The following is a 57,039-nucleotide window of genomic DNA, read 5'->3' on the forward strand; positions in this document are numbered from 1 at the left end:
GACGTGGGTGCGGCTGCCAAAGGCCGGGGTGTCGAGGTACAGGTGGTCACCCGTGCGCTTGGGCAGACTGTAGGTGTCGTTCAGGTAGGGCCGTTCGACCGGCTTGAACCACTCCTCCGACTGTGTGCTGGCCGCCCGGTAGGAGGTCTTGGCCCCGGCTTCGAACACCATGCCGTCCGCGTAGGCGCTCTGGCTCCAGGTGTTGTAGCCGCCGGTGGAGACCCAGTCGGTGCGCTTGCCCCGGACCGGTTCCGGCATCATCGAGCCGATCGCCCAGTTGTTGTAGGAGGGCCAGTCGAACCGGAACTCGCCGCCGGTGCTGCCCGGGGCGGGGCTGTCGAAGGTCTCGTCGATCCTGGCGAGGTTCTTGGCGCTGCCCCGCACCACCAGGTGGGCGGGGATCTCGTTGTGCCAGGTCCGGTCGAGGTCGTAGACGTACGGGCTCACGGGCGCGGATCCGACCGTGACCGTGGCGCCCCGGTTCCGGGCCTGCTGTACGAGCTTCTCGCCCTCGTCGGTGCTGAGCAGGCCCACGTCGAGCCGGACGGGCGTCGAGCTGAACGGTGCGTTGTAGGAGCGGAAGCCGCGGCCGTCCACGTTGTTGACGACCAGCATGAGCTTGGCGCCCGCGGCTATCGCGGCGGCCGCCTGGTTCCTGTCGGATACGTCGTCGTTACGGCGTACCACCACGGCCTTGCCGCGCACGTCGAGGTGGGCGTAGTCGGTGGTCGCGCCCTCCCCGGCGAAGACCAGCGGGAGCTTGACGGTGCCCTTGGGCAGGGGGGTGACGCCGTTCTGGCGCAGCACGTCGGTGAAGTCGGTCGTCCTGGTGGAGACGGACAGCGCGGGCTGCTCCTTGCGCCAGCGGGCCGCCAGGTAGAAGTCGCCGTGGGTGACCTTGTGGGTGGTCGGCTGGGCCCAGAGGCTGTCGTAGTTGGTCTGGGTCTCCATGTAGTCGCGCCAGGCCTGGCCACCCATCAGGCGGGTGTAGTCCAGCCGCTGGTAGGTCGTCTCGGTCCGCTGCGGGGTCGTCATGTCGACGCGGTCGATCTTGGACGCGTCGAGCGTGACGGTGGTGTCGCGGTCCATGCGGACGTCGGGGTCGCCGAGCAGCGCCATGCCCCAGGAGTGGGGTCCGTGGACGCCCTGCACGGTCTTGAAGGACAGCACCGAGTACACGTCGTTCGGCAGGTACATCTGGCCCGTGCCGGAGCCGTCGATCTCGACGAACATCGGGGAGTCGTCACCGGACCTGAGGAGTTCGACCACGCCTGACATCGGCCGCCCCTGGGCGTCCTTGAACCGCATGGTCAGCTTGTGCTCGACGTCCCCGAGGGAGACGGCGGTGTGCGCCGCGACCTCGCCGGCCACGGTCTTCGCGACGACCTGGCCGGTGTGCCGGCCGCCCGTGGTGACGCCCGATCCGTCGATGGTCACGGTGACACCGGCGGTGCCGTGTGCCGGCACGGTCACCTGGGAGGCGGAGAGCCGGAACACCCCGCCGGGGGCGTGTGCCGCCTCGACGCTCAGCGCGAGGGTGACGGGCTTGTCCGTGGTGTTGGTGTACGTCACCGGGCGCTGCACGCCGCCGGCGGGACTCTGCGGAACCTGCGCGGCGTACGCCGTCGCGGTGGCGAAGACTCCGGCGTGCGAGGCCGCGGCGACGTCGAGACGGCCGCTGCCCGCCTGGAAGGCGTCGTACTGCGGGGTCTGCCGGGAGCTGCTGGCCAGCAGGTCCTTCAGCTGGCTTCCGGTGAGGTCCGGGTGGGCGGCGGCCATCAGCGCGGCGGCGCCCGCCACGTGGGGCGTGGCCATGGAGGTGCCGCTCATGGTCTGGTAGGCGCCCTCGCCGTTGCCGTCGAACTGGGAGTTGGCCGCGAGGATGTCGACGCCGGGGGCGGTGATCTCCGGCTTCAGCGCGCCGTCCACGCGGGGGCCCTGGCTGGAGAACTCGGCCACGGAGTCGCCGGAGTCGACGGCCCCCACCGTCAGCGCGTCGCTCGCCGCGCCCGGTGCGCCGATGGTGTCGGGCGCCCCGGAGTTGCCTGCGGCGACGACGAACAGCGCGCCGGTCTCGGCGCTGAGCGTGTCGACGGCCTGGCTGAGCGGGTCGGTCCCGTCGGACGGCTGATCGTCGCCGAGGCTCATGTTGATGATCTTGGCGTGCTGGTCGACGGCGGCCCATTCCATGCCGGCCAGGACCCAGGAGGTCTGACCGGACCCGGTGTCGTCCAGCACCTTGCCGATATCGAGGCGGGCGCCGGGGGCGACACCCTTCTCCTTGCCGTCGGAGGCCGCGCCGGTACCGGCGATGATGGACGCGACGTGCGTGCCGTGACCGAAGTGGTCGTCCGTGTTCTCGTCCGGTACGAAGCTCTGACGGTCCGCCACGCGGTCCGCGAGGTCGGGGTGTCCCGCGTCGACTCCGGTGTCCAGGACGGCCACGTCGACGCCCTGTCCGGTGTTGCCGTTCGCCCAGACCTGGGGGGCGCCGATCTGCGCCGTGCTGTCGGCGAGGTCGGCGTGGACGAGGCCGTCCAGCCAGATGTGTGCGATCCCGTCGGCGAAAGCCGGTGCGGCGGACTGGTTGCGGAGTCCGTCGGCCGACGGCGTCGCGGTCACGGACTTCCAGAAGTCCGCGGCGTGCGCGCGGTCCGCGGTGACGGCGGCGCCGTCGATGCCGGCGAGGGTACGGACCCGGGTCGCCCCGTCGGGGAGGGCGGCGGCCTTGCCGCGGGCGTCGGCGGCGTGCGTGTAGGAGACGATGAGCGGCAGCCGATCGCGGTGCGCGTCGTCGTACCTGTCGGCGATCATGGCCGTGATGTTGAACAGCTGCCGGTCCAGGATGCCCTTGGCGACGAACGGCAGCGCCGACTCGGGGAACACGTAGAGGTCGTCGCCCGACGTCAGGATGTGGGTCTGCACCGGGCGCCCGTCGGCGCCGCGGACGCTGACGACACCTCCGGTCCCGTTGCCTGTGCTCGGGCTCTGCCGGGTGGTGACCACGTCTCCGGTGATCAACGTCACGGAGTGGTCGCCCGCGGGCACCCGGTCGGACATGGACGCGGTGGACGGGGAGGCGGTGGGCAGGTGGTCGGCGGCGGGACGGGCCGCCGAGGACGCGAAGGCCGTCGCGTCGCAGGGGCCGGACAGCGCCAACGCCAGGGCGCCGGCGGCAACCGGCACACTCCAGCGTCTGCGGTGGTGCGCTTTCACAGGGTCTCTCCCGGCTCGCGGTCGGGCAGAGCACGTTCGTCCTCTGCCCTCCAAGTGGCGCCGCCTGACCGGTCGTAGGCACCGAGGGTGCTCGAAACCCGTCCACAGGTGGCGTGAACGTTCAGAGTGAAAGCTTGTGAACGGCGAATGTCTAGATCAAACTCGTGTCGTACATCGCCAGATGGCGATTCGCGCCACGGCCGTCCCGACAGCTCGACGGACGGCGATCGCTGGGAGGGCAACCGGTGCTGAGCACCCTGGGGATCAGCGAGTTCGACGAACAGGTCTACCGCACCTACCTCACCACCTCGGACCGGACGGCGGCCGAGATCGCCGAGACCCTGGGCACCACGCCCAGCCGGATCAGACGCGCCGTCTCCCGGTTGGTGGAACTGGGCATGCTGAGAAAGGAAGGACCCGGCCAGTACCGGCCGGTCAGCCCGCACACCGCGCTCAGGGCACTGCTCGCCAGACGCCGGGCCGAGACCGAGGCGGCGTTCACCGCCGTGTGGGGCACCGTCGACGATCTGGCGGACGACTACCGCGCCCATCGGCTGCAGGAGGACCCGACCGGACTGGTGGAGGTGATCACCGGCGAGGCGGAGATCACGCTGCGCGTCGCCGAACTGATGCAGTCGGTCCGCACCCATTTCTGGGTGCTCGACCGACCTCCCTATCTCGGCCCCTACAGCACCGAGTTGGAAGAGGCCCTGACGATGGACCTGCTGGGCCGCGGCGTCGACATACGGTCGGTCTACACCCAGGAGGCGCTGGCACTGCCGGGCCGGTTCGAACTGATCACCCACCTCGCCCAGATCGGCGAGCAGGCCCGCATCCTGCCGACCCTGCCCTTCCGGCTACGCATCATGGACCGGCGCGTCGCGCTGGTCGCCCTGGTCCCGGGCCGCTACGACAGGATCGCCGTCGTCCACCAGTCGGGCCTGCTCGATGCGCTCCTCGAATTGTTCGACTCCTACTGGCAACGTGCGCAATCCCTCGTCGCGACCGCTCCGGCGACGCCCGACGGGCCGAGCCCACAGGACCTCCTGCTGCTGAAGATGATGCAGGCGGGTTACAAGGACCACGCGATCGCACGGCAGTTGGGGACGAGCGCGCGCACGGTGACCCGCCGGATCGGGGCGATCGCGTCCGGCCTCGGCCTCGAAACCCGCTTCCAGGTGGGAGTCGAGGCGGCCAAGAGAGGCTGGATCTAGGACCCCGGCATCGGTGACCTCCCGGGCCCCGCGCAGGGGGCACGGACGGGGCGCCGCCTGCCGGGCGGTTCGATGCCGGTGCTCTCAGGACGGAGGTGGGTTGATCTCCTGCTCGGCCCAGACCGTCTTGCCCGCGGACGAGTTGCGGGTGCCCCGCCGGCTGGCGAGCTGTGCGACGAGGAAGAGACCGCGCCCGCCCTCGTCCGTCGGACGGGCATGACGGAGACGAGGGACGGAGTCGCTGGTGTCCGTCACCTCGATCACCAGCACCTGGTGCCGGATGAGGCGAAGGGTGAGGGGACCGGCGCCGTGGCGTACGGCGTTGGTGACCAGCTCGCTGACGATGAGTTCGGTGGTGGCGACCAGCCCCTCCAGTCCCCATCCGGTCAACTGGGCGGTGGCCAGGGCCCGGGCGTGCGCGACCACGACGGGGTCGCTCGGCAGGTCCCAGGTGGCGAACTGGGACGGCGGGAGCGAACGGGGCCGTGCCAGGAGCAGCGTGGCGTCGTCGTCCAGGGCCCGGCACGGCAGGGTGTCGAACGCTGCGGTGCAGAGTTCGTCCAGAGGGCGGTCCGGCCGGGCGAGGACGGTTCCGAGCCGTCGTATCCCCGCGTCGATGTCCTGATCCCGGGTCTCCACCAGACCGTCGGTGTAGAAGGCGATCACGCAGCCCTCGGGCAGGTCCATCTCAACGGACTCGAAGGAGGCCGGTCCGACACCGAGCGGCAGACCGGCGGGCAGGTCGGGGACGGACACGCCGCCCTGCGGCGAGATGATCACGGGCGGCGGGTGACCCGCACGGGCCATCGTGCAGCGGCGGGTGGCCGGGTCGTACACGGCGTACAGGCAGGTGGCCCCGGACTCCGCGGCGGCGCGTTCGGGGATGTCGCTGTCCTCCACGCCGAGGCGGGAGATGGTGTCGTCGAGGTGGGACAGAAGCTCGTCCGGGCACAGGTCCAGGTTGGCGAGGGTATGGACCGCGGCCCGGAGCCGGCCCATGGTCGCCGCCGCGTTGATGCCGTGGCCGACCACGTCGCCCACGACCAGGGCCACCCGGGCGCCGGACAGCGGGATGACGTCGAACCAGTCGCCGCCAACGCCGTGTTCCGTGTCGGCGGGAACGTAGCGGGACGCCACCTCGACGGCTGCCCCGCCGACCAGCCTGCCCGACAGCAGGTTGCGCTGCAGGGCGAGGGCGGCGGTGCGTTCGCGTACGTACCGGCGGGCGTTGTCGAGGGACAGGGCGGCACGCGCGACGAGTTCCTCTGCCAGCCGCAGGTCGTCCGTCTCGAAGGGCACGGAGTCGCCCATGCGCACGAACACCGCGACGCCCAGCACCGCGCCGCGCGCGTGGATCGGCACGATCATCAGCGAGTGCATGCCGTACCTGCGTACCTTCTCCAAACGTTCCTGGTCCTCGTCCAGCCAGGCGTCCCGTGCGGTGCTCAGCACCGGTTCGAGATGTGATGCGCCCGAGACCAGGACCTCCGCGAAGGGGGAAGGAGCCGGCACGGACACGGTTTCCCCGCGCGACCAGAGCGACTCCGGTGCGCCGTCGTGGACCGAGGCGACCCCCGCCCGGCGGAACGCGGGCACGCGGCCGTTCGCCGCGCCGAGCCGGGCCAGGGAGTCCCCGCCCTCCGCGACGGCCTCCGCCAGGTCCACGGTGACGTAGTCGGCGATGCGGGCCACGGCGAGGTCGGCGAGTTCCTGACCGGTCCTCATCACCTCCAACGTGGACAGCGCCTCGCGCAGGGCCGCGGCCCGGCACGCCACGTCCGCGCACGAGCCCTGCTCCCCCACGGTGTCCGTAGTGCTGATCATGCGCAGCGGACTACGCCTGGTGGACTCCTCTGGGCTTGAGCTCGGCAGGACCCTGACCGTGATCCGTGAAGTGTGCGCACTCGGACGCGTCGCATCGGACCGCCCGCACACCGCCGAAGGCGACCCTCCCGCCGGGCGTGCGCTCGTCCGAGGACCACAGGCCATCGACCCGTTCCGGTAACTGATGGCCGGTGCTGCCACCAGTTGGTCGAGTGCGATGCGGGGTGCCTGGGCCAGCGGGGTCAGCAGGTCCAGGGACGGGCGTCGCTTGCCCGCTTCCGGCCGGGACAGGGTGCTGACGGAGATCGCGGTCCTGACCGAGAGCGCCTCCAGGGTGAGTCCCCGGTCCCTGCGCAGGCCGCGCAGGCGGGGCCCGATGCCCTCAATCCCGCCAGCGCCGTGGACGACGTCCAGCCGAGGTTCGGCCCTTCGATCAGGACGCCGACACTCACCCCGTGATGGAGGCCCGGAAGTGGTACCGGTCGCCGCGGTAGGCGGCAGCGGTGAGTTCGAGGGGCTGTCCGTTCTGGTTGAAGGCGAGCTGGGTGGCGACGAGCACCGGAGTCGCGTCGGTGATTTCCAGCAGTCGCCGTTCCTCCGCCGTCGGGTGGCGGGCCTCCACGGAGTAGTCGGCGACCTTGGGCAGTTGGGGCGGGTCGGCGCGGCGGAGTGTGGCGAAGAGCGTGTGCGTGGTGAAGTCCGTCTCTGCGAGCTCCGGGCACAGCGCGAGCGGCAGCCGGTTGTGCTCCAGCACCACGACGATGTCGTCCAGGTAGCGCAGTCGGCGCATCTCGAAGAGCGCGGCTCCCGGGCCGACCCTCAGCTGTTCGGACTCCTGAACCGTGGCAGGGCGGACCCTGGTCTCCAGGACCGAGTCACGGAGCCGCAGTCCCTGCTGTTCGGCGTAGTCGGCGAAGCCCTGTACCGACTGGGCTGCCGCCCGACCCGGTGACGGCGGAGGCGATGCGGGGGCGAGGCGTTCGTAGCCCTCGGCGAGGAACCAGCCACGGGCCGGCGCGGACTCGATGACTTGGCGCTCCGCGAGTTCGTTCAGGGCGGAGCGAAGGGTGACGCGCGAGACGCCGTACCGGGTGGCCAGTGCCCGCTCCGAAGGCAGTCGGTCTCCCGGGCGCGCACCTTTCTCGGCGATGTCGTCCAGGAGGCGTCCGGCGACCTGGGAGTACAGCGGCAGGGCGTCTCCGCTCAACAGCCCTTGAGGAAGACCACGGTCCGATGAAGACATACCAGATGTATACCAGTTTCGGGCAGACCAGTTCAATACCAATAACAGACCATTGACGGCCATGGATGAGACCAGTACCGTTCCAGTCACGTTTCCGAAGGCGCGCCGGCAGATGCGGCTGACGCCCTCGGTGAACCCTGGAGCGATCATGTGGAACCCCTTGGATGAAGTGGTCCGCCGCCAGAAGGCAGGCGAACCGCACGGGATCACCTCCGTCTGCTCGGCCCGTCCGCTGGTCATCGAGGCAGCGGTCCGCCAGGCCCTCGAATCGGGAGGCACCGTCCTCGCCCAGGCGACCTCCAACCAGGTGGACCAGTACGGCGGCTACACCGGCATGCGGCCCGAAGACTGCCGCGAACTCGTGCACGGCATCGCCACCGAGCACGAGCTGCCGGCGCCCACCTGCCCCACCAGTACCAGCGCGTCAGGACCGGGGCCCTGTCCGCGACACCGCGGGACCTCGTCGTCGACCACGTCCGTGACGTCCTGCACGACTACGGCCGTGCATGCCGAACCCATGACAAGGAGTACGCGTGAAGACCACCACCCAGGACCTGGTACCTCAGGACTGCGGGGCCGCCCACACCACCGCCGAGATCATCCAGCAGCCCGACGTGTGGCGTGAGGTCGGGGCGATCCTCGCCGGCGAACGCGCGTCCCTGGACGCCTTCCTGTCACCCCTGCTCGCCGACGAGGACCTGCGGATCGTCCTCACGGGAGCCGGTACCTCGGCCTTCGCCGGAGAAGTCGTCCGGGCCGCGGTCGCTCGCGCCACCGGCCGCCGCAGCGACGCCGTTTCCACCACCGACATCGTCGCCGACCCCTACGCGTCCTTCCCCGACGACGTCCCCACGCTGCTCGTCTCGTTCGCCCGGTCCGGGGACAGCCCCGAGAGTGTCGCGGCGACCCGGCTGGCGGACCAGGTCCTGGCACACGTGCACCACCTTGTCATCACCTGCAACAGCGCCGGGCAGCTGGCACGCCTGCACGGCGAGAGCGCCTCCTCACACGTCCTGCTCATGCCCGCCGCGTCGAACGACCAGGGCTTCGCCATGACGTCGAGCTTCACCAGCATGCTCCTGGCGTCCCTGCTCGCCCTGGGCGCGCTCACCACGGACGCCATCGAGGCCCCCGCAGCGGCGGCCGAGCACATCACGACGGGCGGACTCGGCAGGCAGATCGAGGAGTTGCTGGCCCGCGAACCCGAACGGCTGGTGTACCTCGGCAGCAGCAGCGCACTCAAGGGGCTGGCCCAGGAGTCCGCCCTGAAGCTGCTGGAGCTGACCGGAGGCGCGCTCGTGGCGTCCGCGGAGTCCTCACTCGGCTTCCGCCACGGCCCCAAGTCCGTCCTGAACGACCGCACAGCCGTCGTCGTCTACGTGTCGAACGACCCCTACACGCGCCGCTACGACCTCGACATCCTCGCCGAACTGCGCGCGGGGCTGCCGCAGGGCAGCGTCGTCGCCGTCTCCGCGTCACGGGACGGACTGACCGGCGACGACACCTGGCTGCTCCCCGGGCTCGCCGGCGTCGACGACACCGTCCTCGCCCTTCCCGCGGTGCTGTGTGCCCAGCTGGTCGCGCTGCGCGCGTCCCTGCACCGGGGCATCCGGCCCGACAACCCGTTCCCCTCCGGAGAGGTGAACCGCGTGGTGCAGGGCGTGACCGTGCATCCGCTCCCCCAGCGACGCGACGACGTCGTCTAACAGCGTTCAGCCGGAGCCGAGCGGAGGAACAACGATGTTTCTGGGTGTGGACGGCGGAGGCACCAAGACAGCCTTCTGCCTCATCGACCGTGCGGGCGCGATCAGGGCCCGGGCCGTCGCGGAGGGTGCCTACTACTTCGCGGACAACGGGACGGGGGGCGTGAAGCACGTCGCGCAGGTTCTGCGCGAGGGAATCCGGGCCGTGACGGAGGGCGCGGGCATCACGCCCGCGGACATCGCCTACGTGTTCCTGGGCCTGCCCGGGTACGGGGAGGTCCCCGGCGACGTCGCCGCGCTGGACGCCGTCCCCGGCGAGGTGCTGGGACACCGGCGCTACGCGTGCGACAACGACATGATCTGCGGCTGGGCCGGTTCGCTCGGCGCGGTGGACGGCATCAACGTCATCAGCGGCACCGGATCGATGACCTACGGCGAGCGGCAGGGCCTCGGTGTGCGCACCGGAGGCTGGAGCGAACTGTTCAGCGACGAGGGATCGGCGTACTGGATCGCCGCCCGCGCGCTGAACGTGTTCTCCCGGATGAGTGACGGCCGGCTGCCCGAGGGCCCGCTCGCGGAACTCCTGCGCCGCCGTCTCGATCTGACCACCGACCTCGAGGTCATCGACGTCGTACTCAACCGGTGGCAGGGACGCCGCAGCGAGATCGCCTCGCTGAGCCCCCTCGTGGTCGAGGCGGCCGGGCTGGGCGACACGCAGGCCGCTGCCGTCCTCACCGAGGCCGGACGGGAACTGGCCCTGCTGGTGGACAGTGCGCGACGCCGGCTGGGCTTCGCCGAGGCCGATCCCGTCCCGGTGTCCTACTCGGGCGGCGTCTTCCGCTCGGCCGCCGTGCTCGACGCGTTCACCACCGAACTCCGCGGCAGCACCGCCGGCTACGAACTGCGCCGGCCCCTGTTCGAGCCCGTGGTCGGCGCGGCCCTCTACGCCGCGAAACTCGCCGGAACCCCTCTCGACACCGCGGCACTCGCCGCCCTGCGCTCCTCCTCGGAGTTCACCACCACGGAGAACCACCATGCGTGACCAACAAAACCGGATCCTGTACGCGGGTCTACCCGTGTTGTTCTCGCCGACGTCAACGACGCGACCACGTTCGGGTGGATGACGACCACCGGTCCGCTGCCCGTCCCCGTTGCCGTCGTCATGATGGGGGGCTGCCCGACGCACCGTGGCAGGCGCCGGCACTGACCGCCGGCACCCAGGTCCTCAACGCCGTGGGCGCGTTGTTCCTCGTCATGGCGCTCAGCCGCGGCAAGGCGGGCGCCGTCGCGCCGGCACCAACGCCCTGGTACCCGTCCTCACCATCGTGCTGTCCCTGGTCGTCTACCAGACGCTGCCGACGATCCGGGGGACCATCGGCGTCGTCCTCACCCTCGGCGGATCCACTCTGATGGTGTACGCCGACGAGAAGCGCGAAGAGACCCCCGAGCCCCGGGTTCCCTCGGCGCCGCTTACAGGCCCGTGGGCCCCGCTCTCCGGTGGTCCGGATCACACCAGGCCCGCACGGGTGCCGGCCTGATCCGAACCACCGCACCCGGACATCGCAGGTTCAGACAGCCCCCGCGCGAGGAGCACACACATGTCTCTGGTCCCCACCGGCGAGTTGGTCGCCCACGCCGCGACCGAACGCCGCAGCGTCACCGCTTTCAACGTCATCACCCTGGAGCATGCCGAGGGCATCATCACAGGCGCCGAGGCAGCCGAACGGCCCGTGATCCTGCAGATCAGCGAGAACGCCGTGCGGTACCACAGGGGCCAGCTCCTCCCGCTCGCTCTGGCCGCGGCCTCGATGGCCCGGTCCAGCACGGTCGAGGTCGCGCTGCACCTCGACCACGTGACCGACGTGGAGCTGCTGCACCAGGCGGCCGACTGCGGTTTCTCCTCCGTGATGTTCGACGCCGGGGCACTGCCCTACGCCGAGAACGTCTCCGCCACCGCCGCGGCGGCACGATGGGCTCACGACGCGGGGCTCTGGCTGGAAGCCGAACTGGGATATGTGGGAGGCAAACCGGACTCCCCCGCGAGCGCGCACACCGCCGGCGTGCGCACCGACCCGGCGGAAGCCGTCGACTATGTGGCGCGTACCGGCGTGGACGCCCTCGCGGTCGCGGTGGGCAGCAGCCACGCCATGACCGAACGGTCGGCGACGCTGGACCACGCACTCATCGAACGGCTCCGGGAAGCGGTTCCGGTGCCCCTGGTGCTGCACGGCTCCTCCGGAGTTCCCGACGGCGAACTCCGTTCCGCCGTGCGAGCCGGCATCGTGAAGATCAACATCGGGACGGCGCTCAACATATCCCTGACCCGGGTCGTGCGCGACACGCTGGACTCGCTGCCTGCGCTGACCGACCCGCGCAAGTACCTGGGCCCCGCACGCGACGCCGTTGCGAGCACCGTACACAGCATGCTCACCGTGCTGGCTGACTGACCGTCACCGGTCATTGGCCCACACCTTCCAGGGGGTCCCCCAGGCTGTCGCCGGAGGCAACGGTGCGGGAAGTTCTCGGTCTGGACCGACCCGCAGAGGTGCTGTATCTCGTCCTGGTCGACAATCCGCCGATGTCGTGATCGTGGCCGAGGACGGATACAAGCCGGCCGTCGCGACGGTCAAGATCAAGAAGGGAGCGACGGTCACCGGCAACTTCACACTGAAGCGCAGACGGCCTCAATGACGCCGACGGCGTGCCGAACCGCACCACGGTGCCGCTGTCGGCATGACCTGGGCGTGGAAGAGTGGGCCGGCCCTGCGGGCCGGCCCACCGGTGCCCGAGGTGAACTCGGCTGTCCCGGACGGCGTTTCGCGGCACGGTACCGGAGGCCGCGCGAAAGGGCTCAGTCGATCCGGGAGGCCGGGCCGCGCGAACCGGGCTGGTGGCGCGCGAAGTAGTCGGCGAGGTGCGGGGCGAGGGCGGGGACCTCGACCGGCGTGCCCCCCGAGCGCAGCGACGTGGTGGCCGCGATGCCGGTCGCGACGGCTTCGCGGGCGGCGACGGGCGACGTCTCGGTCACACCGCCGTGGGCGACGAAACGCAGGAACTCGTCGACGAGTGACTGGTCCGCGCCTCCGTGCGCGCCGCCCGCCGCCTCGGTGGGGGGCAGGGTCCGATCGGCCTCCGGCCGGTAGCCCGAACGGCGCCGGTTCCACACCTTGATCAACGGAGCGTCGCCCTCGACGCCGTCCCCGAGGTTCTCGATACGGCCCTCGTCGCCGATGACGGTGTAGTTGCGCCAGTAGTCGGGCGTGAAGTGGCATTGCTGGTAGCTGGTGAGCACTCCGTTGTCGAGGCGGGTCAGCACCATGCTGATGTCCTCCACGTCGATGACGGGGTTGAGATCGCGCAGCGCCGACGGCGGCCAGACTCCCTCGTCGAACCAGTCCTGCACCCGCTCCGAGCCTTGGGGCCGGGTGCGGCGGTGCGGGCCGGCTCCGTAGACGGACAGATCGCCCAGCGCGGTCACCGTGCGGGCGTAGCCGCCCGCGAGCCAGTGGATCACGTCCAGGTCGTGCGCGCCCTTCTGCAACAACAGGCCCGTGGTCCGGGCCCGTTCGGCATGCCAGTCCTTGAAGTAGTAGTCGCCGCCGTGGCCGACGAAATGCCGGCACCACACCGCCCGCACGGTTCCGATCGCCCCTTCGTCGACGAGCCCGCGCATGGTGCGCAGGACCGGCAGATGGCGGAGGTTGTGCCCGACGTACAGCCGGGTGCCGGTGCGGGCCGCGGCAGCCAGGACCCGGTCGCAGTCGTCGAGGTCGACGGCCAGCGGCTTCTCGACGAACACGGCGACACCGGCTTCGAGGAAGTACAGGGCCGGAGCGGTGTGGAGGTCGTCCGGGGTGAGGACGAAGACGGCGTCCAGGTCGTCCGTGAGCATGTCCTCGTAACGGTCGTGGACCTGGACGTCTGCCCCGAAGAGCGTCCGGGCGTCGGTTCGGCCGCGCTCGGACGGATCCGCGCAGGAGACCACGCGGGCCGAGCGGGGGCGCTGGGCCAGGACGGCCAGCCGGGCTCGCTGGCCCACGCCTACGACACCGACACGCAGTTCCGGCACGGCCGGCTGGTTGGTCATCGGGGCTCTCCCTCGTGGATACCCCGTCCCTCAGGACGGGGAGTAAACAAGGCTCCTGCGGGCCAGGACAGGGCAGGTCGGTTCGCCCCCAGGGCGGACTGGCGTCCAACCCCAGCTACACGCGCTACGTCACAAACTGATCGGGTGGTTTGTGAACCGTGAAGACCACCCATCTGAAGCGAGCGTTCAAGTACCGCTTCCGTCCAACCGATGCGCAGGCAGCAGAGCTGTCCCGCACGTTTGGATGCGTGCGGAAGGTCTACAACCTCGCCCTTGCGGCACGCACGGAAGCGTGGGCGCGGCAGAAACGGGTGAACTACAACCAGACGTCGGCGATGCTGACGAACTGGAAGAAGACCGAGGAACTCGCGTACCTCAACGACGTCTCCTCCGTCCCGCTCCAACAGGCACTGCGGCACCTCCAGGCGGCGTTCACGAACTTCTTCGGCAAGCGCGCCGAATACCCGCGCTTCAAGTCGCTGAAGAAGTCGCGGAAGTCGGCGGAGTACACCGCCGGCGCGTTCCGGTTCCGCGACGGGAACCTCACCCTGGCAAAGACGGCGGAGCCGCTCGACATCGTGTGGTCCCGTCCGCTGCCCGAGGGAGCGTCGCCGTCCACGGTGACCGTGTCCCAGGACGCGGCCGGACGCTGGTACGTGTCCCTGCTGTGCGAGGACCCGTCCGTCCAGCCTCTCCCCGCCACTGACGCGGCCGTCGGCATCGACGTTGGGCTCGCCCACCTCCTGACCCTCTCGACCGGCGAGAAGGTCTCCAACCCCCGGCACGAACGGCGTGACCGCATCCGTCTCGCCAAGGCCCAGCGGCAACTTGCCCGCAAGGCCAGGGGTGACGGAGCGAACCGGGCCAAGGCCCGCCTGAAGGTCGCCAAGGTCTACGCCCGCATCACCGACCGCAGGCATGACCACCTGCACAAGCTCACCACTCGTCTCGTTCGTGAAAATCAAACGATCGTGATCGAGGACCTGTCCGTCCGCAACATGGTGAAGATCGGCAGCATGGCCCGCGCCATCAGTGATGCGGCCTGGTCGGAATTTCGGAGCATGCTGGAATACAAGGCCCAGTGGTATGCCCGCGAAGTGATCGCGATCGACCGCTGGTTCCCCTCCTCCAAGCTGTGCTCCGCCTGCGGCACCTTGCAGGACGAGATGCCGCTGAACGTCCGAGAGTGGACGTGCGACTGCGGAACGACCCACGACCGGGACGTGAACGCGGCGAAGAACGTCCTGGCCGTCGGGCTGACGGCGTCTGTCTGTGGAGCTGGTGCAAGACCTCAACGGAGCACTCCGGGCGGGCAGTCGGCGATGAAGCAGAAACCCCTACAGCGCGAGCCGTAGGACTCCCCCTCCTCAAGGAGAGGGAGGAAGTCAAGGAGCATCCCTTCGTGGTGGTGGACGGGGAGACGCGCCCGACGCCTGAACGTCACGGGTCTGTCGGAGGGTCGGCCGCGGTGCGCGGGGGTGGACGGACTCGCGGTGTCCCGGGGCGCCGTCCTGGGCACGGCCGACGCGGGAGCGTGGCAGAGACGCGTCACGCATCGCCCCTGGCCGGCAGCGCGGCCCCGGTTCGACCGTCACGCCGACGACCTTAGATGCTCGAAGGTGCTCAATCAACGCTTGCATAAAGCAGTTTCAAGCATTCACTTCGACACTCGGACGCCGCCGCCAACTGTCACACCGCGTCACGCGAGCATCCAACTCGCCCCGCGAACACGGGACTTCGCCGCCGTTGACATCCTCGAACGCGATCGCTTTACTCTCGGACTACACCGGAGCCACGCTCCGCGTTCAGAGGCACGCCCAGCCGGTATGCAGGCCCCGCGCCGAAAGCCCGGCCCAAGTCGCCAGGACACCCCAGTCGTCCGAGGCGGGGACGTGCCCGCTTCCTCTGGAGCTCACGCATGAGCCACCTGAACACCACCCCTCGCAAACTCACCGGCGCCGTCATCGGCGCGGCCGCGCTGACCGGCGCCCTGTTCGTCGCGGCGCCCTCCACACAGGCGGCGACCGTGTCCCTGCCGCCCACGCACGCGGGCTTCGACTACCAGATCGGAGGCGCCTACACGCCGCCCGCCGGCGTCAAGGTCGTCACCCGTGACCACACCGCCTCCCCGGCCGCCGGCCTGTACAACATCTGCTACGTCAACGCCTTCCAGGCGCAGCCGGGCGCGGAGGGCGAGTGGGCGTCGGACCTGCTGCTGCGCGACTCGGCCGGCAAGGTCGTCTACGACGAGGACTGGGGCGAGGCCCTCCTCGACGTCAGCACGGACGCCAAGCGCCGGCGGATCGCCGACCAGATCGGATCCCAGATCGACGGCTGCCGGGACAAGGGCTTCCAAGCCGTCGAGCCCGACAACTACGACAGCTACAGCCGCTCCGGAAACCGTCTGACGGCGAACAACGCGCAGGCGTTCATCAAGCTGCTCTCCGCCCGCGCCCACGCCGACGGTCTGGCCATCGCCCAGAAGAACACCCCCGAGCTGGCCGGCAACCGCACCGCCAACGGCCTCGACTTCGCGGTGGCCGAGGAGTGCGGCCACTACGACGAGTGCGGCGACTACACCAGCGCCTTCGGCAACAACGTGATCGTGATCGAGTACACCAACTCCGGCAGGTCGAAGGCGTGCCAGGGGTGGGGCGGCACGCTGAGCATCGTCCAGCGCGACGTGGCGGTCTCGCCGGCCGGCAGCAGCGGGTACGTCCGCAAGACCTGCTAGGCGCATCCCGCACTGATCACGGCCTCAGGCGCGCCCTGGAACGCGTGTCGGCCTGTGACGGCTCGCCGAACCGCCGCAGGCCGACCTCGCCTGATGCGCAATCATGCAGGTTTCCCCGGTGTTTCACGCACATCCAATCATTGCTTCTCTCTTGACAGCTGCCCGGCACCATCGTTTAACTCCTGGTCAACGCCGTAGTCGAAGCACTCGGCGGCAGAGGTACGCCCAGCCGGTAGCTGACCACGCGCCAGGAGTCCGGACTGAGTCGCCAGGACCACGTCGGTGTCCGAGGCGGGGACGTACCCACCATGTTCTGGGGCTTGGACATGATCCGTATCCATGCGACTCCTCGCGGACGGCGAGGCAGCGCCCGCACCCGGCCGCCCGTCCCGCTCCGCGCCCGGCCCTGAGCACCGCCCGACGGCGTTCCGGCCGCCCGGGACCGGCCCCGCACCCGGACCCGCCGGGACCACCCGCCGTCGCCGCGGCCGGAACTCCGTACACCGAACGCGTCCCTGACGCACTGCGCATGTCCCACAGCTCCGCACGGGAGGTACCCATGTTCGCGCTCCCCCGCAGCGCACAGCCCGAACGCCGCACAATGCTGCGCGCCGGTGCGGCTCTGGCCACCACGGCGGCCGTGGGCCTCGGGGCCTCCGGCTGCGCGGCGGGCGACGACGGCGTGAGCGCCGACGGCACCGTGACGATCGAGATGTGGCACGGGCAGACCGACACGGGCAAGAAGGCGATGGAATCCCTGGTCGCCTCGTTCATGCGGAGCCACCCCCGTATCCGGGTGGAGCTGGGCGGCGGAGTGCTCGCCGACGCGATGCTCCAGAAGGTGACGGCCGCCCTCGCCGCGGGCTCCTACCCGGACATCGCCTACATCTTCGGTTCCGACCTGGCGAGCGTCGCCCGCAGCCCGCAGGTCGTCGACCTCACCGACCTGGTCGGACATGCCGGCACGCCCTGGACGAACTACTGGGCGCCCGCCCGCCAGGCCGTGACCGTCAACGGCCAGGTACGCGCCGCGCCCGCGCTGCTGGACTCGCTCGCGGTGGTCTGCAACCGGAAGCTCTTCCGGCAGGCCGGCCTGCCGCTGCCCGAAGCGGACTGGCGCTGGGACGACTTCGTCGCCACCGCCAAGGCGCTCACGGACGTCGGCCGCGGCCGTTTCGGCACCGGCTGGCCCGGCGTCGGTGACGAGGACACCGTCTGGCGTCTTTGGCCCATGATCTGGGATCTCGGCGGGGACGTCGTCGCCGACGACGGCAAGCACATCGGGTTCGCCGACGCCGGGACCCGCGCCCTGGAGGTGGTGGCCGCCCTCGCCCGGGACAAGAGCGTCTACGTCGACCCGAAGCCGGGCAGCGAGCAGATGTACCAGGTCTTCCTGTCCAACCGGATGGGCATGGCCGTCACCGGTCCCTGGCAGCTCCCCGACATCCGGCAGGCGAGGATCGACTACCACGTCGTCCCGCTGCCCACCTTCTCCGGACGGCCGGTGACCATCAGCGGACCCGACACGTGGACGGTGTTCGACAACGGCGCTGCCCGCGAGAAGGCCGCCAAGACCTTCGTGAGCTGGCTGATGCAGCCCGCGCAGGACGTGCGCTGGGACATCGACGCGGGCAGCCTCCCGCTCAGCCGCCGCACCCGCGACCTGCCCGCCTGGCAGCACCAGGAGAACACCACCGAGGGCCTGGAGGTGTTCACCAAGGCACTGGACTCGGCCCGCGTACGCCCCGTGCACGCCGCCTACCCGCAGATCTCGCAGGCCCTCGGACAGGCCGTCGTCGCGGTGCTGCTGGGCCGGAGCAGTCCCGCCCAGGCAGTGCGCTCCTGCGCCGCCGACGCCAACGCCGCACTGCTCATACCCCGCTGAGGAGATCCGCCGTGTCCCGAGTGCCCACCCCGATCACTCTGTCCCCGCCCCCGGACAACCGGCGCGCCCTGCGCCGCAGACGGGCCGCCGAGTCCACGATGGCCTGGACGTTCGTATCGCCCGCGGTCCTGATCATCCTCGGTCTCAGCGTGGTGCCCATCATCTGGTCGCTGCTGCTGTCCTTCCGGGCCGACGACCTCGTCACACCGAGCCGCTGGGTGGGCCTGGACAACTACCGCGCCCTGGCCCAGGATCCCCACTTCAGCCAGGCGGTGCACAACACTCTGCTCTACACCGCGCTGTACGTGCCGGCGAGCATGGTGGTGGGGCTGCTGCTCGCCCTCGCCCTGAACCGGCGCATACGCTTCGTCGGGCTCTACCGCACCCTGTTCTTCGTGCCGTTCGTGGTCTCCTCCGCCGCGCAGGGCGTGCTGTTCTCGTTCATCCTGGATCCGCAGTTCGGCGCGGCCAACGCGGTACTGCACTACCTCGGCATCCCGGCGCAGGGCTTCCTCAACGATCCGTCCCAGGCGCTGCTCGTGCTGGTCGCGGTCAGTCTGTGGAGCGGTACCGGCTTCTGCATGGTCATCTACCTCGCGGCGCTGCAGGACGTGCCGGCCTCGCTGACCGAGGCGGCCCGGCTCGACGGCGCCGGCCGCTTCCAGATCCTGCGGCACGTCACCCTGCCCACGCTCAGGCCCGTCTCGGTGTTCCTGCTGCTGTGGCAGACCATCGAGGCCCTCCAGACGTTCGACCTCGTGTACGTCACCACCAAGGGCGGACCCCTCGGATCCACCACGGTGATCGTCTACTTCATCTGGGAGCAGGCGTTCAAGAATGCCACCGCAGGGTACGGCGCCGCCTCGGCCTACGTACTGGCGGCGGCCCTGGGTCTGATCGGCCTGATCTTCCAGATCGCCCGCCGCCGACTCCAGGGAGCCGCCGCATGACCGCCGTCTCCGCCCCGCCCGAGGCCGCGCAGGCCGCCCCGACCGCCCGGCATGAGACCGGCCGGCGACGCCGGCGGCTGCCGTTCAGCCCCTGGCACCTGCTGCTCGCGCCGATGGCGCTGCTGTTCGCGGTTCCGCTGATCTGGCTGGCGGTCAGCTCGGTGATGAGCAACGCCGAGATCAACCGCTTCCCGCCGGCGCTGTGGCCCTCCCGTCTGGACCTGGGCGGCTACCGCTATGTGCTCGGCAACGCGATGTTCCCGCGCTGGTTCGCCAACTCGTTCCTCGTCAGCCTCGTCACGGTCACCGCGAACCTCGTACTCGGCACCCTGGGCGGCTACGCGTTCGCCCGGATGCGGTTCGCCGGCTCCCGGCTGCTGCTGGGACTGATGCTGGCCACGATGGCGATCCCGTTCCAGCTGACGATGATTCCCACGTTCCTGGTCATGAAGCAGCTCGGCCTCATCGACACGCTCGGCGCGCTGATCGTGCCGTCCCTCGTCACGCCGTTCTCGGTGTTCCTGCTGCGGCAGTTCTTCCTGTCGCTGCCCCGCGAGCTGGAGGAGGCCGCCTGGATCGACGGCTGCTCACGGCTTCACGTGCTGTGGCGCATCGTGCTCCCGCTGTCCCGGCCGGCCCTCAGCACGGTGGCCGTCCTGACGTTTCTCAGCACCTGGAACGACCTGACCTGGCCGCTGATCGCCATCAACCACGACACCCGGTACACACTCCAGCTCGGCCTCACGACCTTCCAGGGACAGCACCACACGCAGTGGTCCGCCGTGATGGCCGGGAACGTCATCACCGTGCTGCCGGTCCTGCTCGCCTTCCTCGGTGCGCAGAAGGCGTTCATCCAGTCGATCACCTCCACCGGTCTCAAAGGCTGATCCCGCTCCTCACCCGACACACCACCCAGGCAGGAAATACCTCAGTGCCGCACACCTTCGACGTGCTCGTCATCGGCGACGCCGCCGCTGACGTCATCGTCGGTACGACCGCACAGCCCACGTGGGACGACGTCCTCTCCCGCCCTTCCGAGACCGAGGAAACCCCGGTATGACCACCCCCAAGATCGCCTTCATCGGCGCTGGCAGCGTCGTCTTCACCCAGGGACTGCTCGCCGACCTCCTCGCGTTCCCCGAACTGAAGTCCGCGCACGTCGCGCTGCACGACATCGACACCGAACGCCTGGCCACCGCGCACGCGGCCGCCGTCCGCATCGCCGACACGCTCGGCGCCCGCCCGAACGTCACCGCGCACACCGACCGTCGCGAAGCCCTGGCCGACGCCGACTTCGTCATCAACATCGTGCAGATCGGTATGGCCGAGGCCACCCGGACCGACTTCGAGGTACCGGCCCGCTACGGCGTACGGCAGACCATCGGCGACACCCTCGGCATCGGAGGCATCTTCCGCGCCCTGCGCACGTTCCCGTTCCTGAAGGAGCTGGGGCGTGACATCGCCGAGGTCTGCCCGCAGGCCTGGCTGCTGAACTACACCAACCCCATGGCCATGAACGTGCAGTACCTGACGCAGGCCACCGGCCTGACCCGCGTGGTGGGTCTGTGCCACTCGGTGTACTGGACGATGCGCGACCTCGCGGACCTGGTCAAGGTGCCCTACGAGGAAATCAGTTACCAGGCCGCGGGCGTCAACCATCAGGCGTGGGTGCTGCGGTTCGAGCACCAGGGCCGGAGCCTCTACCCGAAGCTGGACGAACTGATCGCCTCCGACGACCAGTTGCGCCGCAGGGTCCGGGTCGACATGTACCGCCGGCTCGGCTACTACCCCACGGAGACCAGCGAGCACTCCTCCGAGTACGTGCCCTGGTATCTGCACCACGACAGCGAGGTCGAGCGGCTGCGGCTGCCGATCGGCGAGTACCTCAAGATCGTCGACGAGAACGTCGCCACGTACGAGAGGACCCGCGACGCACTGACCGCCGGGACGCCGGTCGCCGTCGAGGGGACGATGGAGTACGCGCCGCAGATCATCCACAGCATGGTGACCGGCACCGCGCGCACGGTCTACGGCAACGCCCCCAACCGGTCCCTGATCGACAACCTGCCCGCGCACGGAACCGTCGAGGTCCCGTGCCTGGTGGACTCGCTGGGCGTCCAGCCCACCCGCGTCGGCTCCCTCCCGCCCCAGCTCGCGGCGCTCAACCGGACCTATCTGAGCGCGAACGACCTGGTGGTGCGGGCAGCGATCGAGGACGACCCGCGGCACATCAGGCACGCGGCGATGACCGACCCCGCCACGGCCGCGGCCCTGCCGGTCGAGGACATCTGGCGCCTGTGCGACGACATGGTCACCGCCCATGGCGACCTCCTCCAACCCGGACTGCGCGCCCTCCTGGGCTCGTGAGCGACCGCGGGCGGTGGGCCGAGACCATGTATGTCGGCCCACCGCCCGTCCCGAGTGCCGGGTGAACCGAACCCGACTCGTTCGACATGCCGCTCGGCCGGCACACCGCCCTCGCCCCCGGCGGTCCCGTGGGCTCGGGTGGGTTCCTCACGACTCACTTGGCGGAGCTGTGCTCTGCCGTTCCACCAAGTGCGTCGCCAGCTCGATGCGCTGGGCGGCTTTGCCGGATTCCTCAGGTCCGAACAGCATGCGTGACGCCTCCTCGGCCATGCGTCGCAGAGGCTGGTGCACCGTGGTGAGCGGCGGGCTCGACCACTGCGCGAGGGGCACGTCGTCGTAGCCGACCACGGACAGGTCCTCCGGTACACGCAGTCCTCTGAGCCGGGCCGCCTCCAGCACGCCGAGCGCCTGGAGATCGCTGCCCGCGAAGATCGCCGTCGGCCGGTCCGGCCCGTCCAGCAGGCTCATCGCGTGGTCGAAGCCGCCCTGCACGTGGAAGTCGCCGAACCGCACGAGCCGCGGGTCCACGTCCAGGGACGCCATCGCCATGGCGGAGCGATAACCGTCCAGGCGCGCACGTGAGCACAGCATGTCCTCCGGTCCGGTGATGATCGCGATCCGCCGGTGGTTCTGTGCCGTGAGATGCCGGGTGGCCGCGAGACCGCCGGCCCAGTTCGCCGAGCCCACCGAAGGCACGTCGGGATCGGGGTCGCCCGCGGGGTCGACGACGACGAAGGGGACGGCCGCCGACCTGAGCCGCTGTCTGACGTCGCGCGGAAGCGTGGAGAAAACCAGGACGACCCCCAACGGCCTTCTCTTCAGCACTCCTTCGAGCCACTCCGGTCCAGGCGCGTGCCGCGTGCCGCTCACGGTGAGGACCAAGGTCGCGTGGTACTCCCGCGCGACCTGCTCCACCCCCTTGACCAGTTCCATCGCCCAGATGCTCTCCAGCTCGTGGAACACCAGCTCGAGAAGTGGGGGCCGGGCTGGATTCCGGGGGCGGCGACGGTAGCCGTGGGCCTCCAGTGCTCGCTCGACCTTGGCCCTGGTCACACGGGACACGTCCGAACGACCGTTGACCACCTTCGAAACTGTCGGCAGCGAAACGCCCGCAACTCTCGCCACCTCGGCCAAGGTCACCTTGCTGCCGATCTTGCCGTCCTCGCCCATATTCGCAGGATACAGGCGCGAGATGCCCGTAACGGTTTGAGCGCGTGCGTGCATGACTGTTGACCGAGCCGCAGGCCTGTCCTAGTGTCCCGAGCGCATTGACTTTCGGTAATGAGGCCGAAACTTTCGAAGGGCTCCAACGATGAAGACACGCGCGCGCTTGCCCAGACTGGTCGCCTGCGGTGCGACGCTCGCCCTGGCGCTCCCGCTGGCCGCCTGCGGCAACGGCAACGGCCAGTCGTCGAGCGACGGCAAGATTCACGTTCTGGTCTACGGGGACGCCAGCAACAAGGTCGAGAAGCAGATAGTCAGCACGTTCAACAAGACGTCCGACGTCAAGGCCGTCCTCGACACCATTCCCGGCGCCGACTATCAGCAGAAGCTCCAGACGATCATCAACACCCCGCAGGCCCCGGACATCTTCTTCAACTGGGGCGGCGGCAGTATCCAGCCGTTCGTCAAGGCCGATCTGCTGCTACCGCTGGACGGTTTCATCGCGAAGAACCCGGACCTGAAGTCGAAGTTCCTGCCCTCGGTCTTCAACAGCGCGGTGGTCAACGGCAAGCCGTACGGCGTCCCGATGCGCGGCACGCAGCCCGTCCTGCTGTTCCACAACAAGAAGGTCCTCAAGGCAGCGGGGGTCACGCCGCCCCAGACCTGGGACGAACTGCTGGACGCGGTCAAGAAGCTCAAGGCCCAGGGTGTCACCCCGATCGCCCTGGGCGGCGGCGACAGGTGGCCGACCCTGATGTGGTTCGAGTACCTCTACGACCGCATCGCCGGGCCGGGCCTGTTCCAGAAGGCGATCGAGGGCGACAAGTCGGTGTGGGAGAGCGCCGACAGCAAGAAGGCGCTGAGCATGCTCAGGGACCTGGTGGACGCCGGCGCCTTCGGCAAGAACTACGACTCGGTGAAGTACACCAACGGCGCCTCACCGGCACTCGTCGCCTCCGGCAAGGCCGGCTTCGAGCTCATGGGTTCGTGGTACTACGCCCAGCAGCAGACGGACGCCAAGAGCTTCGCGGAGAAGGACCTCGGCTACACGGCGTTCCCGACCGTTCCCGGCGGCAAGGGCGACGCTGCCGACGTCGTCGGAAACACCAACAACTTCTACTCGGTGCTGCGCAAGACCAAGTATCCCGACGCCGCTGCCAAGTTCCTCAAGCTGATGTACTCGGACGAGTTCGTGAAGGCGCAGCTGGCCATCGGCAACCTGCCGACGACCACGAACACCGAGTCCTTCCTGGACTCCTCGGCCAACCCGGCCTACTCGCACTTCCAGTACAACCTGGTCGCCAAGGCTCCCGCGTTCCAGCTGTCCTGGGACCAGGCGTATCCGCCGGCCGCGGGGACCCCCATCCAGCAGGCCGTGCAGCAGTTCTTCGACGGCCAGATCGACGCGGACGGCTTCATCAAGGCCATGCAGGCACTTCCGGGTGAATGAACGGCTCATGACTACACAGATCACGAGCACCCCGCCCGCCGCCAGGTCCCTCAAGGTGGCCCGGCGGCGGGCGGGCGGCTCGTCAACGGCAAACGTGGCGCGACCCGGCTTCGGCTGGGCTCTTCCCGCCGCCCTGTTCTTCGCTGTCTTCGCGATCGTTCCGCTGATCATGGTCGCGGTGCTGTCCTTCACGACCTGGAACGGGCTCGGGTCGCCTCAGTTCGTCGGCATGGCCAACTGGTCACGTCTTGTGGACGACCCCGTGATGCTCAAGAGCATCTGGGTGACCCTGCTCCTGACCGCCCTCGGCGTCCTCATCCAGACACCGCTCAGCATTCTCCTGGGGGTCTGGGCCGCCGGCTACCAGCGCAATCGCGCCGTGCTGTCCGCCATCTACTTCGTCCCGCTGCTGCTGTCCGGCACCGCCGTCTCCGTCCTCTGGCGGGCCCTGCTCGATCCCAACTTCGGCATCCCCGCCGACGCCGGCTGGCTGTTCGGTGACGGGAACCTGTTCGGCAAGCAGGCCACGGCCATCGGGGTCCTGGCCTTCGTGAGCACCTGGCAGTTCACTCCCTTCCACACCCTGATCTACCAAGGGGCGGCCCGGGCCGTCCCGCAGGTGCTCTACGAGGCCGCGGAGATCGACGGGGCGGGCCGCTACCGGCAGTTCTTCCACATCACGCTGCCGCAGCTGCGCAACTCGATGATCACCTCGATGATTCTGATGACCGTCGGCGGTCTGACCACCTTTGAGACCGTCCTCATCCTCACGCAGGGCGGACCCGGCACCGACACCACCATCAGCGCCTACTACATGTACGAGAAGGCCTTCAAGGAGTTCGATTTCGGCACCGGTGCCGCCATCGCCCTCACTCTGGTCGTGGCCTCCACCGTCATCTCGCTCGTCGTCGTCCGCGTGTCGGGCTACGACAAGATGCGCAGCACCATGGAGGGCGTGTCATGAGGCGCCGACCCAACTACGTTGCCGGTGTCGGCTCCGCCGTCTGGCTGTTCCTGGTCGGACTGCCGCTGTACGTGATGATCGCAGCGACGCTGCGCACGCGCGGTGACTACGCGGCGAACGGTCCGGTGTCGGTGCCCGACACCTTCACCTTCGACAACTACCTCAACGCGTTCGACACCGGCTTCGGCCGGTACTTCCTCAACACGATCGCCGTCACGGCGGCCGTGGCCGGCCTGGTGCTGCTCCTGGTGCCGCCGCTCGCGTACGCCATCGTCCGCAGCCGCAGCAAGGTGACCTCACTGGTCTTCCGCCTGTTCCTGCTGGGACTCGCCATTCCGGCCCAGGCCGTCATCGTGCCGATGTTCTACCTCATCAGCAAAGCAGGGCTGTACGACAACCTGCTCGGCGTCATCCTGCCGACAGCGGCGTTCTGCTTGCCGATGTCGGCCCTGATCCTCAGCGGCACCATGCGGGACATCTCTCCCGAACTGTTCGAGGCCATGGCGGTGGACGGAGCGACTCCACGGCGCATGTTCTTCCAGCTGGTCGTACCGCTCTCGCGCGGAGGCCTCTCCACGATCACCGTGTTCTCGGCGCTCCAGGCATGGAACGGGTTCCTCTTCCCGCTGGTGCTGACCCAGTCCGACTCGACCAAGGTGATCACGCTGGGTCTTTACAACTTCCAGACCGAACACGGCATCGACATCCCCGGCCTTCTCGGGGCCGTGATGCTGTCCATGGTGCCCGTCCTGCTCGTCTACCTGTTCGCCCGTCGCGCCCTGGTCCAGGGTCTGATGGGCGTCGGAGGAAAGTGACCGCCACGTGGCTGTAGAGACCTCCCACCCGGCCCCCGTGTGGAACGACCCGTCCCGCCCCCTCGCCACCAGAGTGGCGGCGCTGATCGAGGCAATGACTCTGGAGGAGAAGACGGCCCAGCTGTACGGCGTGTGGGTCGGCGCCTCCGCCCAGGGCGACGAGGTGGCTCCCCATCAGCACGACATGGAGGAAGCGGTCGATCTCGAGGCGTTGATGCCCACCGGACTGGGTCAGCTGACCCGGCCCTTCGGCACCGCACCCGTCGACCCCGCCCTCGGGGCTCTCTCCCTGCAACGCACCCAGGCCCGCATCGTCTCGGCGAACCGCTTCGGAATCCCCGCTCTCGCGCACGAGGAGTGCCTCGCCGGCTTCGCGGCCTGGGGTGCCACCGCCTACCCCGTCCCGCTGTCCTGGGGCGCCACGTTCGACCCCGGGACGGTGCGCCGCATGGCCGCGGCCATAGGTCGTGACATGCGCTCCGTCGGTATCCACCAGGGGCTCGCGCCGGTCCTCGACGTGGTGCGCGACGCGCGCTGGGGGCGCGTGGAGGAGACGATCGGCGAGGACCCGTACCTCGTGGCCACCATCGGGACGGCCTACGTGCAGGGACTGGAGTCGGCGGGAATCATCGCGACCCTCAAGCACTTCGTCGGCTACTCCGCGTCCCGCGCGGGACGCAACCTCGCTCCCGCGGCGATCGGGCCCCGGGAACGCGCCGACATCCTGCTGCCTCCCTTCGAGATGGCCGTCCGGGAGGGCGGCGCCCGCGCCGTCATGCACGCCTACAACGACAACGACGGTGTACCCGCCGCCGCCGACCGGCAGTTGCTGACCGGCCTGCTCCGTGACACCTGGGGCTTCGACGGAACGGTCGTCGCCGACTACTTCGGCATCGCCTTCCTGAAAACCCTCCACGGTGTGGCGGCGGACTGGGCCGACGCCGCGCACACCGCCCTCACGGCGGGCGTCGACGTCGAACTGCCCAGCGTCAAGACCTTCGGTGAACCGCTCGTCCAGGCCGTCAAGGACGGTCGGATCCCGGAGTCCCTCATCGACGGTGCCCTCAGCCGGGTTCTCCGTCAAAAGGCCCAGCTCGGCATGTTGGACCCCGACTGGGATCCCGTGCCGGCCGCCTTGCGCGGCACCGATCCCGACGACCCGGAGGCCCTGCGCGGCAAGGTCGACCTGGATCCTCCCGCGAACCGCGAACTGGCACGTGAGTTGGCCGAGAAGGCCGTGGTCCTGCTCAGCAACAACGACGGCGTACTGCCTCTCGCCGGGCCGCGCCGGATCGCCCTCGTCGGCCCCAACGCGACGGAGGCCACAGCCGTACTGGGCTGCTACTCCTTCCCCATGCACGTCGGCGTCCAGCACCCGAACGTCCCCGTCGGCATCAACCTGCCCACCCTCTACGACACCCTGACAGCCGAGTTCCCCGACGCGGCCATCACCGTCGCCCGCGGCACGGGCATCGACGACGGCGACCTCTCCGGGATCGACGCGGCGGTGGACGCGGCCCGGAACGCGGACATGGTCATCGCCGTCCTGGGCGACCGCGCGGGCCTGTTCGGCCGTGGCACCAGCGGCGAGGGCTGCGACAGGGAATCACTCACCCTTCCCGGCGCGCAGCAGCAACTCCTCGACGCACTCCTCGACTCCGGTCGTCCGGTCGTCACCGTCCTCCTCGCGGGCCGGCCCTACGCCCTCGGCCGCGCGGTGGACGAATCCGCGGCGATCGTCCAGTCGTTCTTCCCGGGAGTCGAGGGCACCCGGGCGATCGCCGGCGTACTCAGCGGCCGAACCAACCCCTCCGGGCGCCTGCCCGTCAGCGTGCCCCGCAGCCCCGGAGCCCAGCCGACCACCTACCTCGGCGCCCGCCTGGCCCAGGCCAGCGACGTCTCCAACATCGACCCGACCCCGGCGTTCGGCTTCGGTCACGGCCTCAGTTATACGACCTTCACCTGGAGCGATCTCACGGTTCGAACCCAGCAGGCCTCCACTGAGGGCGAGTTCGCCATCGCCTTCACCCTCCGCAACTCCGGCGAGCGGACCGGGACCGAAGTCGTTCAGCTCTACCTCCACGACCCGACAGCCTCCGTCGTCCAGCCGGTGCAGCGCCTCGTCGGCTACAGCAGGGTGTCCCTCGCGCCGGGCGAAACCCGTCGTATCGACATCACCGTTCCCGCCGACGTCGCGTCCTTCACCGGTCGCGACGGTCACCGCATCGTCGAACCGGGCGACCTGGAACTCCGCCTGGCGTCGTCGAGCACGACCGCGCACCTGACGACAACGGTCACCCTCACCGGCCCCGTCCGTACCGTGGACGAGACCCGCCGATTCCACGCCACCTTCGTCCAGCAGGCCCTCCACGAGGAGTAGTCGGAGACCGCGAGGCCGGGGCATCGATCCGGCGCATCCGAGGGTCACTGCCATACGGTGATCGACGCGCCGCGGCCAGAACCTTGGCGGAACGCTCGGCCGGAGTCTTCCGGCCGAGCGTTCCGACAGCGCCTGGGCGAACCGGCATTCACCGCAGAGCTCATCAGAGCGAGGACCTTTCCGTGACCTGCGTCACACATTTCGAGCCCGGGAGAAGCCAAGCCTGGCCACCAGCTGCGATCGATGCTAGAGCGAGGAGCAATTCGGACCTAACAACGAAGACCCTTAGTTGAAGACTTACGCGCGGAGTTCGAAATGCCCGTTACGGCGTCAATAAGGAACAGCGCGCCGGGGATTCACGGTCTCCCTTGAGTGACTGTGGCGCAGCACACGTTTCTTGAAGATACGGAGGAGTCCCTGATACCGGTTGTGCCCATGTCCCACACCGCTCTCATACGCAGCCATCGGAAGCCCCGCCGCAGCGCGTCGACCATCGCGATGCGGGCCGGAGTCGCCGGCGGCGTCCTCGGCACCCTGGCAGTCGCCGGGGCGTCCGGCGCGGCGAACGCAGCCGAGCCGGTGACGCAGACCCTCGAACTGCCCACCCTCACGGCCGACCTGGCCGATCAGGTCGCCCAGTCCGCGGAGGCCACCCAGCAGGCCGCCGCGAACTACCAGCTGCAGGCCGAACGCGACGCGGCCGCCGCGAACGCCGCGAAGCAGGCCAAGGCGGACCTTGCCGACGCCAAGAAGAAGGCGGAGGCCAAGAAGAGGGCCGAGGCCGCGCGCAAGGCCGCCGCAGAGCAGGCCGCCTCCCGCAGCGCCGAGCGGACCACCCTGGCCCCTTCCACCACCTCCAGCGCCTCGACCAGCTCGTCGACGGCCACGGGTTCGGCAGCGGCGGTCATCGCCTTCGCCAAGGCCCAGATCGGGGACGCCTACGTGTTGGGCGCCACCGGCCCCAACTCCTGGGACTGCTCCAGCCTGCTTCAGGCCGCGTTCAAGCAGGCGGGCATCAGCCTGCCGAGGGTGTCGCAGGACCAGTCGACCGCGGGCACCCCGGTCTCGCTGAGCAACCTCCAGCCCGGCGACATCCTCTACTGGGGCTCCGCCGGCAGCGGTGCGTACCACGTGGCGCTCTACGTCGGCGGCGGCAATTTCGTAGGGGCCGAGAACCCGTCCACGGGAATCGTCGAGAAGCCCCTCTCCTGGGACCCGCCGACCGGCGCGGTGCGCGTGCTCTGACGCGCGGGCGGTGCCAGAGGGCCACTTCGCCGGACAGTCCTCCGAACGGAGGTGCCGGACGGGGAAGGTGGCCCTCACGCATGCTCAATCCCCGGTCGACGGGCGTCCGGCACGATCAGTCCGACACCGCACCCGAACGACCCACGCAGGGCAGGGTGTTGACCGCCCTGGAAGACGGACCGTGGGCACCGTCCCCGAGCGGCTGACGGTTCTGAAGCGCGCCTGCCGACCGGAACGGGGACGGCTTGCGAGATCGCGGATGCGGATCGCCGCCGGGTCGAGGAACCAGCCGTTGCGGTCGCCGTCGTGAACGGTGCGGGCGCACCCGGCCGGACCCCGGTGCGCCCGTCCGGACAGCGCGAAGAGAACGTCAGGCCTTGTAGGCCACGTTCGCCATCATCCCGGCCTCGCCGTGGTACGCGTTGTGGCAGTGCAGCATCCACTGGCCCGGGTTGTCGGCGTCGAGGAAGACGGACACCGTCTTCTTGGGCAGCACGATCGCGGTGTCCTTGCGCGGGCCGGACATGCCGAGCTGGTACGTGTGGCCGTGCAGGTGCATCGGGTGCCACATCTCGGTCGTGTTGACGAAGTCGAGCCGTACGCGCTGCCCCTCCTCGATGACGATCGGGTTCGCTTCGGGCTTCGCCATGTCGAACTGCTTGCCGTTGATGGACCAGTTGTAGCTCATCATGTTGCCGGTCAGCTTGATCTGGTGCGTGACGTCGGTCTTCGCGGACCTGAGCCGCACGTCGTCGGCGGCCCGCAGCTGGGACGCCGACATGATCATGCCGTTGAGCTCCTTCGGACGGACGGTCGCAGACGGCTTGCTCCCGGCCCCCGTACGTACCAGGGCGAGACCGTTCGCGTTCTTGCCCTCGGCCAGGGCGACGAGCGGGAAGACTCCGTCGCCGAGCGTGACGAGGACGTCGTAGCGTTCACCCATGCCGACCAGCAGGGCGTCCACCTCCTGATGCTGAACGGGGAAGCCGTCGGTGTGGGTGATGGTCAGCCTGTGGCCGCCGAGGGCCACTCGGTAGGCGGTGTCCGAGCCCGCGTTGATGATCCGCAGCCGCACCTTCTTGCCGGGCTTGCCGGTGTAGACATCCGGATCGGCCGCCACGCGGCCGTTGATCAGGTGGTACGGGTACTTCACGTCGCCGGCGTCGCCGCCGAGCAGCTCGCTGGTGGCGCCGTTGAGCATGAACTTCTTCGTCATACCACCGGACGTGGCGGCGGAGGGGGACGCGGAGCCGCCCATGTCCATCCCGCCCATGTCCCCCATGTTGCCCATACCGTCGTCCGAGCTGCTGGGGCTCGCGCTGCTGCCCATGTCCATGCCTCGCATGTCACCCATGGCTGCCATGCCGCGCTTGAGTTCGGTGAGGGCCTCGTCGGGGGTGCCGGTGACACCGTCGAGCCAGTCGTCGAGGAGGACGACCCACTCGTCGTCGTACGACAGCGGCTCCTTCGGGTCCTCGACGACCAGCGGGGCGTACAGACCGCGGTCGAGCTGGACGCCGACGTGCGGGTGGAAGAAGTACGTGCCGGGGTCCGGGGCGATGAAGCTGTAGGTGAAGGTGGAGCCGGCCCGGACGGCGGACTGGACGGCGGGCGGCACGCCGTCCATGTCGTTGCGCAACGCGATCCCGTGCCAGTGGATCGACGTGGTGGTCTTGTTCGGGAGCTGGTTGGACAGCTCGGCGATCAGGGTGTCGCCGGCGGAGAGCCGGACCTCCTTGCCGGGGGTGTGCCCGTCGAAGGCCCAGGTCTTGGGCATGACGCCGCCGCCCAGGTCGATCATCGCGGGCGCCGCGGTCAGCGTGACGTTCTTCCGCCGTCCGGTGGCTTTGCGCTTCAGGTCGGCGGCGCGGACGGCCGAGGCGGTGGGACTGACCAGAGCGTTCCCACCGGCGGTGCCGGAGCCGCCCCCGCTGCTGCAGGCGGCGAGCGCGCCGGCGCCGGCGACTCCCAGGCCTGCGAGCAGGACGGAGCGGCGATTGATGCTGTTCATTGCGTTGTTGTCCTCTGTGTCGTAACTGCCGATGTGGTCGCGGAGGGACGGCACATCGCGCGCCGTCCGGCGCGGTCTACATGCGCAGTTGCGAGAGGATGGACAGGTCGGGCGGGGCTCGGCCGACCACACCGACAGGTGCGCGCCCCGCCGCGGCCTCACCAAGGTCCGCGAACGGGGAGAACCCGCTCTCAGCGGGAACGGCGATCTGCACGGTGTCAACCCCGGCCGGGGCGCAGTGCTGCATGCCGTGCCCGTCGCAGGCGTTCTTGTCTGCGGTGTTCGGGGAGGAGGGGTCCCAGGCGCTCGGTGTGTCCTTGCCCGGCATGACGTGGCCGGCAGGGGCGGCATCCGCCATGGACGAGGCGTTCATCATGCGCATGGAGGCGGCGTTCATCACGGACGAAGCACTCGTCATGGGCGAGGCGCCCACCGCTGCCGTTTCGTGATGGACGAGGACGGCCAGCGCGGCGCACAGGGCGATGAGCACCCCGTAGGCCCAGCGGACGGTCGTGCCGCCGCCTTGAGCTGTCCGTATCGTCATGGCTCACCTGTCACATGCGTTCACCGAGGTCCGCCACTATACCCCTAGCGGGTATGCGGGCGCCGGGCTGTCCGAGGTTGTCTCACTCGGTCGGCACGCCTCCGTACGAGTGCAGGCCGGTGAAGAAGATGTTGACGCCGTAGTACTGGAAAACGAATGTGCCGAACACCACAAGGCCGATCACCACCGCTCGCCGTCCCTTCCCTCCGGCCGTGGCGCGCACGTGGAGGTACGCGGCGTAGGCGACCCAGGCGATGAAGGCCCGGGTCTCCTTGGGGTCCCAGCCCCAGTAGCGGCCCCAATCCGCCCGCGCCCACACGGCTCCCGCGATGATCGCGAAGGTCCACAGGGGGAAGACCAGGGCGATCAGCCGGTACGCCGGCTTGTCCAGCAGCCGGGCGGACGGCAACCGCTCCAAGAGCTTAAACGGTGACCACGGCGAGGCCCTCGCCCGCTCCGGCCGTCGCGCCTCGTCGCCGGTGGCAGTCAGAATGAAACCCGCCTAGTTACGTAGTAGATCCCTCTGTACGCCATCGCCGCTGTGATCGTGATCGTCGGGCTCGTGGCTCCGGGTGTGCCTGTCGCACCCTCGTGCTCGTGGGTCTCCCGGCCGGCTGCCCGCTGATGATGTTCTTCATGAAGCGCGGCATGCACGACCAGGACTCGCCTGCAGGGCACAACAGCGCGGACGAGCACACCGACCGGGACCATGATCCGCTGCGCAAGCACGGCCACCAGCACCCCTACGGTCATGGCCACGCCTGACGCGGGAAAGGTCATGCCCGTTCCCGTCACCGTGCGGCATCGGTGCCGCCGGCGCCATGACCGCCATGCCGGGCAGGGGCCGTCGTGCCGCACCGGTCCGCGCGGTCAGGTACCGCATCGCGCGGCGCAGGCGCGCCGGCCTTGAGAGGTAGACAGCGATGGCGATCAAGGAGTGAGCTTGGCGCCGATGCCCCGTCGGCATTGTTCGACGCGTTCTTGGCATACCTCCCGCCCCTTCCGTTCTCGTGTCGGAAGCGGGCGCCCTCACGGAACGGAGGGCATGACCGATCATAGTGCGGTTAACTACTGTGTTACTTAGTGGCTTCGGATTTGCGAAGCCGCCCCGAGGGGAGGTCGATGGTGGGGGTTCGCAAGGAGAAGTGGGCCGTCGTCAGGGGCGGTCCGGCCGAGACGCGTTCGGCGGTCGCGGATCCAGAGGCGCCCGGTCATGACGGCCGTGACATCCGTGTCCAGTTCAATGATCCGTCTTTCGCGGCCTCCTATGCCGCCTCGTACCAGGGCTCGGGGCCTGCTGGGCGGTACTTCTCGTCCAGGCTCCAAGCGACCTTCGAGGCCCTGGGCCGAAGTCCTGGTGGCGATCTCCTCGACGTCGGCTGCGGGCCAGGCATATTCGTCCGCAGTGTGCTCGACACGCGTCCCGGCGATTTCCGGATCAGCGCCGTCGACCAGGCGCTCGCGATGATCACCGAGGCCGCGGACCGCACGGCGGGTACCGGGGTCGAACTGGCCGTCGGGAGGGCAGAGGCGCTGCAGTTCCCGGACGCGCGCTTCGACGTCGTCGTCGCGATGGGGGTGCTGGAGTACTGCGACCCTTCCGTGGCCTTGCGGGAACTTCACCGCGTTCTGCGCCCGGACGGGCTCGTTCTCGTCAGCATGCTGAACCCCCTGAGCCCGTACCGCCTGTTCGAATGGGGGGTGTATTGGCCACTGCTTCGGCTGCTCGGCCAGGTCGAGGGTCTGCTCGGTCTGCCCCCGGAGCGAAGGCACGGTGTGCCGAAATCCGGTATCCGGGCGCTCCCGGCCGGGCGGTTGCGGCGGCGGATGCGGGAAGCCGGACTTCGTCCCATCGACGTCGTCCATTACGACCTGACGCCCTCCGTCCCGCCGATCGATCGGCTCGTGCACCGGTGGACGCGTCGGCGCGAACGACCGGCGGACACCGTCGGCCGGAGCCTGTGGCGTTGGCCGGGGACGGCCTACCTGGTTGCCGCCACCCGCTCTCGATGATGGTCGCGTCGCCGGCCGGAGTTGCTCGACGTGCTGGGCGCGGCGGAGAGCACGCCGGCGTGTTTGGGCGGAGCGCGGGTCCCGGCCCTCAGCCGCGCAGCGAATTCGCCGTCCCGCTGCGCGTCGGCGACCGTAATACCTATGCTGACACCGAAGATTGAGGCGATCTGGGGGGTATGTTCGATGAAGGTGGCAGACAGACAAAAGTCCGTATTGAAGTCGGGAGTCAAGCGGCTCTTGGGACGCGCTGGATTCGACATCGTGCGCAGCACCAACAACCTGGGCGGGGTCGACGACTTCATCCCGTTCGAGGCAACGATGAGGGCTGCACGGGAGACCGGCCTGTCGGTCGGTGACTACATCGACGAGGTCATGAACGGGACGCCTGGTGCCACCCAGTCCACCATCGACGAACTACGCGCTCTCGGTGTTTTCGCTGCCAGCCCGAACGCGGTGCTGGAGATCGGCCCCGGATCCGGGCGGTACCTGGAGAAGACGCTGAAGGAGTGTTCACCAGAGCGCTACGAGATCTACGAGACCGCAGCCCCCTGGGCCGACTACCTGGTGGACACGTTCAACGTGGTCGCCCAACCGACCACGGGAAGCAGTCTCGCCCCGACACCCGACGGCAGCATCGACCTCGTTCAGGCTCACAAGGTATTCAACACCGTGACCTTCCTCGGCGCGTCCCGGTACTTCTTCGAGATGGCGCGTGTCACCCGAATCGGCGGTCGGATCGTCTTTGACGTCATGACAGAGAACTGCCTGGACCCGGCGGCGGTACGTGCCTGGGCGACGGAGGGCGGCGCGGGGCACGACTCCTACCCAGCCGCCATGCCTCGCCGGACATGCGTGGACCTCTTCGCAACCCTCGGCTGCAGCCTGGAGGCCAGCTTCCTGGCACCCATGGGCGTTGCCACCACGGAGGTGCTCGTCTTCGCGAAGGCGGCTTGACCCGCAGGCGGCTTCTTGGCAGCTCGACGTTGCAAGCTCGTCCAGACGTGTCCGGTGTCCGGTGAGCAGTTCGATGGCCCACCGCTCGGCCTCCCGCAGCAGCCGGGCGACCTCGGCGTCGAGCGTCGCCCGCATGGCCTCGGCGATGGGACGGCTGCTCATGGCGCTCCGCCGGTGCCCAAGAACACGGACCCGCCCTGCGGGTAGCCCACCGCCCGAGCGCGGGCGACAGACCGAACTCGCGGACCATCTTTGTGGCCAACTCAGTGGCCCCGCCAAGTCGTTGGCCGTCCCGGTGGAGCCCTGGCCGAGGACGACCACTTCCGGCGGCGCGTCCGCCGAGCCGCACGGCGAGAGTGGACGTTGGGCAGTCCTCGCCGTACAAGTGCCCTTCCTCCAGCGGAAGTTGCCCGGTCACTCCGAAGGCCTGGCCTACGGGCAGGGTGGTGACCTTGGCGAACTGGGTGGCCCGCCGTGGCTGCCGACCCCGCGTTCGTCTCCGGCGAAAGCCACCGTGTCCGGGAGTGCCTCGCAGGCTGCGAGGCGGCTCCGACGGGCCGCACCACCTTCGAGCCTGCGCTTACCGACAGCCCCTGGCCATGGGCCGGACCTCGACGTGTTCGTACTCGGCGCACACCGTCCGGACGGCACCCCATCACGGAAGCGCGGTCACCACCCCGCAGTTGGCCACCCTGACCATGCTGGTTGGTCAGCCCGAGCCTGGGACTATCCAGGGATGGCGCCGAGGTCGACTCCGGTCAGGTCGCAGCTTGCGTCCCACAACCGCGCCGCGACGGAGGTGTCGGCGAGGTGGTTCCACACCGGTTCACGTCGGGGCTTGCCGCGCAGGCTGAAGACGCGCGGTCCCCAGAGCTGTCCTCCGCGCACGGTTGGTTCGAGCACCGCTCGGACCGCGGGCCAGGCACCGGCGTGCTTGCCCTGGACGAGGAGGGCGGCGGGTGCACCGCAGAGCCGCGCGCCGGCGGTCCGCACCTGGACCGGCGGTCGTGACGGGGTCAGGGAGTCCAGCGCACCCCCGGGGTGGACCACCACGCTTGCCACCGGACTGTCGACCGCGCGCAGGCGCCGGTCGAGTTCGAGGCCGAAGTACATCTGCGCCAGCTTGGAGCGTCCGTAGACGCGCTTGGGCTGGTAGTCCTTCCGGGACTGCAGGTCGTCGAGGTCAAGCCGCTCGGACTTGGCGGCGAAGCTGCCCATGGTCACCACGCGGGCCGCCGGTGCGGCCGACAGCAGGGGCAGCAGCCAGTGGGTCAGCGCGAAGTGCCCGAGGTGGTTCGTGCCGAACATGAGCTCGTGACCGTCCCCGGTCTCCCGGCGCGGCGGGTCGTCGAGCGCGACGCCGGCGTTGTGGAGCACCGCGTCGAGGTGCTCCACGTCCAGTGATTCCACCGCCGTTCCGAGCGTCGGCAGGTCGGCGAGGTCCAGCCGTACCGCCCGCACCCGCGCGCCGGGGACACGCGAGCGGATCGAGGCCGTGGCGGCTTCGGCCTTCGCGGGGTTCCGGCTGCCCAGGACGACGGTGGCCCCGGTCACGGACAACTGCTCCGCGACGAAGTATCCGATGCCGGCGTTGCCGCCGGTGACCAGGAAGACGCTGCCGTCGGCACGCGGGAGCCGTCGGACATCCCAGGGCGGGGTGGAGGGCGAGGACGACATGGCGGCGTGGCTCCCTTGCTGTCGAAGGCGGCTGCGGCCGCCCGGCAGGGCGGCTCGGCACCCACGGTTCCAGCACCCCGACACATCGCCTACAGATCACCGACAGCCCCGCCCGACGGCCGGCGTCCCACCGACGCGGTGCACGCTCCTGTCGGTGGACTACCGCTCCGGCCGGCCCGAGCTTGCTGACGCCTACGCACACCAAGCCGTCCGACGTGCAGCCTTCATCACGCACGAGTCTCAGTGGCACCTCGCTCTCGCGAGGCACCACGGCGGGATCAGACGGTGAGAACCAGCTTGCCCTGCAGGTGGCCGCCGTCGAGCAGCCGGTGCGCGTCGGCGACGCGCTCGAACGGGAACGTCTCCTGCACGTGGACCCGGAGCCTGCCCTGTTCGACGAGGTCGACGAGACCTCGCAGGGCGACCGGATCGGGGTCGACCCCGATGCCGCTGAAGCGCATTCCGGCCGCCTCGTACTTGGCGATGAGCTCCGTATCCTCCTCGGCGACCGCCGTCACCAGGTGACCGCCCGGGCGGAGCACTTGGAGGGACCGCTCGGCGGTGTCGCCGCCGATGGTGTCGAGCACGACGTCGATGTCGCGGACCGCCTCGGTGAAGTCGGCCGCCGTGTAGTCGATCACTTCGTCGGCGCCGAACCCCTCGACGAACTTGCGCTTCCTCCCGCTTGCGGTCGCGATCACGTGCGCGCCGAGCGCTTTCGCGATCTGGATCGCGACGTGGCCGACCCCGCCGCCACCGCCGTGGACCAGGACGCGGTCGCCCTCGGCCACGCCGCCGAGGTCGACGAGACCTTGCCACGCCGTCAGCCCGACGATCGGCAGGGCCGACGCCTCGACATGCGAGAGCGACACCGGCTTGCGCACCAGGTGCAACGCCGGCGCCGCCACGACCTCGGCGTACGCGTTCGCCGCCCGCGGGAACCGCGGCATCCCGAACACCTCGTCGCCGGGCCTGAACCGCCACGACTGCGACGCCTCCTCTACCACACCGCTGATGTCCCAGCCGAGCACGAACGGCGGTCGGCCGAGCAGCGGGAACTCGCCGGCGCGCAGGCGCGCCTCCAGTGGGTTCAGGCCGATCGCCCTGACGCGGACGAGTACTTCGGTCGGCAGGGGCCGGGGCTGGGGTGCGTCCACGACGGTGAGCACCTCGGGACCGCCGAGCGTGTGCTGGGTGATGACTCGCATGACTCTCCTGGGTCTGGAGGGGGGAGAGAACCCAGGCTAGGTTTCCGACAGGAACCAGCAGGTACCTGCGGCGCAGGTACCGTTGGCGCCATGAGCGGTTTCGGTCCCGACGATCCCTTTCTCGCCGACTGCCCGGCACGTCTGGCGGTCGACCTCATCGCCGACAAGTGGACGGTGGTCGTGCTCTACGGCCTCAGCAAGGGCCCGGTCCGCCATGGCGAGCTGATCGGGCTGATCGGCGGCATCTCCCGCAAGATGCTCACCCAGACACTCCGACGGCTCGAGACGCACGGACTCGTCCGCCGCCACGCCTACGCCGAGGCCCCGCCCCGCGTCGAGTACGAGCTCACGCCGCTCGGGGCGACGCTGATCGATCCGATCCACACGCTGACCGAGTGGGCCAGGGAGAACGGCGACGCGGTGCTCGACGCGCTCGACACCGATCCCGAACCGATGGCCTACAGCGACCAACGCCCCCGGCTAGGACACTGAACATTTCCCGGTTCGGCGGATTCCGACGGACAGCGTCCGTCATGCCCTGGGAACCGGCGCCGAACGTCCATCCGGGGGGTTGTGGGGGAACCCACTGCCTGATAGCAGCTCCGTCTGGGACGCTACATCCGGTGAACGTGCCGTCGCCGGGGGGTCGGTTATGCAGGGGACGATGTCCATCGCCTACGGCGCGGTGGGCGGCTTCGTCGTAGAGGTCGTGGTCTTCTACGGGCGGATTGCGGCCTGGCAGGCTGCCCGGCATCGTGCCCTCGAAAGGAACAGACGGCGAAAGCAGTTACCCACGCTCGACAAGTACGTCGACCCCGCATCTGACGCCATGGCAGCCCTGACGCGTGTGTCGCTTGGGGCTGGCGCCGGATGGATTTTCTCCCCGCAGCTGACCGGTGCGTTAGCCACAGTCGCCGTCGGCGCTTCCGCGCCGGCGTTACTGCGGCAGCTGGGCAGCGCTCGCACTCTGCAGGCACTGATCACCACGACGCACTCGGGTTCAGAGCCGGCGCAGGCGTCAGAGCCGGCGCAGGCGGGTGAGTCGACCGTGCTGCCGGGCGAGGCGGAGGCGGCCGAGTCATGAGCGGGTTCGCGCAGAGGTACTGGGCATCACTGACGGATACAGACATCACATCCCTGGATCAGCTGATCGAGCAGGGGCGGTCACGGGACGGATCACTGTGGCGGAGGTATCTGGTTTCCCTCCTCGACGTGCCAATGACACGGACGACAGTCCGGGAGACAGAGCAGGCGAAGAGCGAGCCGTCAGTCTCCGGCGAACGCCCGGCATCAACCGCGTTCTACGCCCTCGAAACGACCATCGATGTCGGGGTAGCTGCGCAGTCCCCTAGGCGTTGGTGGCGCGGCACCAGCATGGCGCTTGCCACCCTGCTCGTCATCGTTACGGCCTTCGGTGCCGCTCGCCTGCTGTTACCTGCTCCGAGGCCTGCTTCGCCCAGTACGTCGGTCACCGCGGGCTATCACACAGTCAAGGACCCGGCCGGATACACGGTCGCCGTCCCACGAGGCTGGACCCGAAAACAAAAGCAGGGCGAGCAAACGCCGGTGGTCTACTACAACTCTCCCGACGACGGGCGCCAACTTCTGTTCTTCGAGGCTGCGGAAAGCAGTCCTATGGCATCACTCAGCCTTGCCGAGAACGATCCCGGCTACGGCTACAGCCACCTGCCCGGCTACAAGGCCCTCCACCGCGCCTCAGGTGCCGACTGGGCGGAACTCACCTACCGCTACGACGACAAGGACTCAGGAACCCTGCAAGTCATCGACCATCGGTTCCGAGCGGCGGACGGCAACGTCTACGCGACCCGCGCCAGCAGTCCCGCGTCCCTTCCCCTTGTCCTCATCCGCGAGCCACTCGACATCGCGGTGCGGTCCTTCTGCCCGTCTCACGCCGTCTGCACGTAGGAGACTTCGTCCCCGGCCTCCTTTTAGGACTTGCAACCTATAGCGGCAGTGTGCGCCTGCAGGGCACCGGCGAGTGCCTGGATGATTCGGTTTGATCATGTGATGCGGTAGAGGGTGAGGATGCGATGGCGGTCGGTGTGGGCTCGGCGGCCGGCGGCGGTGTTGGCGTAGCCGGCGAGCTTGAGCACGCTGCGGATCAGGTCGCGGAGGGCAGCGAGTACGGCGGGCGCATTGTGGGTCCTGACTTGGGACTTGTCCTCGTTGAAGGTGACATCCCGGCACCAGTGGACGGTATCTTCCACGGTCCAGTGTCCGCGTGCCCAGGAGGCGATCTCGGCCTCGGCAGGCAGGTCGGTGATGGCGTAGACGGTCTCGCTGGACCATTTTTCGCCCCGTAGAGACGGCGCCGGCGCTGGATGCGCAGGACCTGGGACGCGTGCGGGAAGAGCAGGCCCTCGACGGTGACGACCTGCACGAGCCGCTGCTCGTGACGGCCGTGGCCCCGGGCGTCGTCGCGGTGGATCACGGGGATCGCCTTCCAGGGCAGGGCGTGGAGTTGACGAGCCTGGCCGCGCTGGTTGTTCTTGATGGTCAGCAGGGAGTGAGCGCCGCGTTCGCGCAGGTAGGTGGCGTGGTCGCGTTGGGCGTGGAGGGCTTCGGCGGTCACGACCACCCCGCGAGATCCGCGTCGTCGATCTGGTCGAGGAGAGGTGCGAACTCGGGGATTTCGTTGGTCTTCGCGCCGATCTCGGGGGAGGCGAGCGGGGGAACGAACACGGCACCCTCGTGGATCTTGCAGCGTAGAGAACTCATGATCCACAGGTGCCGTGTTCACCTGCTTCCTGGGCCCGTTGCCGCGATCAACCACTCCAAGCCGGGGCGAGCGGGCACACACCGGAGCCCTGTCCACGCAGCCCTCACGAGTTCGGTCTCATCACTCCTCTCACAGCGATCTGACTGCTAGTTTGATCAAAATCTGTCAGGCGACCTGGAGGGTGATGATTTGAGCGACATAGCCCACGAGAGCGGCAAACACACGAACCGGCGCGCATTCCTTCGTGGCAGCGCAGCGTTGACCGTCGCCGCCGCGACCGGCGGACTCTCCCTGTCCGCGGCGGGAACGGCCAATGCCAAGGTGGATCCGACCCTGCATTTCAAACTCAACGGGACCGGCGATAATCCCGTCTGGCGGCAGACGCTTCATCAGCCCTACTGGGCGATGCAGTCGTTCGCCTACGATCACGTCTACGGGCACATCTACTTCGTGCAGACCAAAGTGGGCAGTGACAACGGCGATCTGTGGGTGTCGAGGACCGATCTCTCGGGCAATGTGCTCGGAGCCATGGCGATTCACGCGTTCGACCACGGCTCGTCCATCGGGGTCGAGCCCGACACCGACGGATCTCCCTACATCTGGGTGGCAGGCGACTGGGAGAGTAAGAATCCCAATGCCACGCCGCCTGAGCCGCCGAACAGTCACAAGATCGCCCGCTTCAAGTACAAGGACGGCGGCGACCTCGACTACTTCAATCGCGGCGGGCAGTATCTCGGGGTGTTCCCGATGGACGTCGCGACCTTCCTCGACTGTCCTCGTCCGGCGATCGATCCCTACAACAACCGGCTTCTCATTCGGTACATGGGAACGACGACCCCTTGGCGTCTGGCGCTGTTCGACCTATCCGAGGTGCTGTCCTCGGGTGTCATTTCCAAGCGCCTGCTGGAGCGGGCCATTCCCACCAACGCCGAACTCGGGCTGAACGACAGCGACCAGTTCCAGGGCATCACCGCATACGGGCAATACGCCTACCTGCTCTTCGGCGGACCACCCTCTAGCAGCGACTCCACCCCGCCCTCGTACATCATATGCATCGACATGAACGATCCTGGAAGTGCATACCGCTGGAAATTCGCGACGACGGCCGGCGCCTCCTTGCCCGGACGTGAACCCCAGGGCATAGCCGTTTGGCGGTCCTCCAGCGGCCCGCGACTTGCCTTCGGTTTCTCCGACAAGATCACCAGCACCAGCCCCGACTCGTTCGAGGCCAGCGTGTTCTTCAAGGACCAACTGACCTCAGCGTGGCCCTCCTGACCCTTCTCAGTCCAGGACCCCGGTGTGTGCCCGCTCGCCCCGGCTTGGAGTGGTTGATCGCGGCGACGGGCCCCGGAAGCAGGTGAACACGGCACCTGTGGATCACGAGTTCTCTACGCTGCAAGATCCACGAGGGTGCCGTGTTCGTTCCTCCATCATCCCCTGTCGCTGTCCCCGTGCCTCATGCGGCCTGCCTTCAAGCCCTCGGCGAGGGTGCCGCCAAGGAGCAAGTCCGCGGGCTGATCACGGAGTTCGAGGCGGTCACCGACCCACGAGGGGCTTGCGGGGTGCGCGCGAAGCGACCGGACGGCAGCCAGATCTTCGTCCTGTCCGCCGTCCGACACGGCGACGGTGTCACGCTCGCCTCCCGCGAGTCGGCGCGAAGACCAACCAGATCCCCGAGTGAGGCCCGACCGGCCCCCGAGGCCAAGGGAAAGCAACGGAGGCAGAGGAGGACCGCATGGCCCCATCGTCGAAGATCTTCTTCGAGGAAGTACGGCGGCTTACGCAGCGGCGGCAGGTTCTTCGGGTCTGGCCGGTCCGGTCGAGACGGGGAACCTCCTACCGGTGTCGACGTACACGGACGGAGGCGTCGAGTACAGCGTCGAACTCGACGTCAGAGAGGGCTATGTGGACTGCGTCGTCGGCACCGAAACAGAAACTGTCGACTTCACGGTGAACGTGGAGCAACTGGCGCCTGCTGGCGGGGTCAACGGGGGCCGCGGAAAATCTCCTACAGCGCCCGCAACCTCGAGCAGCGCAGGAAATCCCTGCCGGAGCGAGCCGGATACATCCGGCTCGTACAGCCTTTGCCGGCCGACAGAGGCGCTGATGCGGCAGGCCGGTGCACGTGAAGGGAAGAAAGCGGCACGCTCTTGGAGCAGGGCTTGCAACCAACTCGGCTGCGGTTTCTGCTCCTCGAGCACCACTGCCGGCGGCTCGTAGGCCCTGCGCAGTCGCAGGCAGTCAAGCGATCGTCGGGCTCACGCGACGGTCAACGGGGCCTGACGTCGTGTGTGGCGATCGTGTGCGGGAGACGAAAATCCATGGCCCGGCCGACCTCTCGCCAGGTCGCCTCTGCCGTCCTGCGTGCATCGGCGGCCACATCACCGCGTTCGCGTATGAGCCGTTCGTAGATCGGGGCGTCGCTGTGCGCCGTTGTACTCACCGTACTGGTTCCTTCCTGATGACGACACCCGCTTGGTCTCCGGGCGCAGGCGGGGGACGAGTCTATGGTGCCCGTTCCGCCAGCATCGTCCCGTTCCGCCAGATGGGACGCGAGATGCACCACACCACCAGCGCAGCCTTTGCGTTCCGTCTTCCCGCTCGCCGACGAGACGGTGGCTACGGCGGTCGTCAGGAGGTCCCGTCGCGAAATCCGTGAACGGTAATCACCCTGTTCGTCTCTATATCACGGTGTGTGAGCGTCGGGAGGCAGGCCGGTGATGTGCTCTAGCACGTCGGCAGCCGTGGGCAGTTCGGAGCGGACGAAATTGCAGGGGAGACAGGCGCCGACAGAGGAGCCGAGGATGCCGATCCGCTCCGGATCGATCCGCTCCGGACTCGCCGCTCGCGCCGACCGCTACCGGGAGGCACAACTGGCGGCACTCGCCCGGCGCCTGGCGGAGTACGGCGTACGGCTGCCGCCCGAAGTGACACCGGCCCTTCTGTTCATACCGACGAACACCCTCGTCGCGTCATCAGGATGGAGAACACGATGGGCAATGACGACACGACAGGCGGAGGTCGCCGAGTTCGTGGAGCAGTTCCCTCCAGCGCCACGAGGGGCTCGCCGCCGAGGACGCAGGAGGCCGACGGTCCCGTGACGCGGGACAAAGGAGGACCATGTGCCGGACACATGCACCACATCCGCATCGCGGACGAAATGCTCGCCGACAGCGGCTCCGGGGAGTGGTGGGAGGGCTTGGGCGGGAGCTCCGCGGTCGTCTTCCGGTCCTCCTCAACGGACTGTGGTTGCCGTGGGAGCTGGTGGCAGGACTTCGACACCGTGGATCCGGTCACCGATTTCGTGAAGCCGCCGTGTGAGCGGAAGGATGCGGCGTCAGCCGATGGACGGTGATGTGCCGAGCCCCGATGCCGACTCCGGTCCGCTACGGGGAGCCGCCGCCCGTTGGGCGTAGTCGTGAAAGCCACGGCCGGTCTTCCTGCCCAGCAGCCCGGCGTCGACCATGCGCAGCAGGAGCGGCGGCGGGGAATGCAGGGGCTCCTTGAACTCCTCGTACAGGGAGCCGGCGATGGCCTTGAGCGTGTCGAGGCCGATCAGGTCTGCCAGCCGGAGCGGGCCCATGGGGTGGGCGCAGCCGAGGACCATGCCGTTGTCGATGTCGGTCGCGGAGGCGAAGCCGGATTCCAGCATGCGGATGGCGGAGAGCAGGTACGGGACGAGGAGCGCGTTGACGACGAAGCCGGCGCGGTCGTGGGAACCGATGACCTTCTTTCCGAGGACGTCGGTGACGAAGTTCTCGCAGGTGTCGCGTGTCCGGCTGCTCGTCAGCAGGGACGGCACCAGTTCCACGAGGTCGAGGACCGGTACCGGGTTGAAGAAGTGGATGCCGATGACCTGGTCCGGCCTGGCGGTGGCCGTGGCGAGTCTCGCGATCGGTATGGAGGAGGTGTTCGACGCGAGGATCGTGCCGGGCTGGGTGACGACCCTGTCGAGGACGGTGAACACCTCCGTCTTGATCCGTTCGTCCTCCGCGACGGCCTCGATCACGAGGTCGCGGTCGGCCAGGTCCGCGAGATCGGTGGTGAAGCGGAGGCGGCGCAGCGCGGCATCGCGGTCAGCCTCGGTGAGCTTGTCGTTGCGCAGGTCCCGGTCCAGGGATGCGGTGACCCGGCGAAGGCCCGCGGCCACGGATGCGGGGCCGGTCTCGCTGACGACGACATCGAGTCCGGCGCGTGCGCACACTTCGGCTATGCCGCTGCCCATGAGGCCCGCTCCGACCACGCCTACGCGGCGGATGGCCGCGGCGGCGGTGCGCGGCGCGGTGGGGGGCGGGTGGGAAGACGGGGTCATATGGGTTCCTTCGCCGGGCGGGCTGGGCGGGCTGGGTCCGGTTCCGGACGCGCAGGGCCGCGCCTCGCGTCCGGAACCGGGGTCTGGAGTGGGTCAGCGGTACGCGGCCTGGCCGGTGAGGGCCTGGCCGATGACCAGGGTGTGGATCTCGCTGGTGCCCTCGTAGGTGAGGACGGACTCGAGGTTGTTGGCGTGGCGCAGCGGTGAGTACTCCAGGGAGATGCCGTTGGCGCCGAGGATGGTGCGGCACTCGCGGGCGATGGCAAGGGCCTCGCGGACGTTGTTGAGCTTGCCCACACTGATCTGCTCGGGGCGGATGCAGCCCTGGTCCTTGAGGCGGCCCAGGTGCAGGGCGAGGAGGGCGGCGCCCCCCAGGGAGACGCTCATGTCGGCGAGCTTCTTCTGGGTGAGCTGGAAGGCGCTGATCGGCCGGTCGAACTGGACGCGGGCATCGGCGTATTCGACGGCGGTCTGCAGCGAGTCGCGGGCTGCTCCGACGGCTCCGAAGAGGATGCCGAAGCGGGCCTCGTTCAGGCAGGACAGCGGGCCGCGCAGACCCTCCGCCAGGGGCAGTCGGGCCGAGTCGGGCAGCCGCACGTTGTCGAAGTGGAGTTCTGAGGTGACGGACGCGCGCAGGGACATCTTCTGCTTGATGTCCTGGGTGGTGAAGCCGGGTGTGCCGCGCGGCACGAGGAACCCGCGGACGCCGTTCTCGGTCCCCGCCCAGACGGTGGCCACGTCGGCGATGGAGCCGTTGGTGATCCACATCTTGGAGCCGTTGAGGATCCAGTCGTCGCCGTCCCGGACGGCCTTCGTGCGCATCCCGGACGGGTTGCTGCCGAAGTCGGGCTCGGTCAGGCCGAAGCAGCCGATCGCCTCGCCGGCGGCGAGCCGGGGCAGCCACTCCTGCTTCTGCTCCTCTGAGCCCCACTTCCAGATGGAGAACATCGACAGCGAGCCCTGGACGGAGACGAAGCTGCGGAAGCCCGAGTCGGCGGCCTCCAGTTCCAGACAGGCGAGGCCGTAGCTGACGGCGTTGGTGCCGGCGCAGCCGTAGCCTTCGAGGTGCATACCCAGAACTCCCAACTTGCCGAGTTCAGGGGCGAGTTCGCGGGCGAAGTGGGCGTTCTCGAACCACTCTCCGAGGTGCGGGCGGACCCGGTCGGTGAGGAACTTGGCGACGGTGGCCTGGATCTCGCGCTCTTCGTCGGTCAGGACGGAGGAGATGTCTAGCAGGTCGAGGGGGTCCTTCATCGGCTTGCCGCCGCTCATGGTGTGCTCCAGGGGGTGGTGGTGATCGTTTGTCAGCGGGATGACCGGTGTCAGGAATCCAGCCAGGCCGTGAGGTCCTCGGTGTGTTCGCCCAGTCGTGGCGGTCGGCGTTCGTAGCGCGGCGGTGTACGGGAGAGGCCGATCGGGTTGGCGACCAGCTGGAGTGGGGCGCCATCCGTCCCGGTGACCGTGGCGCGCGGCCCCAGGCCGAGCGTTTCGGCGAGGTCGAAGGCCTGCGCGAGGTCGTTGACCGGACCGCAGGGCACACCCAGCGGGGTGAGGCGGGCGAACCAGTCGGCCGCGGTCCTCTTGGCCAGTGACTCGCGGAGCCGCCCGGCGAGTTCGTCGACGTGAGCGACTCGGTCCGGGTTGGTGGCGAAGCGGGGATCGCCGATCAGGTCCGGTGCGTCCAGGCCCTGGCACAGAGCGGCGAACTGCCGGTCGTTGCCGACGGCGATGACCAGCGGCCGGTCTTTCGCGGGGAAGGTCTCGTACGGCGCGATCGACGGGTGGCGGTTGCCCAGGATGCCCGGCACCCGGCCGGCCAGGGTGTAGCCGCCTGCCTGGTTGACCATGCTGGACAGCAGGCAGGACAGAAGATCGACCTGAACGTGCTGGCCGTCCCCGGAGCTCTCGCGGTGCCTCAATGCGGCCAGGACCCCGATCGCCGCGTGCAGTCCGGTCAGGACGTCCACCAGCGCCACACCCGTTTTCACCGGCTGCCCGGGGGCCGGCCCGGTGACGCTCATCAGACCGCCGACGGCCTGGATCAACAGGTCGTAGCCGGGCAGCGCGGCTCCCGCCGCTGCCCCGAAGCCGGTGATCGAGCAGTAGACAAGCCCGGCATTGAGTTCGCGGGCCCGGTCGTAGCCGAGGCCGTACTTGTCCATGGTGCCGGGCCGGAAGTTCTCGAAGAGGACGTCGGCTCTGCGTACCAGTTCCGTTGCCCGACGCAGATCACGCTCGTCACGCAGGTCAAGGCCGAGAGAGCGCTTGTTCCGGTTGACGGACAGATAGTACGTGGCCTCGCCCTGGGCGTAGGGCGGTCCCCAGGCCCGGGTGTCGTCTCCGTTGACGGGGTGCTCGACCTTGATCACGTCGGCGCCGAGGTCGGCCAGCAGCATGGTGGCGTACGGGGCGGCCAGGACGCGTCCGAAGTCGGCGACCAGCAAACCGGACAGGGGTCCCTCACCCGTCATCGGTCCACTCCCGACGCCCGTACGTACACCGTCTTGGTCCGGGTGAAGAACTCCCTCGCCGCGCGGCCCTGTTCCTTGGGGCCGTACGCGCTCTGCTTCGATCCCCCGAAGGGGACGTGCGGATCGGCGCCCGCCGTCTCGGAGTTGATGTGGAGCACGCCGACGTCGAGCCGCTCGGTGGCGGCGGTCACGGCGCGCAGGTCGTCGGTGAAGACGGCCGCGGAGAGCCCGAACTCGCTGTCGTCGGCGAGAGTGAGCGCCTCGTGCAGATCACGGGCCCGGCGCACGGACAGCACGGGGCCGAAGAGCTCCTCGCGCCACAGCGGGTCCTCTCCGGCGAGTTCGACCACGGTCGGCCGCAGGTACGCGCCCGCCATGCGGTCGTCTTCGTAGGGCCGGCCGCCTGTCAAAAGGTCCACCCCGGCGCGGGCGATGCCGGCGTCCACCGTCTTCTGGATCTCCTCCCGGGCCTGGAGCGAGACCACGGGCCCCATCTGCGTGCCTTCCGCGAGCGGGTCACCGACGCGCAGGGCCGAGACCCGCTTGGTCAGCAGGGTGAGGAACTCGTCGGCGACCGGTTCCTGGACGACGAGCCGGGAGGTGGCGGTGCACTTCTGGCCGGCGGAGCGGAAGGCTCCGGCCAGTACCTCCGCGGCCGCCAGTTCCAGGTCTGCGTCGGCCAGGACGACGGCCGCGTTCTTGCCGCCCATCTCGGTCTGGACAGGGCGGGCCAGCCTGCCGCACGTGGCGATCAGGCTCCGGCCGACGGAGGTCGAGCCGGTGAAGGTCACCGCGTCCACTCCGGGATGTTCGACGAGGCGACCGCCCAGGGCCCCGCCTCCGATCACCAGGGACAGCACGCCTGCCGGCAGCCCCGCCTCGACCAGCGCCTCGGCCAGACGTACGGCCAGCAGCGGAACCAGGCTCGCCGGCTTCCACACCACCGGGTTGCCGTAGCCGAGGGCGGGGGCGAGCTTCCAGGCGGGGATTGCGACGGGGAAGTTGAAGGGGGTGATGACGGCCGCGACTCCCACCGGCCGATGTGTCACGTGGATCTGCTCGCCGGGGCGCGGTGAGGCGAACACCTCGCCGACGGGGCGTGACGCCTCGCTCGCGTAGTACCGCAGAATCTCCGCGGCACGCCGTACTTCGCCCACGCCCTCGGCCCGGGTCTTGCCCTCCTCCCAGGACAGTTCGGTGCCCCAGTCCTCGGCGTGCGCGTCGAGGATGTCCGCGGCCCGGTCCAGGATCCGGCCGCGTGCGTGGGGCGGGGTGGCCGCCCAGCGGGGGAAGGCATCCCGGGCTGCGGTGACGGCCCGGTCCAGGTCGCGGTCCTGGGCGAGGCGTCCCACGGCCACGGTCTCGTGCGGGCGTGCTGGGTTGGCGTCGAGGAACTCGTCGCCGTCACCGGTGCGCCACTCCCCCGCGACCAGGTGGCGCAGGCTCCGCGGGGACCGGGAGAGTCCACCTGTCGTCGCGCTCGCGCCCGCACTCTGTGGCATCGGCCTTCCTTTCCTGCGTCGTACCCGCCGCCGTGGGCGGTTCGGGCTGGTGAGGGGGTCATTCTGGACACCGGTGCCACGGCGGCGCACTCGACGAGATGTCCCGCACTCCCCGGTCACAGCGCGCCGATCCGTCCATGGCCGTGTGCGGGTGGCGGTGCTTGGCTCGGCGTTCCCATCCCTGCACACCCCGGAGGACGATTCATGTCCGGTGCTTCCCGGCCGGCCGGCGGTCCCGATCTCGCGCAGGTCCGGCGGGTCGTGAGTGAGATCCCCGGCCCGCGTTCCCGTGAACTGCTGGCCCGTCAGCGCCGTCTGGTGCCGGCCGGAGTCGGCGCGACCCTGCCCGTGTTCGTAGAGGCGGCCGGTGGCGGGGTGATCGTCGACGCGGACGGCAACTCCTTCATCGACTTCGGCAGCGGCATCGCGGTGACCACGGTGGGCAACTCCGCCCCGGCGGTGGCGGAGCGCGCGGCGGCGCAGCTGCGCCGGTTCACCCACACGTGCTTCCTGGTCAACCCGTACGCGTCCTACCTCGACGTGTGCGAGAAGCTGAACGAGCTGGCACCCGTCCCCGGTGAGAAGCGCACGATCCTGGTCAACTCAGGGGCGGAGGCCGTGGAGAACGCCGTCAAGATCGCCCGTGCCGCCACCGGCCGGCCCGGCGTCGTCGTCTTCGACCACGCCTTCCACGGCCGCACGCTGCTCACCATGAGCCTCACCGCCAAGAACAGGCCCTACAAGCAGGGCTTCGGCCCCTTCCCGTCCGAGGTCCACCGGGCGCCGATGGCGTACCCGTACCGCTGGCCCACCGGCCCGGACCGGTGCGCCGAGGAGGCCGCGTACGCCCTCGCGGACCTGCTGGACCGGCAGGTGGGCGCGGAGAACGTGGCCGCCGTGCTGGTGGAGCCGATTCAGGGTGAGGGCGGCTTCGTCGTTCCGGCACCGGGCTTTTTGAACAGCGTTGCCAACATCTGCAGGGCCCGGGGCATCCTGCTGATCGTCGACGAGATCCAGGCCGGCATCGCCCGCACCGGCCAGATGTTCGCCTGCGAACACGAGGGGATCCAGCCCGATCTGATCACCACGGCCAAGGGGCTCGCGGGTGGGCTGCCGCTGGGCGCGGTCACCGGTCGCGCCGAGCTGATGGACGCGGTTCCGGCCGGCGGTCTGGGCGGCACCTTCAGCGGAAACCCGGTGGCCTGCGAGGCGGCGCTCGGTGTCTTCGAGGAGATCGAGACCCACGGTCTCCTGGAGCGTGCCCGCGAGATCGGCGACACCATGCTCGAAGCCCTTACCGAACTCGGCGACCGGCACCCGGAGATCGGCGAGGTGCGCGGTCGGGGCGCGATGATCGCGATCGAATTCGTCGAGCCGACGGGCCACCGGGTGCCCGCGCCCGACCTCGCGGCCCGCGTCGCGAGACGCTGCCACGAGAACGGGCTGCTCGTCCTGACCGCCGGCAGCTTCGGCAACGTGCTGCGGTTCCTGCCGCCCCTGTCGATCGCCGACGCCCTGCTGAAGGAGGGACTGTCCGTCCTCGGGGATGCCGTCGCCAGGGAAGTCACCTCGGACGCCTGACCGTCCGTCAGCCGCGGCGGTCGCCGTCGCCGGGCTCCTGCCAGGCGGACAGTGCCAGCAGGAGTTCGGCGCGCACATGGGCCGAGTCGAGGTCCGCACCCAGCACGCTCCGCACGCGCTCCATGCGGCTGCGCAGGGTGTGCCGGTGCACGCCGAGCGCTGCGGAGGCCGCCTCCCATCCGCCGTTGTGCTCCAGGAAGGCGCGCAGGGAGACAAGAAGGTCGGTGCCGTGCGCGGTGTCGTGTGCGGCGAGAGGCGTGAGCCGGGTCTCGGCCAGCGTCGCGAGGACCCGTCTCGTCTCCGGCAGGGCGGTCAGCAGCCGGCCGGCCAGCGACTCGAAGGGCACCACCTCCCGTCCACCCCGCGTCCGGGCCACCGACGCGGCGTTGAGGGCTTCCGCCAAGGCCGCGGACCCGGCGTCCAAGTTGTGAGCGGCGCTCAGTCCGGCCGACAGATGCGGCCGGAGCCGGGCCCGCGCGCCGTCCACGACCGTCTGCGCCGTGGCCGCGTGCCCGGCCGGCAGCAGTACCGCGGCGCAGCTCTCGTACACCCGGCCGAACAGGGGCAGTCCGCGCTCGACGAGTTCCGTCCCGACGGCTTCGAGCGCCTGGCGGGGGCTGCCGCCGCGCAACGCCAGGACTCGGATGCCGTCGCGGACGGGGAATCCCGCCTCGGACAGATGCTCCCGGCCGACGGCGGCGGGGACGGTCCCGTCCAGCAGCAGGCGCAGGAACAGTTCGTTGACATGGTTCTGCTCGTCGCGCAGCCGCAGCGGCTTCTCCGCCTCCAGGGCGATCAGTGACGCCGCGTGCCCGAGCAGGAGATGGTCGACCGGTGTCAGGGTGCGGCCGGCCACCAGAAGCAGGCGGCCGTGGACCCGGGGCCCCACGCGGACCTGCTGCACGGCCGTCACACCGTCCTGGTCGCAGCTCGCCGAGGCCGTCGCCTGCTCCGCGCCGCCCAGTCCTGTCACCCAGTCGTCGTGCATTGCTGCGGCACCGGGCGGATGGGCCGCGCGCACCCGGCCCTCGTGCTCCAGAAGGACGGCGGAGGTGCCGGTGGAGACGGCCAGTTCCCGCACCACGGCCTGGGCCCCGCCATGCAGCGCGGCCCGGGTCATCCGCGGCTGGATGCGCGAGGCCTGGACGAGACCCTCGTACTGCTGCTGGGCCAGGCGTTCCATGACCGCCTTGGTCACGGCCAGGAACGGCGTGGGCAGCGGCACCTCCAGCAGGGGCACTCCGGCCTCCTCCGCCGCTTCGACGAGCGGTTCGGGCACCTGCTCGTACGACAGGCCGATCCCGAAGCCGATCGCCGTCACTCCGGCTTTCCTGAGCCGGGCGACGTAGTCCTGGCAGGCGGCCGGGTCCGGCGCCAGGCGCAGCCCGGTGGTGAGCACGAGCTCACCACCGTTCAACCACGGTGCCGGGTCGGCGAGTTCGATGCTGTGGGCCCAGACCACGTCCCGGTCCAGGCCGCCTCGGCCCGCCAGCACTCTCAGCCCAAGGTCCTGGCGTCGTGTCAGCCAGCCGAGCGGCACACCCACCGCACTCACCATCCGTGACTTACAAGAGTGAATGTATTTTCTCAGTGCTCCACGAGGAACGTGAAGTCGTAGGCACTCCCCTTGGCGTCGAGAGCGTGCAGACGCATCTGCCCGCGCGCCTCGCGCCACTTGCCCGTGCCTCCGGTGATCGCGAGGGTGGAGTCGGCCGCGTCGTAGTACGGGCCCTGGACGACGAGCGAGCCGCCGTTCAGCGTGGTGGTCCAGCTGCACTCCCACGCCTTGCCGACCTTGGTCCGGACGCAGGAGCCCTGGTCGCTGCCGACCCGGCTGCCGTGGGTGTCGTAGACCGGGTTTCCGAAGGCAAGGGTGTCGCCGATGCTGTCACCGTGCGGCCCGACGTCGACGACCGTGTCGGTGTCGGCGTGTTCGACCACGATGAACGTCGCCGTGCGGCCGCGGTGCTGTGCGCCGGCGTCGCCCGCCTGCGCGACGGAGACTCCGACGGCGAGGACCGCGCAGGCCGTGGCGGCGAGGACGCCCGCGAGACGCGACTTCCGCATGGTCACCAACCACCTTCCGCGCGGCGGTCGTTGCGCAGTTCGCTGTCCCCGAGCTCGAAGACGAGCAGCTTGGACTCGGTGAAGGTGTCGAGGAACCAGCCGGAGAGCTCACGGCCGACGCCGCTCTTGCCGGTGCCGCCGAAGGGGGCGAGCTGGTCCCAGTAGTTGCTGGTCTCGTTGATGTTGACCGTGCCGTGCTGCAGGGCCTCCCCCACCCGCCAGGCGGTGGCGAGGTCCCGGGTCCACAAGGACGCGATCAGGCCGAGATCACTGGAGTTGGCGATCTGAACGGCCTCCTCAGCCGAGGAGACCTTGATGACCGGAGCGACCGGGCCGAAGGTCTCCTCCTGGGCGATGCGCATGTCCGTCGTCACCCCGGTGAGGATCGTCGCAGGGAAGAACAGGCCCTCCTCCTTGCCGAACTGCACGACGTCCGCGCCCTTCTCGCGGGCGTCCTCGACATGCTCGGCGATGCGCCGCAGGCTGGCCTCGTTGCGCACCGGCCCCATGTCGGTGTCATCCAACGCCGGGTCACCAATGCGGAGTTGGGCGGACCGGGCGGTCAGCTTGGTGACGAACTCGTCGTGCACGGCCTCGTGGACCAGGAGCCGCTCCGCCGAGGTGCAGACCTGGCCCGCGAAGTAGAAGCAGCCGTTGACCGCCGCCTCCACGGCCGCGTCGACGTCCGCGTCAGGGAGAATGATGAAGGGGCCGTCGCCGCCGAGTTCGAGCAGGTGCGGGCGCAGGGCCGCGGCGCGGGCGATGCGCTCACCGGTGGCGGTCGATCCGGTGAAGAACAGGCCGTCCACACCCGGGTGGTCGACCAGGGCCGCGCCGACGTCGCCGAAGCCGTGCACCACGTTGATCACACCGTCGGGCAGGCCGGCCTCGGTGAAGATCTCCGCCACCTGGTTGCAGCTGATCGGGGCGTACTCCGAGGGCTTCCAGACGGCCGTGTTGCCGGCGGCGACGATGTGCGCGAGAGCGATCGAGGAGATGTCGGTGGGGAAGTTGTACGGGGTGATCACACCGACCACGCCGAGCGGGCGGTAGTTCATGACCAGCCGCTTGTTGTTCGTCTGCTCCTGCGTGGAAGGGAACGACAGCCCGCGGTGCCGCAGCACCTCCTCGCCGGCCTTCTGCCAGGCGGGGGCCGCGTATTCGATGACCTCCTCGCGCGCCTCCGCGACGGTCTTGCCGATCTCCAGGGTCAGCGTGCGGGCGACGTCCTCGGCGCGCTCGGCGAACAGCGCGTGCACCCGGCGCAGGATCTTGACCCGCTCGATGAGAGGCGTGGCGGCCCACTGGGGCTGGGCCCGGCGGGCGGCGGCGACGGCCCCTTCCACGTCGTCGACGTCGCACCGGGCGACCTCGGCGAGGAGCTCACCGGACTGCGGCGAGTGCACGGGGAAGGTGCCCGCGCCGCCGTCCAGCCAGGAGCCGTCGACGAGTGCCTTCGTGGGCAGGGTTGTGGACATGCTGGTCTCCACCTTTGGATGTCACCGTCGCGCGGCGCGCGGCGGACGTACGAGAAGGGGACGGGGTCTCGACGCGCCTCAGACAGAGGCCGGCGACGAGGACGCGTCACGCGGGGCCGCCGCGGTCAGCGCGTCGCCGGCCGGGGCGTCGCCGCGTTCGTGCGGCTTGGCCAGGGCCATGTACAGGGCGCCCACCCCCACCACGACAAGACCGCTGACCAGCACGATGTAGTTGTCGTACCAGGCCGTGCCGGGCGTGCGGGGCCAGCAGATGTTGACGAGCGCGACGACGCCGTAGACGAGTGCGCCGATCGTGACCGGAAGACCCCACCGCCCGAGCCGGTACTCGCCGGACGGCCGCCAGCCGCGCAGCCGGGCCCGCAGGGAGGCGAGGACGACCATCTGGAAGGCCAGGTAGATGCCGAGGGTGGAGAAGGAGATGATCTTCACAAGGGCGTCGGCGGAGTACGCGGAACCCACGATGAGCAGCCCGGGAAGGACCGCCGCGAGCAGCAGGGCGTACGGCGGCACGCGCAGCCGTTCCGAGAAGGTCGCCAGGAGCCGGCTGCCGGCGATCATCCGGTCGCGGGCGAAGGAGTAGGTCAGCCGGCTGGCGGCGGCCTGCAAGCTCATCGCGCAGGAGATGAAGGAGAGCAGGACGACGACCAGGACGACGCGGGCGCCGCCGCTGCCGAAGGCGTCGGTGAGCACGGTGGTCACCGGGTCGGCGTCCTTGCCGGAGATCACCGCGCCGAAGTCGCTGACGGAGAGGATGAGGGCGAGACACACCGCCGTCGCGGCCGCGCCGCCGATGTAGATGGTGCGCCGCATCGAGGTGGGGATGCGGCGTCCGGGATTGGGCACCTCCTCGGCGACGTCGCCGCAGGCCTCGAAGCCGTAGTACTGGAAGACGCCGATGAGCGAGGCGGCGGCGAAGGCGTAGAGGTACGAGTGGTCGCCCTGGGATCCGTAGCCGTGGAAGAGCACGCCCAGTCCGTGGTGGCGGTTGGCGATCAGCAGCCAGGCGCCCACCACGACGGCCCCGATGATCTCGGCCACGAAGCCGAACACGGCGACGGCGGAGAGCACCTTTGTGCCGCCGAAGTTGATGACCGTGGCGAGCAGAAGGAGCCCGAGGGCGCACAGGATCGTCGTCGTGGTGCTGGAGGCGAAGCCGAACACGGCGGCCACGTACGGTCCGGCGCCGTACGCGACCGCCGAGATGGTGGACAGCAGGGCCAGGAGGTAGATCCAGCCGGTCATCCACCCCCACTTGCGGCCCCACAGCCTGCGGGCCCACGGGTACACCCCGCCGGCCACCGGGAACTGGGCGACGACCTCGCTGAAGACCAGCGCGACCAGCAGCTGGCCGACACCGGCGATCACGAAGGCCCAGATCATCGGCGGGCCGCCGGCCATCAGGGAGGCAGCGAACAGGGTGTACACGCCGACGACTGGCGAGAGGTAGGTGAATCCGAGGGAGAAGTTGGCCCACAGGCTCATGTCCCGCTTGAACTCGGACTCGTAGCCGAGGGCGGCCAGGCGCTGGGCGTCGGCGTCTGCGGGTGACGGCGGGGACTGCGTGGCGTCGTTCATCGACGGGCTCCTTGAGGGAAACACGCTGCTGCGGCGGGAGTCGGCGGGACCAGGCCAAGGGAGAGGCCGGACGGGCCGGAGTGCGTCCGGCATCGCGAGTGGCGAAAACCTACTACATTGGAGTTCAAAGGACAACGGTTTCACTGATAGCCTGAAGACGATCTCTCGTTACGCTCTGCACACCCTTGAGGAGGGGCCGTGGCGACAGTGGACGGCCGCTCGCCGGTGATGAGCGCCGCCTTCGCACCGTTGACCGACTCCGGACGGGCGGACATGGTGGTTCGCCGGATCGCGGAAGCGGTCACGATCGGGCTGATGGCCGACGGGGAACAGCTCCCCAGCGAGAGCGACCTCGCCTGCCAGCTCGGCGTCGCCAACGGCACTGTGCGCGAGGCCCTGGCCATGCTGCGCGAGCAGGGGCTGGTGGAGACCCGGCGCGGACGCAACGGCGGCAGCTTCATCCGCAGCCCGGAAGAGGGCCTTACCAGAATCCACCAGGCCCGCCTGAAGGAGCTGGGCATCTCGGAGCTGCGTGACCTGGGCGACGAACAGTTCGCCGTCTCGGGCACGGCGGCCCGCTTCGCCGCCGAACGCGCTCCGTCCGATCTGGCGAAGAGCCTGGATCACCTGGTTACGGCGCTACGCAAGGCCGAGTCCCCCGCCGAGCGGCGCAAGGCCGACGCCCGCTTCCACATCGAGCTGGCCGTCGCCGCGCAGTCCGTACGGCTGACCCGGCTGGAGGTCCGGCTGCAGGCGGAGCTCGGGCCGCTGCTGTGGCTGCAGGACGGGGACGGACCCGACGCGACGGCCTTCGCCGACCAGCACCACGAGATCCTGGTCGCCATCATGGCGGGGGACGCGACGACGGCACGTCGGCTGGCCGAGGAACACACCGTGGCCGGAGCCCGCCACCTGGTACGCACACACCTGCGGTTGACCGATGCCTGACCCGGTGGCGAACCCCACGCCGCCCTCCTTGACGGAGCACGCGATGACCAGCACCCCAGCCACCGGCATCGACCGGTGCAGCACGTCCATCCGGGACGCGGTGGACTCCGTGTACTCGGCACTGGCCGTCCTGGAGGCAGACGCGCGAGCACGCCTCACCACGGCGATCCGAAAGGGCCGGAAGCCGGCAACCGGCGACGTCGCCAGCCTGCGGCCCACGATCCAGGCACTCCTGCGCGGGCAGGGAGACGCGTTCAACGGCACGGGCGTGGTCACAGCACCCGGGATCCTCGCCGACGCCACCTTCCACATGGAGTGGTGGCAGCGAGTCGACGAAAAGGACTCCCGGCCCCTGCGACTGAACCTCGACCCGCGCAGCGAGAGCTTCTACGACTACACCCTCAAGCCCTGGTTCGTGATCCCCCGCGACGAAGGGCACGGCACGGTCATGGGACCGTACGTCGACCTGCACTGCGCCGGTCTCTACATCCTCACCTTCACCCGGCCGCTGACGGTGGACGGTGAATTCGTCGGAGTCGTCGGTGCCGACGTCCCGGTGGCCGCCTTCGAACAGATCGTCGTCCCCTCACTCAAGCACCTGGGAGACGAAGCCTTGCTGATCACCGGCGAGGGCCGGGTGCTGGCCGCGAACACGCCGGACTGGGCCGTCGGCGAGATCGCACGCGACCTCCTGAG

The 57,039-nt window shown here is 69.4% G+C and carries 47 protein-coding genes and 5 pseudogenes (2 of these 52 running past the window's edge); 30 read left to right on the forward strand and 22 right to left on the reverse strand.

The features are described from left to right. On the reverse strand, positions 1–3,060 hold the 5' portion of the coding sequence (locus ACFY0P_RS28985) for a S8 family serine peptidase (RefSeq protein ID WP_388919997.1). 546 nt of this gene lie to the left of the window's left edge; only the first 3,060 of its 3,606 coding nucleotides appear in the window; it begins with the start codon at positions 3,058–3,060; its stop codon lies off the left edge, out of view. A 401-nt stretch (positions 3,061–3,461) separates the two neighbouring features. On the opposite strand from ACFY0P_RS28985, the gene ACFY0P_RS28990 reads away from it, so the two are divergent. Further along, the gene (locus ACFY0P_RS28990) at positions 3,462–4,430 is read left to right on the forward strand and encodes a helix-turn-helix domain-containing protein (RefSeq protein WP_388919246.1); all 969 of its coding nucleotides are present in this window, start codon (positions 3,462–3,464) and stop codon (positions 4,428–4,430) included. Positions 4,431–4,514: 84 nt separating this feature from the next. Here ACFY0P_RS28990 and ACFY0P_RS28995 read toward each other — a convergent pair whose 3' ends face one another. The 3 genes and pseudogenes from ACFY0P_RS28995 to ACFY0P_RS29005 all read right to left on the reverse strand — a co-directional run bounded on the left by ACFY0P_RS28995 (position 4,515) and on the right by ACFY0P_RS29005 (position 7,497). After that, positions 4,515–6,254 carry a SpoIIE family protein phosphatase gene (locus tag ACFY0P_RS28995; protein WP_388919249.1) on the reverse strand — a complete coding sequence of 580 codons (1,740 nt, stop codon included), beginning with the start codon at positions 6,252–6,254 and terminating at the stop codon, positions 4,515–4,517. A 216-nt stretch (positions 6,255–6,470) separates the two neighbouring features. Next, positions 6,471–6,755: pseudogene (locus ACFY0P_RS29000) on the reverse strand (helix-turn-helix domain-containing protein); the annotation flags it as partial. After that, entirely contained in the window at positions 6,703–7,497 is a 795-nt protein-coding gene (locus tag ACFY0P_RS29005; protein ID WP_388919254.1) for a GntR family transcriptional regulator, read from the reverse strand. The gene ACFY0P_RS29005 and the pseudogene ACFY0P_RS29000, both read right to left, overlap by 53 nt. 148 nt (positions 7,498–7,645) lie before the next feature. Here ACFY0P_RS29005 and ACFY0P_RS29010 point away from each other — a divergent pair. The 6 genes and pseudogenes from ACFY0P_RS29010 to ACFY0P_RS29035 all read left to right on the forward strand — a co-directional run. Then, a pseudogene (locus ACFY0P_RS29010) lies at positions 7,646–7,830 on the forward strand (class II D-tagatose-bisphosphate aldolase non-catalytic subunit); the annotation flags it as partial. 105 nt (positions 7,831–7,935) lie between these two features. Beyond that, positions 7,936–8,034: a hypothetical protein gene (locus tag ACFY0P_RS29015; protein ID WP_388920000.1), complete on the forward strand. Its 99-nt coding sequence runs from the start codon at positions 7,936–7,938 to the stop codon at positions 8,032–8,034. Further along, positions 8,031–9,203, forward strand: coding sequence for an SIS domain-containing protein (locus ACFY0P_RS29020; protein WP_388919258.1), 1,173 nt, complete (start codon positions 8,031–8,033; stop codon positions 9,201–9,203). The genes ACFY0P_RS29015 and ACFY0P_RS29020 overlap by 4 nt, the downstream gene beginning before the upstream one ends. A 34-nt stretch (positions 9,204–9,237) precedes the next feature. After that, positions 9,238–10,242 (forward strand): N-acetylglucosamine kinase, encoded by a 1,005-nt coding sequence (locus tag ACFY0P_RS29025; protein ID WP_388919261.1) that lies wholly within the window; start codon positions 9,238–9,240, stop codon positions 10,240–10,242. A 283-nt stretch (positions 10,243–10,525) separates the two neighbouring features. Beyond that, positions 10,526–10,738 carry a hypothetical protein gene (locus ACFY0P_RS29030; protein ID WP_388919264.1) on the forward strand — a complete coding sequence of 71 codons (213 nt, stop codon included), beginning with the start codon at positions 10,526–10,528 and terminating at the stop codon, positions 10,736–10,738. Between the two features lie 60 nt (positions 10,739–10,798). Next, positions 10,799–11,647 (forward strand): ketose-bisphosphate aldolase, encoded by an 849-nt coding sequence (locus ACFY0P_RS29035; RefSeq protein ID WP_388919267.1) that lies wholly within the window; start codon positions 10,799–10,801, stop codon positions 11,645–11,647. A 404-nt stretch (positions 11,648–12,051) separates the two neighbouring features. Here ACFY0P_RS29035 and ACFY0P_RS29040 read toward each other — a convergent pair whose 3' ends face one another. Beyond that, positions 12,052–13,287, reverse strand: coding sequence for a Gfo/Idh/MocA family protein (locus tag ACFY0P_RS29040; RefSeq protein WP_388919270.1), 1,236 nt, complete (start codon positions 13,285–13,287; stop codon positions 12,052–12,054). A 158-nt stretch (positions 13,288–13,445) separates the two neighbouring features. Here ACFY0P_RS29040 and ACFY0P_RS29045 point away from each other — a divergent pair, with 158 nt between their 5' ends. From ACFY0P_RS29045 to ACFY0P_RS29075, 7 genes are all read left to right on the forward strand, one after another. Next, the gene (locus ACFY0P_RS29045; protein ID WP_388919273.1) at positions 13,446–14,642 is read left to right on the forward strand and encodes an RNA-guided endonuclease InsQ/TnpB family protein; all 1,197 of its coding nucleotides are present in this window, start codon (positions 13,446–13,448) and stop codon (positions 14,640–14,642) included. A 563-nt stretch (positions 14,643–15,205) separates the two neighbouring features. Continuing rightward, entirely contained in the window at positions 15,206–16,021 is an 816-nt protein-coding gene (locus ACFY0P_RS29050) for an endo alpha-1,4 polygalactosaminidase (RefSeq protein ID WP_388919276.1), read from the forward strand. 559 nt (positions 16,022–16,580) lie between these two features. Then, positions 16,581–17,906, forward strand: a complete 1,326-nt coding sequence (locus ACFY0P_RS29055; protein WP_388919279.1) for an ABC transporter substrate-binding protein — start codon at positions 16,581–16,583, stop codon at positions 17,904–17,906. Positions 17,907–17,917: 11 nt separating this feature from the next. Continuing rightward, positions 17,918–18,856, forward strand: coding sequence for a carbohydrate ABC transporter permease (locus ACFY0P_RS29060; protein WP_388919282.1), 939 nt, complete (start codon positions 17,918–17,920; stop codon positions 18,854–18,856). After that, positions 18,853–19,743, forward strand: coding sequence for a carbohydrate ABC transporter permease (locus ACFY0P_RS29065; protein WP_388919285.1), 891 nt, complete (start codon positions 18,853–18,855; stop codon positions 19,741–19,743). Before ACFY0P_RS29060 ends, ACFY0P_RS29065 begins: the two co-directional genes overlap by 4 nt. Before the next feature lie 44 nt (positions 19,744–19,787). Further along, the gene (locus ACFY0P_RS29070; protein WP_388919288.1) at positions 19,788–19,916 is read left to right on the forward strand and encodes a hypothetical protein; all 129 of its coding nucleotides are present in this window, start codon (positions 19,788–19,790) and stop codon (positions 19,914–19,916) included. Next, a complete protein-coding gene (locus tag ACFY0P_RS29075) occupies positions 19,913–21,223 on the forward strand; it encodes an alpha-glucosidase/alpha-galactosidase (RefSeq protein WP_388919291.1) in 1,311 nt (436 codons plus the stop codon). The genes ACFY0P_RS29070 and ACFY0P_RS29075 overlap by 4 nt, the downstream gene beginning before the upstream one ends. Before the next feature lie 147 nt (positions 21,224–21,370). Here the strand turns inward: ACFY0P_RS29075 and ACFY0P_RS29080 are convergent, their stop codons facing one another. Next, positions 21,371–22,393 (reverse strand): LacI family DNA-binding transcriptional regulator, encoded by a 1,023-nt coding sequence (locus tag ACFY0P_RS29080; RefSeq protein WP_388919293.1) that lies wholly within the window; start codon positions 22,391–22,393, stop codon positions 21,371–21,373. A 142-nt stretch (positions 22,394–22,535) separates the two neighbouring features. Between ACFY0P_RS29080 and ACFY0P_RS29085 the strand changes: the two genes are divergently transcribed. The 5 genes from ACFY0P_RS29085 (at position 22,536) to ACFY0P_RS29105 (ending at position 29,241) form a co-directional block, all read left to right on the forward strand. Beyond that, positions 22,536–23,837 carry an ABC transporter substrate-binding protein gene (locus ACFY0P_RS29085; protein WP_388919296.1) on the forward strand — a complete coding sequence of 434 codons (1,302 nt, stop codon included), beginning with the start codon at positions 22,536–22,538 and terminating at the stop codon, positions 23,835–23,837. 7 nt (positions 23,838–23,844) lie between these two features. Then, a complete protein-coding gene (locus ACFY0P_RS29090) occupies positions 23,845–24,801 on the forward strand; it encodes a carbohydrate ABC transporter permease (protein WP_388919299.1) in 957 nt (318 codons plus the stop codon). Next, a complete protein-coding gene (locus ACFY0P_RS29095) occupies positions 24,798–25,616 on the forward strand; it encodes a carbohydrate ABC transporter permease (RefSeq protein WP_388919302.1) in 819 nt (272 codons plus the stop codon). Before ACFY0P_RS29090 ends, ACFY0P_RS29095 begins: the two co-directional genes overlap by 4 nt. A 7-nt stretch (positions 25,617–25,623) precedes the next feature. After that, a complete protein-coding gene (locus ACFY0P_RS29100; protein WP_388919304.1) occupies positions 25,624–27,996 on the forward strand; it encodes a glycoside hydrolase family 3 N-terminal domain-containing protein in 2,373 nt (790 codons plus the stop codon). 435 nt (positions 27,997–28,431) lie between these two features. After that, positions 28,432–29,241: a C40 family peptidase gene (locus tag ACFY0P_RS29105; RefSeq protein ID WP_388919307.1), complete on the forward strand. Its 810-nt coding sequence runs from the start codon at positions 28,432–28,434 to the stop codon at positions 29,239–29,241. Positions 29,242–29,611: 370 nt separating this feature from the next. On the opposite strand, the gene ACFY0P_RS29110 is transcribed toward ACFY0P_RS29105, so the two are convergent. The 3 genes and pseudogenes from ACFY0P_RS29110 to ccsA form a co-directional block, all read right to left on the reverse strand. Then, positions 29,612–31,252 (reverse strand): multicopper oxidase family protein, encoded by a 1,641-nt coding sequence (locus ACFY0P_RS29110; protein WP_388919310.1) that lies wholly within the window; start codon positions 31,250–31,252, stop codon positions 29,612–29,614. A 76-nt stretch (positions 31,253–31,328) separates the two neighbouring features. Further along, positions 31,329–31,796, reverse strand: coding sequence for a hypothetical protein (locus ACFY0P_RS29115; protein WP_388919313.1), 468 nt, complete (start codon positions 31,794–31,796; stop codon positions 31,329–31,331). A gap of 82 nt (positions 31,797–31,878) precedes the next feature. Continuing rightward, positions 31,879–32,214 (reverse strand): annotated as a pseudogene (gene ccsA / locus ACFY0P_RS29120) (cytochrome c biogenesis protein CcsA); the annotation flags it as partial. 179 nt (positions 32,215–32,393) lie between these two features. Here ccsA and ACFY0P_RS29125 point away from each other — a divergent pair. The 3 genes from ACFY0P_RS29125 (at position 32,394) to ACFY0P_RS29135 (ending at position 34,763) form a co-directional block, all read left to right on the forward strand. After that, positions 32,394–32,561, forward strand: coding sequence for a hypothetical protein (locus ACFY0P_RS29125; protein WP_388919315.1), 168 nt, complete (start codon positions 32,394–32,396; stop codon positions 32,559–32,561). A 357-nt stretch (positions 32,562–32,918) separates the two neighbouring features. After that, positions 32,919–33,809: a class I SAM-dependent methyltransferase gene (locus ACFY0P_RS29130; protein ID WP_388919318.1), complete on the forward strand. Its 891-nt coding sequence runs from the start codon at positions 32,919–32,921 to the stop codon at positions 33,807–33,809. 183 nt (positions 33,810–33,992) lie between these two features. Continuing rightward, complete coding sequence (locus ACFY0P_RS29135; protein WP_388920003.1) at positions 33,993–34,763, forward strand: methyltransferase domain-containing protein; 771 nt, start codon at positions 33,993–33,995, stop codon at positions 34,761–34,763. A 253-nt stretch (positions 34,764–35,016) separates the two neighbouring features. Here the strand turns inward: ACFY0P_RS29135 and ACFY0P_RS29140 are convergent. The 3 genes and pseudogenes from ACFY0P_RS29140 to ACFY0P_RS29150 form a co-directional block, all read right to left on the reverse strand. Further along, positions 35,017–35,181: pseudogene (locus ACFY0P_RS29140) on the reverse strand (hypothetical protein); the annotation flags it as partial. A 308-nt stretch (positions 35,182–35,489) separates the two neighbouring features. Continuing rightward, entirely contained in the window at positions 35,490–36,440 is a 951-nt protein-coding gene (locus tag ACFY0P_RS29145) for an SDR family NAD(P)-dependent oxidoreductase (protein WP_388919321.1), read from the reverse strand. Between the two features lie 278 nt (positions 36,441–36,718). Next, positions 36,719–37,648, reverse strand: a complete 930-nt coding sequence (locus ACFY0P_RS29150; RefSeq protein ID WP_388919324.1) for an NADP-dependent oxidoreductase — start codon at positions 37,646–37,648, stop codon at positions 36,719–36,721. Between the two features lie 90 nt (positions 37,649–37,738). On the opposite strand from ACFY0P_RS29150, the gene ACFY0P_RS29155 reads away from it, so the two are divergent. The 3 genes from ACFY0P_RS29155 to ACFY0P_RS29165 all read left to right on the forward strand — a co-directional run bounded on the left by ACFY0P_RS29155 (position 37,739) and on the right by ACFY0P_RS29165 (position 39,574). Then, complete coding sequence (locus ACFY0P_RS29155; protein WP_388919327.1) at positions 37,739–38,140, forward strand: winged helix-turn-helix transcriptional regulator; 402 nt, start codon at positions 37,739–37,741, stop codon at positions 38,138–38,140. A gap of 172 nt (positions 38,141–38,312) precedes the next feature. Continuing rightward, positions 38,313–38,732: a hypothetical protein gene (locus tag ACFY0P_RS29160; protein WP_388919330.1), complete on the forward strand. Its 420-nt coding sequence runs from the start codon at positions 38,313–38,315 to the stop codon at positions 38,730–38,732. Continuing rightward, positions 38,729–39,574, forward strand: coding sequence for a hypothetical protein (locus ACFY0P_RS29165; protein ID WP_388919332.1), 846 nt, complete (start codon positions 38,729–38,731; stop codon positions 39,572–39,574). The genes ACFY0P_RS29160 and ACFY0P_RS29165 overlap by 4 nt, the downstream gene beginning before the upstream one ends. A 95-nt stretch (positions 39,575–39,669) precedes the next feature. On the opposite strand, the gene ACFY0P_RS29170 is transcribed toward ACFY0P_RS29165, so the two are convergent. Both ACFY0P_RS29170 and ACFY0P_RS29175 read right to left on the reverse strand, forming a co-directional pair. Further along, positions 39,670–40,257, reverse strand: coding sequence for a transposase (locus ACFY0P_RS29170; RefSeq protein ID WP_388920006.1), 588 nt, complete (start codon positions 40,255–40,257; stop codon positions 39,670–39,672). Continuing rightward, the gene (locus tag ACFY0P_RS29175) at positions 40,238–40,387 is read right to left on the reverse strand and encodes a hypothetical protein (protein ID WP_388920039.1); all 150 of its coding nucleotides are present in this window, start codon (positions 40,385–40,387) and stop codon (positions 40,238–40,240) included. The genes ACFY0P_RS29170 and ACFY0P_RS29175 overlap by 20 nt, the downstream gene beginning before the upstream one ends. A 190-nt stretch (positions 40,388–40,577) precedes the next feature. On the opposite strand from ACFY0P_RS29175, the gene ACFY0P_RS29180 reads away from it, so the two are divergent. Together ACFY0P_RS29180 and ACFY0P_RS29185 are read left to right on the forward strand one after the other, a co-directional pair. Further along, entirely contained in the window at positions 40,578–41,663 is a 1,086-nt protein-coding gene (locus ACFY0P_RS29180; protein WP_388919335.1) for a hypothetical protein, read from the forward strand. 140 nt (positions 41,664–41,803) lie between these two features. Beyond that, a pseudogene (locus tag ACFY0P_RS29185) lies at positions 41,804–42,066 on the forward strand (hypothetical protein); the annotation flags it as partial. A 1,659-nt stretch (positions 42,067–43,725) separates the two neighbouring features. On the opposite strand, the gene ACFY0P_RS29190 reads toward ACFY0P_RS29185, so the two are convergent. The 4 genes from ACFY0P_RS29190 to ACFY0P_RS29205 all read right to left on the reverse strand — a co-directional run bounded on the left by ACFY0P_RS29190 (position 43,726) and on the right by ACFY0P_RS29205 (position 48,673). Continuing rightward, positions 43,726–44,700 carry a 3-hydroxybutyryl-CoA dehydrogenase gene (locus ACFY0P_RS29190; RefSeq protein ID WP_388919337.1) on the reverse strand — a complete coding sequence of 325 codons (975 nt, stop codon included), beginning with the start codon at positions 44,698–44,700 and terminating at the stop codon, positions 43,726–43,728. 93 nt (positions 44,701–44,793) lie between these two features. After that, positions 44,794–45,972: an acyl-CoA dehydrogenase family protein gene (locus ACFY0P_RS29195; RefSeq protein ID WP_388919340.1), complete on the reverse strand. Its 1,179-nt coding sequence runs from the start codon at positions 45,970–45,972 to the stop codon at positions 44,794–44,796. A 50-nt stretch (positions 45,973–46,022) separates the two neighbouring features. After that, the gene (locus ACFY0P_RS29200; RefSeq protein WP_388919343.1) at positions 46,023–47,171 is read right to left on the reverse strand and encodes a CaiB/BaiF CoA transferase family protein; all 1,149 of its coding nucleotides are present in this window, start codon (positions 47,169–47,171) and stop codon (positions 46,023–46,025) included. Continuing rightward, complete coding sequence (locus ACFY0P_RS29205; RefSeq protein WP_388919346.1) at positions 47,168–48,673, reverse strand: aldehyde dehydrogenase family protein; 1,506 nt, start codon at positions 48,671–48,673, stop codon at positions 47,168–47,170. The genes ACFY0P_RS29200 and ACFY0P_RS29205 overlap by 4 nt, the downstream gene beginning before the upstream one ends. 204 nt (positions 48,674–48,877) lie before the next feature. Here ACFY0P_RS29205 and gabT point away from each other — a divergent pair, with 204 nt between their 5' ends. Beyond that, positions 48,878–50,254: a 4-aminobutyrate--2-oxoglutarate transaminase gene (gene gabT, locus ACFY0P_RS29210; protein WP_388919349.1), complete on the forward strand. Its 1,377-nt coding sequence runs from the start codon at positions 48,878–48,880 to the stop codon at positions 50,252–50,254. A gap of 7 nt (positions 50,255–50,261) precedes the next feature. Here gabT and ACFY0P_RS29215 read toward each other — a convergent pair whose 3' ends face one another. From ACFY0P_RS29215 to ACFY0P_RS29230, 4 genes are all read right to left on the reverse strand, one after another. Beyond that, the gene (locus tag ACFY0P_RS29215; RefSeq protein WP_388919352.1) at positions 50,262–51,800 is read right to left on the reverse strand and encodes a PucR family transcriptional regulator; all 1,539 of its coding nucleotides are present in this window, start codon (positions 51,798–51,800) and stop codon (positions 50,262–50,264) included. A 41-nt stretch (positions 51,801–51,841) separates the two neighbouring features. Beyond that, positions 51,842–52,321, reverse strand: coding sequence for a dirigent protein (locus ACFY0P_RS29220; RefSeq protein ID WP_388919355.1), 480 nt, complete (start codon positions 52,319–52,321; stop codon positions 51,842–51,844). A 2-nt stretch (positions 52,322–52,323) separates the two neighbouring features. Next, complete coding sequence (locus tag ACFY0P_RS29225) at positions 52,324–53,799, reverse strand: aldehyde dehydrogenase family protein (protein WP_388919358.1); 1,476 nt, start codon at positions 53,797–53,799, stop codon at positions 52,324–52,326. 78 nt (positions 53,800–53,877) lie between these two features. Continuing rightward, positions 53,878–55,395 (reverse strand): APC family permease, encoded by a 1,518-nt coding sequence (locus ACFY0P_RS29230; RefSeq protein ID WP_388919361.1) that lies wholly within the window; start codon positions 55,393–55,395, stop codon positions 53,878–53,880. A gap of 198 nt (positions 55,396–55,593) precedes the next feature. On the opposite strand from ACFY0P_RS29230, the gene ACFY0P_RS29235 reads away from it, so the two are divergent. Together ACFY0P_RS29235 and ACFY0P_RS29240 are read left to right on the forward strand one after the other, a co-directional pair. Next, positions 55,594–56,343, forward strand: coding sequence for a FadR/GntR family transcriptional regulator (locus tag ACFY0P_RS29235; RefSeq protein ID WP_388919364.1), 750 nt, complete (start codon positions 55,594–55,596; stop codon positions 56,341–56,343). Positions 56,344–56,386: 43 nt separating this feature from the next. Further along, on the forward strand, positions 56,387–57,039 hold the 5' portion of the coding sequence (locus ACFY0P_RS29240; RefSeq protein WP_388919367.1) for a hypothetical protein. It continues 88 nt past the right edge of the window; the window shows 653 of its 741 coding nt (coding positions 1–653); the start codon lies at positions 56,387–56,389; the stop codon falls past the right edge of the window.

Source organism: Streptomyces sp. NPDC001714 (genome assembly GCF_042892755.1).
In the GTDB taxonomy this organism is placed as follows: Bacteria; Actinomycetota; Actinomycetes; order Streptomycetales; family Streptomycetaceae; genus Streptomyces.

Coding starts and splice junctions, on each gene's coding strand:
- ACFY0P_RS28995 (WP_388919249.1), bottom strand. CDS start 6,254: ATGATCAGCACTACGGACACCGTGGGGGAGCAGGGCTCGTGCGCGGAC.
- ACFY0P_RS29005 (WP_388919254.1), bottom strand. CDS start 7,497: ATGTCTTCATCGGACCGTGGTCTTCCTCAAGGGCTGTTGAGCGGAGAC.
- ACFY0P_RS29025 (WP_388919261.1), top strand. CDS start 9,238: ATGTTTCTGGGTGTGGACGGCGGAGGCACCAAGACAGCCTTCTGCCTC.
- ACFY0P_RS29035 (WP_388919267.1), top strand. CDS start 10,799: ATGTCTCTGGTCCCCACCGGCGAGTTGGTCGCCCACGCCGCGACCGAA.
- ACFY0P_RS29040 (WP_388919270.1), bottom strand. CDS start 13,287: ATGACCAACCAGCCGGCCGTGCCGGAACTGCGTGTCGGTGTCGTAGGC.
- ACFY0P_RS29050 (WP_388919276.1), top strand. CDS start 15,206: ATGAGCCACCTGAACACCACCCCTCGCAAACTCACCGGCGCCGTCATC.
- ACFY0P_RS29055 (WP_388919279.1), top strand. CDS start 16,581: ATGTTCGCGCTCCCCCGCAGCGCACAGCCCGAACGCCGCACAATGCTG.
- ACFY0P_RS29065 (WP_388919285.1), top strand. CDS start 18,853: ATGACCGCCGTCTCCGCCCCGCCCGAGGCCGCGCAGGCCGCCCCGACC.
- ACFY0P_RS29075 (WP_388919291.1), top strand. CDS start 19,913: ATGACCACCCCCAAGATCGCCTTCATCGGCGCTGGCAGCGTCGTCTTC.
- ACFY0P_RS29080 (WP_388919293.1), bottom strand. CDS start 22,393: ATGGGCGAGGACGGCAAGATCGGCAGCAAGGTGACCTTGGCCGAGGTG.
- ACFY0P_RS29085 (WP_388919296.1), top strand. CDS start 22,536: ATGAAGACACGCGCGCGCTTGCCCAGACTGGTCGCCTGCGGTGCGACG.
- ACFY0P_RS29090 (WP_388919299.1), top strand. CDS start 23,845: ATGACTACACAGATCACGAGCACCCCGCCCGCCGCCAGGTCCCTCAAG.
- ACFY0P_RS29095 (WP_388919302.1), top strand. CDS start 24,798: ATGAGGCGCCGACCCAACTACGTTGCCGGTGTCGGCTCCGCCGTCTGG.
- ACFY0P_RS29105 (WP_388919307.1), top strand. CDS start 28,432: ATGTCCCACACCGCTCTCATACGCAGCCATCGGAAGCCCCGCCGCAGC.
- ACFY0P_RS29110 (WP_388919310.1), bottom strand. CDS start 31,252: ATGAACAGCATCAATCGCCGCTCCGTCCTGCTCGCAGGCCTGGGAGTC.
- ACFY0P_RS29115 (WP_388919313.1), bottom strand. CDS start 31,796: ATGACGATACGGACAGCTCAAGGCGGCGGCACGACCGTCCGCTGGGCC.
- ACFY0P_RS29130 (WP_388919318.1), top strand. CDS start 32,919: ATGGTGGGGGTTCGCAAGGAGAAGTGGGCCGTCGTCAGGGGCGGTCCG.
- ACFY0P_RS29135 (WP_388920003.1), top strand. CDS start 33,993: ATGAAGGTGGCAGACAGACAAAAGTCCGTATTGAAGTCGGGAGTCAAG.
- ACFY0P_RS29145 (WP_388919321.1), bottom strand. CDS start 36,440: ATGTCGTCCTCGCCCTCCACCCCGCCCTGGGATGTCCGACGGCTCCCG.
- ACFY0P_RS29150 (WP_388919324.1), bottom strand. CDS start 37,648: ATGCGAGTCATCACCCAGCACACGCTCGGCGGTCCCGAGGTGCTCACC.
- ACFY0P_RS29155 (WP_388919327.1), top strand. CDS start 37,739: ATGAGCGGTTTCGGTCCCGACGATCCCTTTCTCGCCGACTGCCCGGCA.
- ACFY0P_RS29160 (WP_388919330.1), top strand. CDS start 38,313: ATGTCCATCGCCTACGGCGCGGTGGGCGGCTTCGTCGTAGAGGTCGTG.
- ACFY0P_RS29165 (WP_388919332.1), top strand. CDS start 38,729: ATGAGCGGGTTCGCGCAGAGGTACTGGGCATCACTGACGGATACAGAC.
- ACFY0P_RS29175 (WP_388920039.1), bottom strand. CDS start 40,387: ATGAGTTCTCTACGCTGCAAGATCCACGAGGGTGCCGTGTTCGTTCCC.
- ACFY0P_RS29190 (WP_388919337.1), bottom strand. CDS start 44,700: ATGACCCCGTCTTCCCACCCGCCCCCCACCGCGCCGCGCACCGCCGCC.
- ACFY0P_RS29195 (WP_388919340.1), bottom strand. CDS start 45,972: ATGAGCGGCGGCAAGCCGATGAAGGACCCCCTCGACCTGCTAGACATC.
- ACFY0P_RS29200 (WP_388919343.1), bottom strand. CDS start 47,171: ATGACGGGTGAGGGACCCCTGTCCGGTTTGCTGGTCGCCGACTTCGGA.
- ACFY0P_RS29205 (WP_388919346.1), bottom strand. CDS start 48,673: ATGCCACAGAGTGCGGGCGCGAGCGCGACGACAGGTGGACTCTCCCGG.
- gabT (WP_388919349.1), top strand. CDS start 48,878: ATGTCCGGTGCTTCCCGGCCGGCCGGCGGTCCCGATCTCGCGCAGGTC.
- ACFY0P_RS29220 (WP_388919355.1), bottom strand. CDS start 52,321: ATGCGGAAGTCGCGTCTCGCGGGCGTCCTCGCCGCCACGGCCTGCGCG.
- ACFY0P_RS29225 (WP_388919358.1), bottom strand. CDS start 53,799: ATGTCCACAACCCTGCCCACGAAGGCACTCGTCGACGGCTCCTGGCTG.
- ACFY0P_RS29230 (WP_388919361.1), bottom strand. CDS start 55,395: ATGAACGACGCCACGCAGTCCCCGCCGTCACCCGCAGACGCCGACGCC.